We start from the raw sequence: 56357 nt of genomic DNA on the forward strand, positions 1-56357 counted from the left end.
GGGCCGGAGAGCCGCTCGGCGAGGAGCCGCCCGCCGCCGGGCGTCAGCGTGCGGTCGATCGCGGCGAGAAGCGAGCCGGCGCGCTCGCCCGAGAGCGTGCGCACGAGCTCGAGGTTCGCCCGCGTCGCCGGGTCGATGGCGAGCACGCCGCCGCCGTCCTCGCGCGCCGGCGGGCGCAGCGCCGGCCGCGCGCCGATCTGCGTGCGCGCCACGTAGTGCAGCACGGTCCCCGCCGCCGCGATCTCGGCGCGGCCGAAGGCGCCGAAGGCGTCGAGGGTGGCGACGCCGAACGCCTCCTCCAGGCGGGCCTGCGCGGAGGCGGCGTCGAGCCCGTCGCGTGCGAGCGGGTAGAGCGGCGCGCCGATCTCGCGCCAGACGCCGGCGAGGTCCGGGTCGTCGTGGAGCGAGTCGGGCAGCACGATCTCGCGCGGGTCGAGCCGTGCCAGGGTGGGGCCGAGGCCGCCGCGGGTCGTCTCCGTGACGGTGAAGGCGCCCGTCGAGATGTCCACCGCGGCGACGCCGTAGGCGTAGGCGTCCTCGCTCGTCTTGCGCCGGGAGACCGCGACGAGGAGCGAGGCGCGGGCGGGCTCGAGCAGGCGCTCCTCGGTGATGGTGCCGGGCGTCACGAGCCGCACCACGTCGCGGCGCACCACGGCCTTGGCGCCGCGCTTCCTCGCCTCGGCGGGGTCCTCCATCTGCTCGCAGACGGCGACGCGGTGGCCGAGCGCGATCAGGCGCTGGAGGTAGTCGTCCGCGCGCTCGATCGGCACGCCGCACATCGGGATGTCCTGGCCCAGGTGCTTGCCGCGCTTGGTGAGCACGATGCCGAGCGCCCGCGAGGCGATCTCCGCGTCCTCGAAGAACAGCTCGTAGAAGTCCCCCATCCGGTAGAACAGCAGGCTGTCGGGGTTGGCGCCCTTGATCTCGACGTACTGCGCCATCATCGGCGTGACGCGATCCTCCCCCGCCTTCGGCGCGGCGGCGGCCCCGCGGGGAGCGGGCGGGCGCGCGGCGGAGGAGGGCGCAGGGGCCTCGAGCACGGGGTCTGTGGTCATGCCCTCCGGTTTACCAGCGCGCGACGGGGGAGGGGAGTGGCGCCCGCCCGGCGTCCACAGGCGGGACCCCGCGCCTCAGCGCCGGCCACGATAGCGGTAGAGCCGGAAGCCTTCGGCATCGAGGCCGCGCTCATCGAGCCGCAGGTCCGCCGGCTCGCGGCCCCGCGCGCCGGGGCCGGTGGCGTAGAGCGCCTCGACGCCCTCGGGGAGATCGGCGAGCCGCCAGGAGAGCCTGTCGTCCAGCGTGAGGGGGCCGTTCTCGACGGCGCGGGCGCGCACGTGCTCCCGGAGCGCCTCGCGCACCAGCGTCGTCGAGGTGAAGACGCTCTCGAGCCGCCCGCCGCAGAAGCGCCCGCCGCCGCCCGCGCGGTAGGTGTTCGTGGCGAGCAGGAAGACGTCGTCGTCGTGCACCGGGCGGCCCGCGAAGGCGAGATCGCGGATGCGCGTCGCGCCCGAATCGACGAGGTCGCCCTCCCGGTCGAAGCGCGCGGGCACCGTCGGGTCGATCGTGTAGGCGAGGCCCTGGATCATGTCGAAGTGGTAGGAGGGGAAGCGTGGGTCGACGAGGAGCTGCGGCCCGCGCGCCCGCGGGTCGATCGTGGCGAACAGGCCGGCTGCCCGCTCCAGCCACAGCACGATCTCGGCGCCGGTCACGCGCACGGCGCAGACGGCGTTCGGGTAGGGATAGAGCGCCGCGAGGTCGCGCATGGCGAGCGGGCCGCGCGCGATGTCCGTGTAGCCGCGCGGCCCGTTGCGCCCGCCCGCGAGGAAGGGCGCGGCGGCGGCGAGCAGCGGCAGCTCGGCGAGCGCCGTCCCGGCGACGGCGCGGCGCACGAAGGCGGCCTGCGCGGCGCAGAGCAGGGCGAGGTCGCCGTCGTCGCCGAGCATGGTGAAGTAGGTGTCGATCGGCTGCTTCGTCTCCCCGACCGGCCGGCGCGCGTGGGCGAGCGTGCGGTCATGGACGTCCGCCGTCAGCCGCAGAATCGTCGCGGCCGCAGGCGGCGGCGGATCGGGGAGCGGCGGGACCGGGCGGGCCTCGCACACCGCTTCGACCACCCGCATGCCGCCGCCCGCCTCGTCTTCGGCGACGAGATCGAGGTCGACGATGCCGAGATGCGAGCCGTAGAAGCCCGGCATCACCGCCGGCACGCCGGCGAGCCGGCCGCGCGTCGCGTCCACCTCCGGGATGTGGGCGAAGTCGCGCCCGCCGGGAAAGACCCGGTGCAGGTGGCCGCAGACGATCGCGTCGATCCCCGGTACGTCCTGCGCGACGAACAGCGCCGCGTTCTCCTCGCCGCCCTCGCGCGGGCCCTCGGCGATGCCGGAATGGCAGAGCACGACGACGAGGTCCGCGCCCGCCGCGCGCATCGCGGGCACCGCGCGGGCGAGGGCGTCGACCATGTCCTCGACCGCGAGAGCGTCGCCGAGGAGCGCCTTGTCCCACATCAGGATCTGCGGCGGCAGCACGCCGGTGACGCCGATCCGCAGCGCCCGCGGGAGGCCGGGCACGGTGCGCTCGAGGAGGACGAAGGGCGGGAAGAGGGGCGAGCCGTCCCGGCGGGCGACGTTGGCGCACACGGTCGGGAAGGGGGCGCCGCCATAGGCCGCCTCCATGAAGGGCAGGCCGTAGTTGAACTCGTGATTGCCCGGCGTCGCCGCGTCGCAGCCGAGCGCCGCCAGGCCCGCGATCATTGGATGCGTCTCGCCGGGCGCGAGCCCGGACGCCCCGACGAGGTCGCCCAGCGCCGCCCCTTGCAGCAGGTCGCCGTTGTCCACGAGGAGCACCGCCGCGCCCGCCGCCTCGGCCTCCGCCCGGGCCGCGGCGATGGCCGCGCCGGCGGCCACGAGGCCGTGGCGCGGATCGGGGCGGTCGGCGAGATAGTCCCAGGGCCGGGCGTGGGCGTGCAGGTCCGAGGTGGCGATCAGCCGGAGGCGGGGCATCGGCCGCGCTCACCCGAGCTTCAGGTCGGGCGTGCCGCCGCACAGCGTGCGGTGGACACCGAGCGCGTAGCCGTCGGTCATGCCGGCGATGTAGTCGGCGACCCGCCTCGCGATACGCCCGGCGTCGGCGCCGGCGAGGCCGGCGCGCCATTCCTCGGGCATGGCGTCCGGCTCGGCGGTGAAGCGGGCGAAGAGGTCGCGCACGATCCGGTCGGCGTCGGTGCGCACCGCCTTCACCTTCGGATGGCGGTACATGTTGGGGTAGAGGTAGCCCTTGATCGCCCGGTCCGCCTCCGCCATCGCCGGCGAGAAGCCGACCAGCGTGCGCCCGGCGCGGCGCACGTCGTCCGCGCAGGCCGGCGCGGCCGCGGCGAGGCGGGCCTCGCTCTCGCGGATGACGTCCTCGACGAGGCGGGTGATCACCCGGCGCACGAGCTCGTGGATGCGCCGGGGCGTCTCCAGGCCCGGGTAGCGGGCGTCGACCTCGGCGAGGAGGTCGGCGAGGAGCGGCACGGCGCGCAGATCCTCCAGGCGAAACAGCCCGGCGCGCAGGCCGTCGTCGATGTCGTGGGCGTCGTAGGCGATGTCGTCGGCGATCGCCGCCGCCTGCGCCTCGCCCGAGGCGTGGGTCGCGAGGTCGAGGCCGAACTCGGCGTCGAACTCGAGGATCGCGCCGGGCACGCCGTGGGCGGCGTAGCGCTCCCGCGGCCGGCCGTCCGCGTCGACGAGGGGGCCGTTGTGCTTGACGAGCCCCTCCAGCGTCTCCCAGGTGAGGTCGAGCCCGTCGTGCTCGGCGTAGCGCCGCTCGAGCCGCGTGACGATGCGCAGCGCCTGGGCGTTGTGGTCGAAGCCGCCGTGCGCCGCCATCAATGCGTCGAGCGCGTCCTCGCCGGTATGGCCGAAGGGCGTGTGGCCGAGGTCGTGGGAGAGCGCCAGCGCCTCGGCGAGATCCTCGTCGAGCCCCAGCGAGCGGGCGATGGCGCGGGCGATCTGCGAGACCTCGATCGTGTGGGTCAGGCGCGTGCGGAAGTGGTCGCCCTCGTGGAAGACGAAGACCTGCGTCTTGTGCTTGAGGCGCCGGAAGGCGGAGGAATGGATGATCCGGTCGCGGTCGCGCTGGAACTCCGAGCGCGTCGGCGACGCGCTCGCGCCGTGCTGCCGGCCGCGGCTCGCGCCCGGATCGCAGGCATAGGGAGCGCGCCATCTCTCGCCGCCCGAGCGCATGACCTCTCCCCGTTGCGGACCGACCGTGCGAGGCTTACATTCCGGGGAACCGATTTGGCAAGGTCGAGGACGAGGAACCCATGCCCGGTATCGAGCTGACGCAGCGTGCGGCCGAGCGCATCGCCGAGATCATGAAGGGCGAGCCGGAAGGCTCGATGCTGCGGATCTCCGTCCAGGGCGGCGGCTGCTCCGGCTTCCAGTATGCCTTCGACGTCGATGCGGCGCGCCAGGAGGACGACATCCTCGTCGAGCGGGACGGGGCGGGCGTGCTGATCGACGAGATGTCGCTCCAGTACATGGATGGCGCGGTCATCGACTTCGTCGACGACCTGATCGGCCAATCCTTCAAGATCGAGAACCCCCAGGCCCAGGCGAGCTGCGGCTGCGGCGTGAGCTTCACGATATGAGGAAGCGCGCGACGAGCCGGCAGAGCGACGCCAAGCGGATCGAAGAGCGCGCCGGGCACTCGGCGGTCCGCGAGAGGTCGCCGGAGCACGAGACGGGGTCCGAGTACGACGAATTGATCCGACGGGCAATGGAGCGGTTCCCGAAGATCCGGGCGCGCCTTGCCGAATGACCGCGAGCCGGTCTGGCTTCCGGCCGAGGTGGTGGTCGCCATAGCTCGGGCGGAAGTCGTCGCGACGGGAGAAAGCTTCGCGCTGCTTCGTCCGGCTCTGCTGGAAAGTGCTCTGGCGCGGCCGCGAAATCTCTTCCATTTGGGCGGCGTTCGCGACCTCGTGCATCTCGGGGTGGCTCTTCTTCTTGCGATCGCACGCAATCATCTCTTCGAGCAGGGAAACAAGCGTGCGGCCTTCGTCGCGAGCATCGTCTTCCTGGAGAGGAACCTCTGCCGGGTCGACCTGCCGGACGACGAGCGGATCGCGGACGACATCGTGGCCGTCCTCGTCGTCCGCGCCGAGGAGGCGGATCTCGTGCCCAGGCTGCGGCCCTTCGTGACGACGTGGCCCCCGAACGCGTGACGCGGCACGGCAACCCCGCCCCTGATCCGTTACGCGGATCGCCCCCGCCCCGACGGGGCGGGGGGGCTCAGTCCGCGCCGCGCACGGGGATCGTCGCCGGGCCGTCGGCGCGGGGGCGCAGAACCTTCTGAATTGCGAAGATCGCGGCCGCGAGGCCCACCCCGATGGCGTCCGTGAGGAGCCCGCCCTCGATCATGAACAAGGCGGCGACCGCGAGCAGCACCCGCATGTACCAGGGCGCCCGGCCGCCGAGGAACCAGCCCTGGACGGCCGCCGAGAGCAGGAACACGCCGACCACCGCCGTCGCCAGCGCGCGCACGATCTCGATCGTGCCGCCGTCCATCAGGAGCGCGCTGTTGTAGAAGAACATGAACGGCACGATGAAGGCGGCGATGCCGATCTTGAAGGAGGCGACGGACGTCTCCATCGCGTTGGCGCCCGAGATGCCGGCCGCGGCGTAGGAGGCGAGCGCCACCGGCGGCGTGATCGCGGACACGACGGCGAAGTAGAACACGAAGAAGTGCGCCGTGAGGAGCGGGACGCCGAGCTGGACGAGGCCCGGCGCGACCACCGAGGCCGCGACCGCGTAGGCCGCCGTGGTCGGCATGCCCATGCCGAGCAGGATCGCGATGAGCATCGCGAAGACCATGGCGAGCAGCTGCGAGGCCTCCGCCAGCCCGAGCAGCAGGGAGGAGAAGCGCGCGCCGACGCCCGTGAGCGAGATCACGCCGACGATGATGCCGGCGCAGGCGCACACGACGATGATCTGGATCGACATGATGCCGGCGAGCTCGAGCGCCTTGACGATCGAGCGCAGGCCCATCCGGTAGGGCGTGAGCCAGCTCACCATCGCCGCCGCGGCGGTCGCGAGCGTGCCGGCGCGGATGACCGAGTAGCCCATGAACAGCGCCGCGATCAGGATGACGATCGGGATGAACAGGAACACCCGCTTGAGCATGGCGGGCAGCTTGGGCAGCTCGTCGTCGCGCATGCCGCGCATGCCGAGCTTCGCCGCCTCGAAGTCCACCATGAAGTAGATCGAGGCGAAGTAGAGGATCGCCGGGATGATCGCCGCGAACGCGATCTCGGTGTAGGGGATGCCCGTCACCTCGGCCATGATGAAGGCGCCCGCACCCATGATGGGGGGCATGATCTGTCCGCCGGTGGAGGCCGCGGCCTCGATCGCGCCGGCGGTCTTCTTGTGGTACCCGACCTTCTTCATCAGGGGGATCGTCAGCGAGCCCGTGGCGACGACGTTGCCGGCCGACGTGCCGTTGATCATGCCCATGAGCCCGGAGGCGAAGACCGCGACCTTCGCCGGCCCGCCGCGGGAGCGTCCCGCCAGCGCGAAGGCGAAGTTGACGAAGTAGTCGCCCACCTTCGAGGCCTGCAGGAAGGCCGCGAAGATGATGAACAGGATGATGTAGGTCGAGGACACCGCGGTGGTCGGCCCGAGGATGCCGACGTCGGTGTAGATCTGGCTGAAGAAGCGCTGCCAGGTCACCCGAGGCGCCTCGAGGAAGCCCGGCAGCCAGGGCGCGACGAAGACGTAGGCCAGGAAGACGAAGGCGATCACGACGAGCGCCATGCCGGCGACACGGCGCGTCAGCTCGAGGATGAGGAGCGTTCCGGCCACCGCTGCGAGCGACATCCCGATCGGCGCGAAGGGCGTGCCGGTCGAGTTGCGCATCAGCGTGCCGAAGATCGTGATCAGGTAGGCCGCGACCGCGAAGCCGCATACGGCGAGAACGAGGTCGGGGGCGGCCGTCTGCGACCTGTCGCGCCGGTGGATCCAGGAGAGCACGATCGCGCCGACGGTGGCGAACAGGAGCGGCGCGCCGTACAGCCATGTCTCGCGGAACCGGATCACAGGATCGATCCCATTCCACATCACGCCGCCGGAGATCAGGGTGGCGAACCAGAACGCGACGGCGAGCGCGAACACCGCCGGGAGCATGAGCGCCCAGCCGACCATCTCCAGCGCGCGCGTCTCCCGCCGGTCTGCACCGGCGAAGGCGGCGCCGGCGAACATGACGAAGCCGAGGGCGAGCGCGCCCGCAACGTGGACGATGCGGAAGTTCCAGGTCTCCATCGGCAGCCGGGGCAGGAACGGGATGGAGATCCCTGTCCAGCGCATGATCGACAGGCCGTTGAGCGCCGCGATGTGGAAGCCCGCGTAGATCGCCGCGAGCGCGGCGACGACCAGATAGAGCCGCGGCCCGAACAGGCGGCGGTTGCTCTCGACCGGTTCCTCGTCGACGCCCTCCGCCAGGATGAGGGTGTCGTCCGCCTTCGTCTCGTCCACCATGGCGCGTCCCCGATGCGGCGCCGGGCCCGAGGCCGCGCGCGCACGTCAACCTTGCTCGTCGTGGTCCACCCGGGTGCCGCCCGCGACGCGGCGCGGGCGGCGGTCTTCGGCCCTCGGCGGGCCTCCGGCGAGGATCAGCCGCCGTGGATCATGTCGTCCGGGATCGAGGCGCCGTTCTCGTTGAACCAGCGCGCAGCGCCCGGATGCCAGGGCAGGACGTTGTTCTTGTCCCAGTTCTCGACCGTCGTCGTCTCGGCGGAGCGATGGATGTTCACCATGCGCGCGTTGTCCGACATGACGACCTCGGTCGCGGCGTAGACGAAGTCCTCCGGCAGGTCGCAGTTGGCGACCGCGAAGTTCCACATCGAGACCGCGCGGGCGGGGGCGTCGAGCGTCGTGTAGGTGTCGGCCGGGATGTCGAAGCCCGCCACCGGGAACGCGTCGACGATCTGCTGCTGCTCCTCCTCGGTGAACTCGATGATGTTCACGTCGGTCTGGACCTCGAGCTGGCTCACCGCGGGCACCGGCACGCCGGCGGCGAAGGCGATCACGTCGAGGAGCCCGTCCTGGAGCTGGCCGCCGAGATCGTCCCAGCCGCCGTTGCGGCGCTCGAAGTTCACGCCGAGCGCCTCGAGCATCGCCGGGAAGTAGGTGTCCGAGGTCGAGCCGGCCGGGCCGAAGCCGATGCGCGCACCGTCCGGGATGTCCGAGATCGACCCGATGCCCGAGGACGAGAGCGTCGTGATCGAGAACGGGGTCTCGTACATCGGGAACATGGCGCAGACGTTGTCCATCGCGAGGCCCGGGGCGATCGGGTTCGTGCCCTCGAGCGACTCGCGCGCCGGGCCGAGCGTGGTGAGCCCGAACGCGGCCTCGCCGGTGTGGACGAGCGCCATGTTCTGCATCGGTCCGCCGGTGACCTCGGCCGCGCCGGACACGCCGAGCTCCTCGGAGATCAGGTTGGCGACGCCCGAGCCGTAGACGAAGAAGGTGCCGCCCTGGGAGGCGGTGCCCATCGTGAAGCTGGACGGCCAGTTCGAGCGGTCCTGTGCCGAGGCGGCGCCGGCGGTCAGCGCGAGCGCGGCCACGGTGCAGACGAGATGAGACGGCTTCATTGCGTTCCTCTCCTTGTTTCTGAGCTCTTGCTCATGTGCGTCCTTGTCGCGGACGCCTTGGTACCGGAAATCCCGGGTCGAGGCTCGGCCCTGCGCGGGGAGCCGGCCACGCGCGCACGATCCGCGGGGCGAATGACCTCGCGGGCGTGACGGCGGACCGGACATGGGCACCTCGTCAAGCGCGGCGTCCCCCCTCGCCGGGTGTTTCCTCGCGTCCGACGGACACGCGGTTCACCCGGTCGCATGAGCGCAGGCCGCAGCGGCGGGCGCCGCCGTCGGCCAAGCTACCGGCACGATAGGAGGGAATACGAGGTGGCGGCAAGCCTCATCCGCGCAATTGCGCGTGATCGGGCCGGCTACCCGCCGCGTCGTCTCGCCGCTCTCAGGCTGCCCGCTCGCGCTGGAGGCGGCGGCGGCCCTTCTCCCGGTTGCCGCACACGTCCATGCGGCACCAGCGGCGTGAGCCGTTCTTCGACGTGTCCAGGAACAGCCACTCGCAGGTCGAGGAGCCGCAGGTCTTCACGCGCACGAGCCGCTCCGCGGTGAGGAGCGCCTCCGCCGAGGCGACGATGGGCGCGAGCGCATCCGCGAGCACGAGCTCCGACCGTTCCGGCTCGGCGCGTACGAGGCCCTGCGGCCCCCAGGCGAGCCGTGCGGGTGCCGGCGCAGCGGGCCGGGCGTGCGCCGCCAGCTGCGCGAGATCCGTGTCGCGCGGCGCCTCCTCGGAGATCGCCGCGTGGAAGATCCGCTCCAGCGCCGCGCGCAGCCGGCGCACGTCCGCCATGAACCCCTCCGACGCGTCCTGATCCGAGGCGGCGATGCGCATCAGCGCTCGGAAGCGCGCCTCGTCGACGGCGCCCCGCTGCCGGAGCCAGCCGAGGGTCGCGAACGCGTCGGTCAGCGAATCCTCCCAGCGGCTGCGGCCGCGGCTGCGCCCGGTCGTGCTGTTCACGAAGTCCAGGACGAGGGCGCCGGACTCGAACCGCGGATCAACCTCTGGTCTTTCAGTCATGCAATGACGCCTCGTTAGGTCGATGATTTCACAGGCATTTTGGCATCTTAACCTGCTAAATGCAACACCTCGGGTAATTAACCCCCAAAATCTGGTTGACAGGTTAAATCGGGTCGATAAAAGTACGTACACAACCAGCCCATGTGGTGCCCGACGACTGGGGCCTGTGCCCTTTCCCGCACCCATCGGCGAGGCCTCGGCACATCGCGGTCACCACCGCCTGCGCCGACGCCCGCGTGCATCGAATCGCCGTCCGACGAGGGCGCGGCCGAGAGGTCGTCGGCCCACAGGGAGATCGTGTGCCATGGCGGATGGATTGGTCATCTTCGATTGCGACGGCGTGCTCGTGGACAGCGAGATCGTCAGCGCCCGCGTCCTCGCCGCGATGGCCCCGGATCTCGGCCTCGCCTTCAAGGAGGCGGAGGCGCTCGCCTTCCTGCGCGGCCGCAAGGTCGCCTCGTGGGTCGCCGAGCTCGAGGCGCGTGCCGGGCGCAGCTTCGCCGAAACCTTCATCCCCGCCTTCCGGCGCCGCGCCGCGGAGGCCTTCGAGCGCGAGCTCCGGGCCGTGCCCCGGGTGGAGGACGCGCTCGACCGGCTCGCCGGCCCCTTCTGCACCGCGTCCAGCGCGCCGCTCGAGAAGATCCGCCAGACGCTCGGCCTCACCGGGCTCCTGCCGCGCTTCGAGGGCCGCATCTACAGCGCCTACGAGGTGGGGCACTGGAAGCCCGATCCGGGCCTGTTCCTGCACGCGGCGGACGACATGGACTTCTCGCCGCGCGATTGCATCGTGATCGAGGACAGCCTCGTCGGCGTCCAGGCCGGCGTCGCCGCCGGCATGACCGTGCTCGCCTTCGCCCCGGGCGACACGGCGCCCCTGCTCGCCGACGCGGGCGCCTCGCCCTTCTCCTGCATGACGCAGCTGCCGGATCTCCTCGCCCGCTGGCGATCCGGCACCGTCCTGCCGGTCCCGCAAGCCGCACATCCCCTCGCGGTCGCCGTCTGACAACGCCCGAAACCGGAGTGCTCCCAATGTCCGCGCCGTCCGTCCTCGAGAAGATGCAAGCCGCCGCCCCGGATGCCGAGATCTGGTGGGATTCCTCGCCGCTCGTCTTCCCCGCCTTCAAGGAGCGGGTCCTCGCCGAGGCGCCCGACGCGGCGACCCGTGCGCGCTGGGGCGCGCAGCTCCGACGCTTTCTCGACACGGCCCAGCCGGCGGGCTCGCTCGTGCGCGGCGTGACGACGAACCCCTCCCTCGTCGCCAAGAGCATCATCGAGGCGCCGCAGACATGGGCGCCTGAGGTGCGCGAGGCGCACCTGCGCCAGGCGCGCCCCGACATCCACGAGACCTACTGGATCATCTACCAGGAGGCGCTGCGCCGCGCCGCGCAGACCATGCTGCCGCTCTGGCGCGCCTCCGAGGGGCGCTACGGCTGGGTCTCCGGCCAGCTCGACCCGCGCTGCATCTTCGACGCCGACGCCATGCTCGAGCAGGGCCTCCAGCTCGCACGCATCGCACCCAACCTGATGGTCAAGGTGCCCGGCACGCGCCAGGGCTACGAGACCATCCGGCGGCTCGTCGCCCGCGGCATCTCGGTCAACAACACGCTCTCCTACTGCGTGCCGCAGTTCTCCGCCTGCATCCGCGCCGTCGAGGCGGGGCTCGCGGAGGCGCGCCGGCAGGGCGTCGACCTCGCGCGCTGGCGCACGGTGATCACCCACATGATCGGCCGCTTCGGCTCGCAGGGCGACCTGCTCGACGAGGCGGCGGCGCGCGGCGTCTCGCTCGACGCTCGCGAGGTCCGCTTCGCCGAGATCGCGATCCTCAAGCGCATCCAGCGCACCATCGTCGAGAAGGGGCATCCCGTGATGATGCTGCTCTCCTCGCTCGAGACCGACGCGCCCGAGACCGGCGCTCTCTCGATGCATCTCGAGGAGACCGCGGGCGCGGACATCGCCTACACCTGCAAGCCGAGCTTCATCGCCGACCTGATGCGCCGCGAGGGCGAGCTCGGCGATCTCGATCCGCGCGCCATCGACCGCGAGATCCCGGCCGAGATCCTGCGCAAGCTCGAGCGCCTGCCCTCCTTCGCCAAGGCCTACGACCCCGACGGCATGCCGCCGGAGGACTTCGCCAACTACGGCGCCTTCATCACGACCTACGCCGAGGTGGCGCGCAACGCCCGCCGGCTCGTCGACTTCGTCGCGCGGCACGCGGCCGCCGAGGAGGCCGCCGAGGAGGTCGCCTCCGGCCGGGAGCCCGCCTTCGCCACCGCCGCCGAGTGAGCCGCGCCCGCCAGGCTGAGACACCCTCGTCCCGCGCTCGACGGAGCCGTCCCATGCATCTCTCGATCGCCCTCTGGGGCCACCCTCGCTCGATGTCCACTGCGCTGGAGCGCTCCTTCATGGAGCGCGGCGACTTCAAGGTCTTCCACGAGGCCTTCAGCTACGTCTACTTCGTTCACGAGGGGCGTACCACGCTGCCCCACCAGAACCCGGACCCGGACCATCCGCGCACCTACGCCGCCGTGCGCGACATGATGGAGCGCGCGCGCCTGGAGACGCCGGTCTTCCACAAGGACTTCCCCTACCACGCGCTCGATCATCTGCTCGCCGACCCGGACTATCTGCTCGGCCAGATCAACACCTTCCTCATCCGCGATCCCGAGGAGGCCGTGCTCTCGCACGCCAACGTCCATCCGGACGTGACGCGCGAGACGCTGGGCTACGAGCAGCTCGCGCGGCTGTTCGACGTCGTGCGCGATCTCACCGGCGAGACGCCGCTCGTGATCAACGCCGCCGACCTCGCCGAGGACCCCGAGGGCACGATCGGCCTGTTCTGCGCCCGCACCGGCATCGATCTCGTGCCGGAGGCGCTGCGCTGGGACGCGGGCTCGCGGCCGGAATGGTCGACATGGGAGGGCTGGCACACGGACGTGATCGGCTCGAGCGGCATCGGCAAGCCGACGCGCAAGTATCGCCACACGTACGAGGACCTGCCGCATCTACGCGACTACGTCGCCTATTGCCGGCCCTTCTACGAGCATCTCGACCAATACCGTGTCAGCCCGATCAAGGAGGCCGCAGAATGAGCGTCTCGACCGTCATCGTCACCGGGGCCGCCGCCGGCGTCGGCCGCGCCCTCGTGGGCCTCCTGCTCGATCGCGGCATGACGGTGATCGCGAGCGACATCGACGAGCCCGGGCTGGCCAGCCTCCGCGAGGCCCATGCCGGGCGCCCGCTCGCGGTCTCGACCTGCGACGTCGGCCTGCGCGCGGACTGCGACGCCTTCATGGAGCGCACGCTCGCCGCGTTCCCGGACGTCGACGGCCTCGTCAACAACGCGGGCCTCTACCTCGGGCGCCCGGTGTGGGAGTACGACGACGAGACCATCGAGCGCGTCATCGCCGTCAACGTGAAGGGCCCGGTGTGGCTCTCGCGCGCCTTCGCCGGGCATCTCCTTCCGCAGAAGCGCCGCGGCGCGATCGTCAACCTCGCCTCGGTGGCCGGCGAGGTCGGCTCCTCGGATGCGCTCTACGGGACCGTGAAGGCCGGCGTCATCGGCCTCACCAAGTCGAACGCGATGAACTTCGCACCGTACATCCGCGTGAACGTCGTCTCGCCGGGGCTGATCGTCAATACGGCGATCGCGGACCGAATCCCGAAGTATCGCTACGAGGAATACAAGCGTCAGGAGATGCTCGACTACGACATCCTCCCCGAGGACGTCGCGCGCATCTGCGCTTACGCGCTCTCCGACGACGCGAAGTCGATGACCGGCGCGGTCCTGCGCGCCGACAACGGCTGCTACCCGCGCTGACGACGATCCGCCCGCACCCGCCCGCATCACCCGAGGAGGCGAACCATGCGCCGCATCCGCACCGAGGACGACAAGCCCACCATCATGATCGTGGGCATGGGGGATCTGTCCTGCAACGTCCTCTCCCTGCTCGCCCGCGACCCGGACACGAACCGCCTCGTCGTCGCCGCCCGTGACGTCGAGACCGCGCGCCGACGCGCCAACCTCGTGCGCTTCACGATGCACAATCTCGGCCACGTGCCGGAGATCGAGGCGGTGCGCGTGGACCTCGACGACATCGACGCCACGGCGGAGACGCTCGCCGAGGTGCGCCCCGACATCGTCTTCATGGGCGCCTCGCTGCAGTCCTGGCGCGTCATCACGGCGCTGCCGAAGGCGGTGTTCGAGGCGCTCGACGAGGCGCAGTTCGGGCCCTGGCTGCCGATGCACCTCGTCCTGAACCACGAGCTGATGCGGGCCGTCCGCCGCTCCGGTGTCGAGACGCGCGTCGTCAACGCGGCCTTCCCGGACGCCGTCGGCCCCGTTCTCGCCAAGGTGGGGCTCGCGCCGACGATCGGCATCGGCAACGTCGCCAACATCGTGCCGGCGCTGACCTACGGCGTCGCGCACCTGACGGGCAAGGACGTCGCGGACGTCGAGCTGCGCCTCGTCGCGCAGCACTACTTCAGCCACTACGTCCCGCGCTTCGGCGAGGCGGGGCGCGGCGCCTACCACCTCACCGCGCGCGTGGGCGGCCAGAAGCTGAACGGCGCGCTCGACCACGCCGCCCTCTTCGCCCAGCTCGACGGGCGCCTGAAGCGGATCGGCGGCGTCGCCGGGCAGCTGCTCACGGCCTCCTCGGCGGTGCGCGTCATCGAGGCGATGGCGACCGACAGCGGCATCCTCGCCCACGCCCCGGCCCCCGCGGGCCTGCCCGGCGGCTATCCGGTGCGGGTCTACCGCGACGGCGCGATGCTCGATCTCGACGAGAGCCTCACCCGCGAGGACGCGATCCGCATCAACGAGGATTGCCAGCGCGCGGACGGCATCGAGGCGATCGAGGACGACGGCACGGTCGTGTTCACCGAGCCGCAGATGGCGATCATGAAGTCGATGCTCGGCTACGAGTGCCGCCGCATGACGCTCGCCGACGCGCCCGGCTGGGCCGAGGAGCTCGGCGCGAAGTACCGCGCCTTCGCCGCGCAATACGCCTGAGCGCGTCCAGCCAGCCCGCCCCGCATCGCCCAGCCGACAGGAGAGCCGTCATGGCCGACACCTCTTTGGCCGACACCTCTTTGGCCGACACCTCGATCCTCGCGTCGCCGGAGGCGCCCGCGCGTCCCGCGCCGGAGAACTTCGCCGAGCAGTACGTCCCGCGCTTCGTCGACAGGTGGGACGCCCTCATCGACTGGGATCGGCGCAAGGCGGCGGAGGCGGGCTTCTTCGTCGAGCGGCTGCGCGCCGCCGGGGCCCGTCGCGTCCTCGACGTCGCCGCCGGCACGGGCTTTCACTCGATCGCGCTGATCGAGGCGGGCTTCGAGGTCGTCGCCGTCGACGGCAGCGCGGCGATGCTGGAGCAGGCGCGCGCCAACGCCGCGCGGCGCGGCCACGCGCTCGAGGCGGTCCACGCCGACTGGCGCAGCCTCGGCGAGACGCTCGACGGCACGTTCGACGCCGTCGTGTGCCTGGGCAGCTCCTTCCCGCACCTGTTCGCGGGGGCCGACCGCCGGCACGTGCTCGGCGAGTTCTCGCGGCGGATCGTGCCGGGCGGGCTCCTGATGCTCGACCATCGCAACTTCGACGCCATCCGCGCGCACCGCTACAAGTCCAGCGGCAACTACTATTATTGCGGCACCGGCGCCAAGGTGAGCGTCGACCACATCGATGAAGTTCTCTGCCGCTTCCGCTACGACTTCTCGGATCGCGAGACCTACACGCTCGAGGTCTATCCCGTCCTGAAGGACGAGATGCGCGGTCTCCTCGAGGAGGCTGGCTTCGCCGACATCGAGACCTTCGGCGACTTCAAGCCCGTCTTCGACGTCTTCTCCACCGACTTCGTGATCCACGTCGCCCGCCGTCCCTGACGGCGCGCGGGCCTTTCCCGCGCACCCCTCTTCACACTGGACACGCGAAAGGCATTCGCCATGACCAGTCATGCATCCGACACCGGCGGCGGGGCGAACGCGCTCGCCGGCGTGCTCATCACCGTGCTGCTGACGAGCTTCGTCGCCGCGACCTACGGCTTCGGCTTCTACCTCTTCTCGCAGCTCGTGCCCGACATGCGCGCCGACCTGGGCTTCGACATGACGGTGGTCGGCATGATCACGGCGGCGGGGCAGCTCGGCTTCCTCGCCTTCGCGATCCTCGGCGCCTGGCTGGCGCCACGCATCGGCGGCGGGCAGGTCGTGATCGGCTCGGTCGCGCTGTGCGCGGCCTGCCTGATGCTCCTTCCGATGACAGACTCGATCCTCGTCGTCGCCGCCCTGCTGACGATCCTCGGCGGCACGGCGGCCTCGGTCTACGTGCCGATGGTCGAGATCGTCTCGCGCGCCATCGGCTACCGCCACCGCGGCAAGGTGCTCGGCCTCGTCTCGAGCGGCACGAGCTACGGCGTCTTCGTCAACAGCCTGCTCGTACCCCTCTTCGTCGTGAGCGGGGACTGGCGCGGGGTGTGGCTGACGGTCGGCGCCGGCACCTTCGCCGTCACCGCGATCGCCATCGTGACGTTCTGGAAGCTCGGCCTCTTCCGCCACACGCCCGAGCCGGCGCCGGTCGCGGGCGAGGGCGAGCGCGGCTTCTTCGCGGGCATGGGCGCGGTGATGGTGCCCTGGGTGCTGATCATCTGGGCCATCACCTTCCTCAACGGCTTCTCGACGCTCCCCTTCCAGAACTATCTCTCGCCCTACCTGCGCGAGGAGCTCGGCTTCTCGGTGGCGTTCGCCGCCTGGGTCTGGGGCGTGATCGGCTTCATCGGCATGTTCGCCGGGTTCGTCGTCGGCTGGATGTCGGACAAGACGGGCGTGCGCCTCGCCCTGCTGTTCACCTACGTCTGCGTCTTCGCCGCCTCGGCCATCCTGGTCGTGGCGCCCACCGAGACGCTGGCGATCGGCGCGGGCGTGCTCTTCGCGGTCGCCTTCTACCCGATCTTCGGCCTCGTCCCCGCCTACGTCGCCAAGACGGCGAAGGGCGCGCAGGCGACCGTGATCTTCGGAGTCGCCAACGTGACGCTCGGCGTCGGTGGAATGGTGGGCAACTACCTTTTCGGGGTTGTGGCGAATGTAACCGGGACTTTCGTCTGGATCTACGTTACAATCGCAGCCGTTGCGGTCGTCCTCGCCATCCTCTCGGTCGTGCTTCCGACCGAGGGGGCCGCCGAGGAGACGCCCGCCGCGGGGGGAGCGACGGCCGAGGGCTGCAAGCTCGACGCCGCCGAGTGAACGCGTCACCCGCGTCGACGGGCGGTGTTCCGCCGGCGCGCCACCGTCAGCAGCGACAGGAGACGAGGACATGGCCGCGACCCTCGCGCCGGAACGCACCAACTTCGCCGACGCCTTCGACGACGACACCGCCGCCCATCTCGCCGATCTCGAGGCGCGCACGATCTACATCCTGCGCGAGGCCTACGCCCAGGTCTCCCCGCTCGGCATGCTCTGGTCGATCGGCAAGGACTCGAACGCCCTCCTGTGGATGGCTCGCAAGGCCTTCTTCGGGCGCGTGCCCTTCCCGCTGATCCAGCTCGATACGGGCATGGAGCTGCCGGAGGTCTACGCCTTCCGCGACGAGATCGTCCCGGCCTGGGGCCTCGACCTGCGCGTCGAGCACTGCCCGCCGGAGGAGGACATGGACCAGACGCTGCCGCCGGCGACCCGCGCCGCGGCCCGCAAGACCGTCGGGCTGCGCAACGCGCTCGCCCGCGACAAGTATCGCGGCGTCATGGTCGGCATCCGCCGCGACGAGCAGGCGACCCGCGCCAAGGAGCGGGTCTTCTCGCCGCGCGCGCTGGACGGCGCCTGGGACTTCCGCAACCAGCCGCCGGAGTTCTGGGACCAGTACAAGACCGACTTCCCCGACGGCGTCCACGTGCGCATCCATCCGCTCCTGCACTGGAGCGAGATCGACATCTGGCGCTACACGAAGGCGGAGGGCATCCCGGTCGTGCCGCTCTACTTCGCCCGCGACGGCAAGCGCTATCGCTCGCTCGGCGAGAAGAACATCACCTTCCCCGTCGCCTCCGACGCCGCGACGATCGACGAGATCATCGCGGAGCTCATGGTCACCAAGGTCTCCGAGCGCGCCGGGCGCACGATGGACAAGGAGACCGAGGACAGCTTCGAACGCCTGCGCTCCAGCGGCTACATGTGAGGGCGAACGTCATGAAGATACGTCTCAACCCCATGAAGATCGTGGTCGTCGGCCACGTCGATCACGGCAAGTCCACGCTGATCGGGCGTCTCCTGCACGACACCGGCAGCCTGCCGGACGGCAAGCTCGAGGAGCTGACCGCCATGGCGGAGCGCCGCGGCATGCCGCTCGAGTGGTCCTTCGTGCTCGACGCCTTCCAGGCCGAGCGCGACCAGGCGATCACCATCGACACGACGCAGATCAATTTCGAGTCGGACGCGCGGCCCTACGTCATCATCGATGCGCCGGGGCACCGTGAGTTCCTCAAGAACATGGTCTCTGGCGCGGCCTCCGCGGACGCCGCCGTGCTCGTCGTCGACGTGGCCGAGGGCGTGCGCGAGCAGTCGCGGCGCCACGCCTTCCTGCTGCACCTGCTCGGCCTGACCCAGGTGGTCGTCGCCGTGAACAAGATGGACCTCGTCGGCCACGACGAGGCGCGCTTCCGCGCGGTGGAGGCGGAGGTGCGGGCCTACCTCGCCGAGATCGGGCTGACGCCCGACGCCGTCGTGCCGGTCGCCGCGCGCGCCGGCGAGAACCTCGCGAGCCGCGCCGAGACGATGCCCTGGTACGAGGGCCCGACCCTCGTCGCCGCCCTCGACGCGCTCGCGCCGCTGGCGCCGCCGCTCGAGCGGCCGCTGCGGCTGCCGATCCAGGACGTCTACAAGTTCGACGAGCGCCGCATCCTCGTCGGGCGCGTCGAGGCGGGGCGCTTCAGGGTCGGCGACGAGCTCGTCTTCTCGCCCTCGAACCGGCGCGCGCGGGTGCGCACGATCGAGAGCTGGAACGCGCCGGTGGCCAAGCTCGAGGCCCGCGCCGGGGAGGTCGTCGGCTTCACCCTCGACGAGCAGATCTTCGCCGAGCGCGGCGACGTCGCGAGCCACGAGGCGTCCGCGCCGAAACTCACCAACGTCTTCCGGGCGACGCTGTTCTGGCTCGCAGAGCGACCGCTCGTCGTCGGCGACGCGCTCAAGCTGAAGGTCGGCCCGGACGAGGCCAACGTCACCGTCGAGGCGATCGAGAACGCCATCGACACCCAGACGCTCGGCCGCGCGCCGACGGACGCGGTGGGCCACAACGAGGTCGCCGAGGTGGTGCTGCGCACCCGCGAGATGCTCTCCCTCGACGATCATCGCGCCAACCCCGCCGGCGGGCGCTTCGTCCTCGTCGACGGCTTCGACACGGTGGCCGGCGGCGTCGTCTCGACGGAGGGCTATCCCGACCAGCGCGAGGCGATGCGCGTCAAGGGCACGAACCTCTACGAGGTCGATCACCTGCTCACGGCGCAGGGCCGGGCCTTCCGGAACGGCCACCGCGGCGGCGTGATCTGGATGACCGGGCTCTCGGGCGCCGGCAAGTCGACGCTCGCCATGCGCGTCGAGCAGCGGCTCTTCGCCAAGGGCTACCAGGCCTTCGTGCTCGACGGCGACAACGTGCGCCGGGGGCTCAACGCCGATCTCGGCTTCTCGCCGGACGACAGGGCCGAGAACATCCGGCGCGTCGGCGAGGTGGCCGCGCTGTTCGCGGAGGCGGGCGTGATCGTGATCACCGCCTTCATCTCGCCCTACCGGTCGGACCGCGACCGGGCGCGCAGCGCCGCCGGCGATGCCTTCCACGAGGTCCACGTGGCGGCCGACCTCGCCACCTGCGAGGGCCGCGACCCGAAGGGCCTCTACAAGCGGGCCCGGGCCGGCGAGATCGGCGAGTTCACCGGAATCTCGGCGCCCTACGAGCCGCCGCACGCCCCCGACCTCGTGGTCGACACCTCGAAGCAATCGATCGAGGCCTGCGTCGACGCCATCGTGGCCTATGTCGACGCGCGCCTCGGCGTGCGCACGCGCGCGGTGGGCGCCTGAATCCGCGGCGGATCCCGCGTCGCGGAACGGCGTCGGACGCACCCGCATTGGACGGCGGGTGCGTCCGTGTCCTATCACTCCCCGCGGGCGCGGCGCCTGAAGGGGGAGCGGATGAGACGAAGCACGATCGGGAGCCTCGCCGTCGCCGGCATCGCCGCGACGGCCGTCGCCATCGGGACGGCGCGGGCGCAGCTGGGCGGGGAGGAGACGCGCACGGCCGAGCCGATCGCCGCGCTGACCGACACGATCCTGCACTGGATCACTCGCGCCATTGAGTACGGCGGGATCGCCGTGATCGTGCTCGGCATCGTCATCGCGACCGCCGCCTACCTTCGCAAGAAGCTCTCGGGCGCGCGCGGCGGCGATCCCTACGACGAGTACCGCGCGAGCCTCGGCCGCTCGATCCTGCTCGGGCTCGAGTTCCTCGTCGCCGCGGACATCATCAACACGGTGGCCATCGAGCCGACGATGGACAGCGTCCTCGTGCTCGGCGGCATCGTGCTGATCCGGACGTTCCTCTCCTTCGCGCTCGAGGTCGAGATCGAGGGCCGCTGGCCGTGGCAGAACCACCGCGCGCGCGCCGGGAAGCCCGGAGAGAGCGCGTAGCGCGCAGGACGCGCGGGCCGACCGACGGCGTGCTTCGCCGTCAGTCCACGATCCGAACCTCGCCCGCGGTCGGGCCGATGCCGAACGGCACCGGCACGTTCGTCGCGTCGTAGTCGGCGTTGATGACGAGGCGCGACCGGCCCGTCATGTCCAGGCGCCGCATGACGATCGCGGTAAACTCCGACAGGTCCGCGATGGTGCGGTCGGTGTCGATCTCCAGCACGCCCCGCGAGACGTAGATCGTGCCGACCAGCCGGCGCGCCTCGTTGCTCTCGATCCTGAAGATGCGATCCGTGTCGGCCGCGCGGTCCTCGAAGAGGAGCAGCCCCGCGAGCGGCCCGCCGGTGGGCGCGGTCAGCTCGACGAAGGAGTTCGGCATGATGTGGAGCGCGAAGGTCTCGCCGTCGGCACCTTCCGCGATGTCGCCGGTGAAGTAGAAGCCGACGCCGTTGCCGACGAGCCGCCCCTTCCAGCGCGCCTCGCTCAGGTCGTCATCGTCGTCATCGTCGTCGTCGTCATCGTCGTCATCGTCGTCGTCGTCATCGTCATCGTCGCGGCGGCCGCGGCGGTCGTCCTCGTCGTCGCGACCCGGTGGCCGGCGTGCCTCCTCCCAGCCCGGGCCGATGATCAGCGGACCGTCCTTCATGACGTAGACGCCCGGCGCGAGCGTGACGTCGGCGCCCTTGTCGATGACCAGGCCGCCGCAATACGTGCCCGGCTGCAGCGTGCGCTGGACGTCCACGAGGTGCAGGTTCGTGTGCATGCAGGGGCCGACCGGCGGCGCCACGCGGTTGCGCAGGGGATCCTCGGCGGCCGGGCAGTCGACGTGCGCGCTCGGATCGAAGTTGCGCGATGCCACCTGCGTCACGCCTCCGGCGGAGCAGGTGCGCAGGGCACGCACGAGCGAGGCGTCCTGCGCCCGGATCGCCGACGGCGAGGTCGAGTTCGCGTGTATCGAGCAGTCCCGGGCCACCAGGCTGGCCGCGCCGTCGAGCGCGATCGCCGCGTCGCTCGCGCCGTCGACGCTGAGCACGCACAGCATGAAGGTCCCGCTGCGCATCGCGGTCGCGGAGACTTCCAGGTCACCGCCGGTCGGCAGGACGAGGCCGCTGAGGAAGCTCGGCCGCATGGCCCGGCTGAGCACGACGCGCACCCCCGCGTTCTCGCCGACGACCGTGCTGTCCGTGCCGAGCGTCCCGCCGTCCGCGAGTGGGCTCTCGCCGACGATCGCCGAGACGAGGGCGTCGATCTGGTCCTCGCCGGCGCCGATCTGCAGCTCGATCGCGGCAGTCATGGCCGCGCTGTCGGCGAGCGTCTGCATGCGCGCGCGCTCCAGCGACCACGACGCGTAGTCGACGGCGACGCCCGCCAGGCCGAAGACGACCGGAGCGGCGATGGCGATGGCGACCGCGAGCGCGCCGCGTCGATCCCGGAGGAAGGCTCGTACCGCCATCGAGCGACTATCCTATGTTAAAACCTAAAGTTGAGTTGCGAGGGCATCCTCCCGAGGAGAGTTGAACACACGGTAAAGGAGCTTGAAGCCCCTCGGCCACATCCGGCCGGCCGGCTTCAGGCGATCCGGACCGGTATGATTAAAATCCTAAGTTGTTCTCCTCGAACCGCTCTCTCGCGGCCGCCAGGGAGCCGGGTTCCGGTGTTCCCGAGGGCGTGTGGTCGTCCGGCTCGCCGACGCCGATCCGCAGGGCGATCGGCAGGACGCCACCCCAGCTTCCCCCGGCACGATCCGTCTCCGGATCGTTCGGCGGGCCGGTGCGCACCTTGAAGGTGACGTGCTCGGCGTCGAGCGCGACGACGCCGGTGGCCTTGCGCTCCTGGGCGGTCATCGGGCGTACCTCGCCGGTGCGTCCGGGCAGCAGATGGTCCGTGATCAGGGCGAGCGCCCGGTCGAGCTCCGCGCCGTCAACCGCGCGACCCCGTCCGTGGACGATGCAGGTCGCGTAGTTGACCGAATGGGCGAAGCCGGAGCGCGCGACGACGAGCCCGTCGATCCGCGTCGCCTCGAGGCACAGCGGCGCGCCGGCCGCCAGCGCGACGATCCGCGTCTTCGAGGCGCCGTGCAGGTAGAGGGTGTCGCCGGCGCGCGCGAACGCCATCGGCACGACCATCGGCCGGTTCTCGTGGATGAAGCCGATGTGCGCGAACAGGCTCGCATCGAGCAGCGCGTAGGCCGCGGCGCGGTCGTCGACCGCGCGCTTGGCGACGCGGATACGGGCGTAGGACGGGGGACGGGTGGTCGCTGTCTCGTGCATGCGTCGGGCTCCTGATGACAGGCGCGCATGTTCACGCGATATTGGTCCCACGGTAGCTCCAGAACGGCGCGATTTCATGGAACCAGCTGCCCTGCGCAGCCTCGTCGAGGCGGGTCCTTCCGACGCCGGTACGGTCGTGGCGCGGCTGTTCCGGGCGCTGCGCGAGGCGGTCCGCTCGGGACGGCTCGAGCCCGGCGTGGTGCTGCCTTCGAGCCGGCGGGCGGCCGCGGCGCTCGGGGTCTCGCGCAACTCCGTCAACGCCGCCTACGAGCTGCTGCGGGCGGAGGGGCTCGTCGCGGTCGACGGGCGTCGCGCGCCAGTGGTGGCGCGGGTCGAGCACATCGACGACCCGGTCGGCGGGGCGGGGGAGGGGCCTGCGCTGTCGGCGCGCGGCCGGACCCAGTGCCGCGACCTGCGCGCACGGCTCTACGCGCACCCCTCCGGCCGCTTCCGCCCGGGCGCGCCCGACGAGCCGTTGTTCCCGCGCGATGTCTGGGCCCGCGCGCTGCGCCGCGCCGCGCGCACGACGCTCGGGCCGATGCGCGCCTACGACGACTATTCCGGCGCGCCCGTGCTGCGCCGCGCGCTCGCCCAGCATCTGCGCCGCGAGCGCGGGCTCCTGGTGGCGCCCGACGAGCTCGTCGTCGTCGCCAGCGCGCAGGCGGGGCTGTCGCTGTTGGCGACCTGCCTGTGCGATCCGGGGGAGACGGTGCTCGTCGAGGAGCCGGGCTATCTCGGCGCGCGCGCCGCCTTCGAGAATGCAGGCCTGCGGGTCGCCCCGCTCCCCGTCGACGACGCAGGCGCCGACATCGAGGCGGCGCAGGCGCGGACGGGCGCCCGGATCGCCTACGTCACGCCGTCCAACCAGTATCCTCTGTGCACGCGCATGAGCCCGCCACGCCGCGCCGCGCTGATCGCCTGGGCGCGGTCCGCGCGCGCGACGATCGTCGAGGACGACTACGACGGCGAGTTCCACTGGCGCGGTCAGGAGGCCGGTGCCATGCAGCCGCTGGCGCCGGATGCCGTCGTCTATCTCGGCTCGGCGGCGAAGAGCCTGCTGCCGGCGCTGCGCGTCGGCTGGATGGTCGCGCCGCGCCCGCTCGCCGGCGCGCTCGCGCACGCGGTGCGCAACGCCGGCTGCGCGGCCAACGTCCACGCCCAGCTCGCGCTCGCGGAGCTGATCGAGAGCGGCGCCTGGAAGCTGCACCTGCGCCGCGTCACGCGTACCTACGAGACCCGCGCGCGCGTCTTGACGGAGGCGATCCGCGCGGCGGCGGGCGATCGCGTCGAGGTGGCGCTGCCGCCCGGCGGGCTCCAGCTCGCCGTGCGAATGGGGAGCCTCGCGGACGAGGCTGCGGCCGTCGCCGGCCTCGGCGCCGCCGGCTGGGCCGTCGCGCGGCTCTCGGGCTTCTGCACGGGCGAGGAGCCCGTCGCCGGGCTGCTGGTGAGCTTCGCCGAGGCCGACGGCCCGCGCGCCCGGGCCTTCGCCGCCGCGCTGGGGCGGGCGCTCGGGATTCGCGGGGAGACCGGCTAGGCGGGAGGACATGCCGGCGGCGTGTCGGCTTCGACCGGCGACCCCACCCGCGCGAGCACGCGCATCAGCTCGTCCTGCCCGAAGGGCTTGGCGAGGCGTGCGTCGACCGCTGCCTCGGCGCCCTCTGGCAGCTCCGCGTAGCCGGTGGCGAGGACGAGGGGCAGGCGCGGGCGGCGGGCGCGCACGGCCTGGGCGAGCTGGAGGCCGGTCATCCCCGGCATCGCCTGGTCCGTCAGAACGACATCGATCGGTGTGCCCGCGTCGAGGATGGCGAGGGCGTCGGCGCCCGAGCCCGCCTCGATCGGTTCGTGGCCGAGATCCTCGACCATCGTCGCCGACCCCATGAGGACGAGCGCGTCGTCGTCGACGACGAGGACCCGCAGCCGCCGGCGCTCGACCACCGCGGGCGCGCGCTCCGCCCCCGACGCGGCCGGGCGCGGCTCGGCGACGGCGTCCGCGATCGGCAGCAGGATCTCCGCCGTCGTGCCCGTGCCGGGCACGCTCGCGAGCGCGAGCCGTCCGTTCGACTGCTCGGCGAGCCCGTAGACCATGGCGAGGCCGAGCCCCGTCCCCTTGCCCACGCCCTTCGTCGTGAAGAAGGGCTCGACCGCCCGTGCGAGCGTCGCCTCGTCCATGCCCACCCCCGTGTCGGAGATGCGCACGCGCACGAAGCGCCCCTGCGGCTCGGCCGCCCGCGTCACAGCGTCGACGGCGATGGTGAGCACGCCGCCGTCCGGCATGGCGTCGCGGGCGTTGACCGCGAGGTTCACGAGCGCGAGCTCCAGCTGGTTGGGGTCGACGAGCGCCGGTGGCGTGCCCTCGGCGAAGCGCGTCTCGATGCGGATCTGCGGCCCGATCGAGCGGCGCAGGAGGTCGGTCATCCCCACCACGAGATCCGGCACCTCCACGGCCGAGGGCGCCAGCGTCTGGCGCCGGGCGAAGGCGAGCATGCGCTGGGTGAGGGACACGCCGCGCTCGGCGCCCTTGATCGCGTTGGCGATCAGCCGGTCGGCCCGGGCGTCGTTCTCGACCCGCTTGCGCAGCACGGTCAGCGAGGAGAGCACCGCCATCAGCAGGTTGTTGAAGTCATGGGCGATGCCGCCGGTGAGCTGGCCGAGGCTCTCCATCTTCTGGAGCTGCACGAGCTTGGAGGCGCCCTCCGCGACGCGCGCCTCCAGGTCGGCGTTGAGCCGCTCGAGCGCCGCGCGCGCCTCGCGCCGCTCGGTGATGTCGTAGTTCACGCCGATCATGCGCACCGGCCGCCCTTCGAGGTCGCGGACCACCTCGCCGCGCCCGGCGAGCCAGCGCACGCTCCCGTCGGGGCGGCGGATCCGGAACTCGATGTCGAGGGGCGGGCCGCCCGCGAGCGCCGCCTCGATCGCGGCCGAGACGCCCGGGCGGTCCTCCGGGAGGGTCTGCGCCTGGAAGGCGTCGTACCCGGGCGAGCGGCTGCCGGGAGGCAGGCCGAGGAGGCTCTCCATCGGCCCGGTCCAGGTTACGTCGCCCGTCGCGATGCTCCACTCCCAGGTGGCGATGCCGCCGGCCTCCTGCGCGAGCCGCAGGCGCTCCTCGCTGGCGAGCAGCGCCTCCTCCGCGCGCTTGCGCTCGGAGACGTCCTCGTAGGTCGAGACGGCCAGCACGATCTCGCCCGTCGCGTCCCGGATCGGGGCGGCGGAGACCTCGAGGTCCGTGAGGCTGCCGTCGCCCCGGCGGTAGACCATCGGCTCGCGGTCGACGACCTCCCCCGAGAGCATGGCGCGGGCGATCGGGTATTCGCCCGGGGCGTAGCGGCGCCCGTCGGCGTGCAGCGCGCCATAGGCCGCGTAGCCGGCGTAGTCCGCCGAGCGGATGAGCCCGTGCCCCAGGATCTCCTCGCCCTTGGTGTTGTGGAAGAGGAGCCGCCCGGAGGGCGCCTGCGCGACGGTGACGCCCGTCGACATCTGCTCGAGCACGGCGCGCAGCCGCGCCTCGCTCTGCGCGAGCGTCGCGGCGGTGCGCCGCTCGGCCGTCACGTCTCGGAAGAAGATCGTCAGCCCCTCCGACGAGGGGTAGGCGTTGGCCTCGAACCAGGTGTCGAGCGGCGCGTAGAAGGCGTCCGCGCGCGCGGGCCGCCCGGTCTCCATCGCCTGCGTGTAGGCCTCGAAGAACGGTCCCCCGAGAGCGCCGGGGAAGACGTCCCAGATCCTCTCGCCCACGAGCGAGCGCCCGCCGCCGATCTGCGCCGCGGCACGGGTGTTCAAGTAGGTGAACCGCCAGGCGCGATCGAGCACCATGACGCTGTCGGTGGTGCTCTCAAGCACGTTCGTCAGGTGGGCCTGCGAGCGCCGGAGCGCGTCCGCGCCGCGGCGCTCGTCGGCGACGGCGGCGAGGACCAGGGTGACGAGGGCGGTGGCGGCCGAGAAGTGCTGGGCGAGCACGACGCGGTCCTGCATCGTATCGGCGAGGAGATCGAACGGACCGCGCCCGAAAGGTCGCGCCGATGGTCGCCGCGCCCGCCACCACCACGAGGGCGAGGCTCGCGCCGCGGACCTGGAAGGCGAGCGCCGCCCAGATCAGCGGCGGATAGATCAGCCAGGTGCCGACCTCGCGGTTCGTCTCGCCGAGGAAGACGTGCACCGCGAGCGCCGTCGTGACCGCGAGCACGGCGAGGAGGTGGAGGATCGTCGACGGCGTGCGAGGCCGGGTCCGACGGTCGCGCAGCATGTCGCCGCGCAGGTCGCTCCAGGCCAGGATCGGCGGTGCCAACGTCATCGCGCCGACGAAGGCGCCGAACCACCAGAAGGCGGCGGTGGCGAGCGCGAAGTCCGGGCCGAGGCCCGTGGACAGCCACAGCGCGCCCGCGCCGAATCCCGCCGAGATCAGCGCGCCGATCCCCGCCGCGAACGCGAGCGCGAGGATGTCGCGCATCGCGGCGAGCCGCCGGTCGAGGCCGAACCAGGCGACGAGCGCGAAGGCGGGCAGCGCGGCGCATGCGGCATTGCCCAGCGCGATGACGAGCTCGGTCGTGAGCGGGTGCGTGCTGCCCACCGTCAGCCCGGCGGCGAGCCGCGCGATCACGATCGCCGGCCAAAGCCGCACGCCCCCGAGGACGAGCCCCGCGAGGCCGACGCCCGCCGCCGGCCAGACCGGCGATCCGGCCCCGCCGACCGCGGCCCATTGCAGGCCGGTCACCGCCGCGGCGTAATAGGCGAGGCCGAGGATGGCGGCCGCCGCAAGGGTCTTCGCGTCCGATCGCACCGATGGTTCCGTTCCGCGCTGTCGCGCCGTTTCGTGCCTCTCGCGCCGTGCGACCCGACCGTATCGCACCGCACGAGCCGAGGCGCCGTCACCCGCCGATGTAGCCCCGCTCGCGCAGGTGCCGCTCGAGCACCTCCGGGAACGCGGCCGGCCGCTCCGCTCCCGCGGGACAGGTCCCGTCGGCGGTCGCGGGCGCCTCGCAGATCGTCAGCGGCCAGTCGCTCGCTCGATCGAAGGACGCCGTCACCCGCGCACGCGCCTCCTCCCAACGCCCGAGCCGCGCCATGGATGCGGCCCAGGCCGCGAGAAACCCGTTCTCGCGCCACAGCGCCGGCTCGCTCTGCGCCGCCTCTTCCATCCAGGCGAGATCGTCCGAGACGGCCCGGCGGAAGCGCGGGTCTCCGGAAACGTCGACGACCTCCTTGCCCGCGTACCGCTCGATCACGATCGGCGCGAAGGAGGCCGCGTAGGAGGCGTAGGCGTAGAGGAAGGACTGATCGATGCTGACGAGCTCGTAGATGCCGTCCCCGTCGAGGTCGCGCACGGCGTAGCCGCTGTCGCCGTCGAGCGTGGCGCCGGGCATCACGTGCCAGCGCTCGCCGAGCCGTCCCGCGATGCGCGTCGTCGCGCAGCAATGGGCGCCGCCGGTGAACGCGCTCGCCACGATCTGCCGCGCCCCGGGCGCCTGCGGGTCGAGCGGCGCGATCGTCAGGCGTGCCCCCGCGGAGAAGGAGGCGGCGTCCTCGAAGGCGATCGAGAAGGCCACCCGGCGGCCCTCGTAGGCGTCGATCGTCGGGTAGGCGAGGTCGGTGTCGTCGCGCGCGGCGTCGAGCAGCAGGGTGAGCCCGTCCGCCCCGAAGGCGAGCGGCGCATCTCCGTCGAAGCGCAGGCGCTCGAGGCGCGGCGCGTCCGACGTCCAGAACGGGTCGGAGAAGCGCGCGCCCTGCGAGACGTAGAGGTCCGCCGGCAGCCCCCGCTCCGCCCGCAGTTGCGCCTGCAGCGCGCCGGGGTCGCTCACCGGGACGGGCCCTGCGACGACGGCGTTCCAGCCGTTCGAGGAGGTGAGGACGTGCGTCGCGTCGAAGCGTTCGCGCCAGCCGCGCGCGAGCGTGATCGCCTCGGCCGGATCCTGCCGGCTCGCCAGGACGATCCAGCGCATGTCGTCGGGCAATTCGCCCTGCGCCGCGGCGCCGCCGATCGTGCGCGGGCCGAGGCAGCACGCCGAGACGATCAGCACGACGAGCGCGAAGGACTCCCGCGTCGACCGCGAAGCGCGTTCCATCGGGTCTTGCGGGTCGGTCTGCTCCATCCCCTCACAGTGCCCCGCACGCGAGAGCGGAGCAAGGCGTCACAGCGAGTCGTCTCTCGCGCCGTGGCCGCCCACCGCGGCTTCCTCCAGGCAACGCAGCGCGGTTCCCAGGTCGCCGTGCGCGTCCGCGAGCAGGAGGAAGGCCTTCAGGAGCAGCGGCTCGCGTCCCTCCTCGTGGGTGCCGTCGAGCCGTGCGTTCAGGTGCGGGAGAAGCCTCTCCGCCGTTCCGCCGCGACCGTCCAGGATCTCGCTTTCCCCGCCGGGTGCCGCCGAACCGAGTGTTCTCATCGTGCGTCGTCTCCTCGGACTCCATCAAGAGCGAAAATACGATGATTCGCCCGCCTGTCCGGTGGGAACCCGACGTATTTCGCTTTCCTCGGGTCGATACGTACGCAAACGGGCCGCGATCGGATCACGGGCCGTTTGCGCAGGCACTCCGGCGGCGGCCCGCGCGCCCGCGCGATGATGGCGCTCTCCTCGGCGCGGCCGCGGATCAGCCCCCAGCACATGAACGGCATGACGACCGAGAAGGGCAGCGCGGCGACGATCGAGGCCGCCTGGAGCGCCCCGAGCCCGCCCGAGACGAGCAGGACGGCGGCGACGACCCCCCCGCCCAGCCCGCCCAGGCCCAGGACGCTGCCGGAGGGCCGCCTCAGGTGCCGCGCGTGGCCCGGCGCTTGCGCTTGATCCTGTAGACCAGCACCTGCATCCCCACCGAGAGCGCGAGCCAGGCGAGGAACGCGATGCCGAGTAGCGCCAGCGCCCACGGATCGGGCGAGGCGAGCACCTCGGCGAGGCGGGTGCCCAGCAGGGTGAGCATCACGAGCCCCGGCGCCATGCCGACGAGCGTGCCCACGAGGTAGTCGGCGATGCCGATCCGGCTCGCGCCGACGACGAGGTTGACGACGCTGAAGGGCGCCACCGGCAGCATCCTCAGCGCGGCGACCGCGATGACGCCGCTGTCGGCGAGCGCCTTCGACACGGCGCGCGTGCGCCGGCCCATCCGGCGCTCGAGCGCGCCGCGACCGACCGCGCGGCCGATCCCGTACATGAGCGCGGCGCTGAGCATCACGCCGGTCGTCGCCACCGCGATCGCGGTCACCGGCGGAAACATCATGCCGGTGACCGTGATCAGCACCGTCACGGGGAAGACCACGAGCCCGCCCACGACGAAGGCGAGGACGACGAGGAGCGGCGCGAGCGGCCCCGCGCCGAGCGCCTCGAGCCGCGCCACCAGCGCGGCCGGGTCGGTGAGGTCGGCGGCGGGCGAGAAGCGCCAGAGCGCGACGATGGCCACGACGGCGAGCGCGAGCAGCACGAGCTTTCCCGTACGCACCAGCGAGCGCTGCGCCGGCTGGCCGGCGAACATCTCCGCGCCGAAGGCGGGGGTGGCGATCGGTGTCTCGGGGTCGGCGATCTCGCCGATGCGGCGGGCGAGCTCGCCGTCCTCGGCGGGGCCGAGGTCGATGGGCGCGAGGCGGCGGCCTTCCTGCGGGAGCGTGTCGAGCGCGGCGAGGAGCGAGCCCTCCCGCGCGATCGCCTCGCTCACCCGCTCGGGTGCCACGCCGGCGTGCTCGGCGACGAGGCCGTCGCGGATCCGCGCGATCGCGGCGCGCTCGCCATCGGTCCGTGCCTCGATCGCGATATCGCACTCGCTGTCGAGCCCCATGGAGCGGTTGTTCAGGTTGGCCGAGCCGATGCGCAGGAGCCGGTCGTCGACGATCATCAGCTTGGCGTGGACCATGACGCCCTCGCCGGTCGGGTCGTCCGGCAAGGCGGGGTGCACGAGCCGCGCGCGGCCCGACAGGCCCGCCTCGTCGAGGATCGCCATGAAGCGCCGGCGCCCGGCGTTCATCGCGTGCTCCTCGAGCCAGCTCTGGTGCACGTTCGGACCGACCAGCAGGACCTCGAGCGTCGGCACCTCCCGCATGCGGGCGACGAGCGCCCGCGCCACGCTCGCGCGGGTGAGGAACTGGTTCTCGATGTAGATCGTCCGCTCCGCGATGGCGATCGACGCCTCGTAAAGCGCCTCCACCTCTCGGATCGCCGGCGCGCCGGCGAAGGCGGGGCGCGTGCGGGCGATGCCGACGCCGACGTCGCGAAAGTCCGGCACGACGTCGGCCGGCCAGAGATCCTCCGGCGGCTTCGCGGCGCGCCCGCGCAGCGCGAAGCGGTTCTTTCCCCGCAGCCTCGGCGCCGCCGCGTAGCCGCCCTCGGCCTGGCGCCAGCGTGCTTCCGCCAGCGCCGAGAGGGCGGCCGCCGCCTCGCCGTCGACCATCATCTGCGCGTCGTGGAAGGGCCGGTAGGGCGCGCCGTCCGGGTCGCGCCGGCGCGGGTCGTCGAGCGCGTGCGCGCGGGTGTCCCAGCGCCGGATGGCGAGGTCGAGCCCGCCGCTGAAGGCGAGCGCCCCGTCGACGACGACGATCTTCTGGTGGTGGCTCGCGCCGATCGGCAGCACGTCGTCGAGCCGCGCGCGGATGCCCCGGGGCATCGACCAGTCGAGCTTCACCTCCGGCAGCAGCTCGCGCTCGAGCCCGTAGAGCAGCGCGTAGTCCCACAGGAGGAGATCGACCTTCAGCAGCGGGCGCCGCGCCACGAGCGCGCGCAGGAAGGGGCCGAGCTCGCGCGGCAGTCCGTCGGCGGGCTCGTATTCCTCGCCGACGAGAGGCGTGCGGCTGTCGATGTCCCAGCCGACGACGAGGATGCGCGAGCGCGCCGCGCGCATCGCCGCGCGCATGACGCCGAAGGTCGCTGCCGCATCGATCAGCGCGGCCGCGCGCGGCGCCCGCGCGACCGTCCACACCGTCTCCCGCGGCCTCAGGATGCCCCCGTTCTCGCTCACGCCGTGCTCCTCGTCGACCATACCTAACGCACCAGAGGAGAATTGCGCATCCGCGCGCTGCGCCTTCCGGTGTTTCCGGGATTGCGCACGGGGGCGCGGCGCGGCACCGTCGCAACGCCGCATCGGCCCCGCGAGGAGAGGACCCCGCCATGATCTCGACCATCGTCGTCGCCGTGGACGGCTCGGCGCACCAGGACACGGTCCTCGCGCTCGCCGCCGAGATCGCCGAGGCCCGCGGCGCGCGGCTCGTCCTCGCCCACGCGCTGCTGCGCGGGGTGCCCTACGGCGAGCTCTACGCGGTGGCCGAGCGCCTCGGCTTCCTCGACCGGGTGAAGGCCGAGCTCGACGAGGCCTCCGCCACGCCGATCATGCCCGCCGCGGCCATGGGCGGGGCGATCCCCGTGATCATGGTCTCGCCGGACACGCTCCGGCACGTCGCCGACGAGGTGATCGCCGCCGCCCGCCGCACGCTGGAGGGGCGCGGGATCACGATCGACACGCGCATCGCCGACGCGGCGCCGGCCGAGGCGATCGTGACGGTGGCCGAGGAGGAGGGGGCCGACCTCCTCGTCATCGGCAGCCGCGGGCTCGGCCGCCTCCAGGGCATGATCCTCGGCAGCGTCTCGCAGAAGGTGGTCCACGACGCGCCCTGCGCGGTGCTCGTGGTGAAGTGAGGGATCAGGCGGAGAACCCGGCGCGGGGGTCGCGGTGGGCGGGGATCCAGTGATGGGGTCCCGGACAGCCGTCGGCATCCGGGATGACGACCGCCCGTCATGTGTGGACGGTCCCCTTTCGGCAAGGGGTGCTGAAGCGGGATCCGGCGAGATCTGGAGCGGTCATGTGTACGATTTCCGTTGTGCGGTCGTCGCTGACCGCCGGCCGAGATGGGATCCGCGAGCCGAGTTCCGAACACCCCGACGCGCCTGGCTGCGCTGACGCACCATGAGGTCGCGCACCCGGTGGAGACCGCGCCCGGCCTGCTGGGCCTCGGTCTTGATCGGCACGAAGCGCATGGTCGGGCGCGTCGCCGCCTCGCAGATCGCCGCGGCGTCGCGCGCGTCGGTCTTGTTGCGCATGACGTAGGGCTTCACGTATTGCAGCGGCATCATCCGCACCTCGTGCCCGAGCCCGGTCAGCACCCGAGCCCAGTGGTGCGCCGAGCCGCACGCCTCCAAGCCGACGGTCGTGGACGGCAGGCGTCGGAAGAAGCCCTCGACCTGCTGGCGCTTGAGCCTGCGCTGCACGACCACGGCGCCGCTCGCGTCGACGCCGTGCGCCTGGAAGATCGACTTGGCCAGGTCGAGGCCGATCGTGGTAGCGTTCATCTGGACGGTCTCCTCAGCTGATGCTTTCGACGCTCCAGCTTGGCACGAACGATGCCGTCGGGGACCGTCCACCCCAACACCCCGGATTGCGAAGCAAGTCCGGGGCCCAGGACCGCAGGGGTGTGCTCAGCGTGCGCGGGAGCGCGCGCGTCCACGGAACGCCGATGGAGGCCTCGAGCGCCGCGGCGTTGCACGCCGCTGATCGAAGACCTGTGGTTCTGGATCCCGGACGGCCTTCGGCATCCGGGATGACGGCCTCCTAATCTCCTCCGAAGGCCCACCTTGCCCCCCTCACATCCCCCGCGTAAGGTCCCGCTCCCCGTCCGACCCCAACCATAAAGCCGCCACCGCCATGACCACCCCGCCCCGCCGCCCGCGCCCCACCTTCACGGATCAGGAGGCGCTCGCGTTCCACAGCCAGGGGCGGCCCGGCAAGCTCGAGGTGGTGCCGACGAAGCCCATGGCGACGCAGCGCGACCTGTCGCTCGCCTACTCGCCGGGCGTCGCCGTGCCGGTGAAGGCGATCCACGAGGATCCGAGCCGCGCCTTCGACCTCACGGCGCGGGGCAACATGGTGGCGGTGATCTCGAACGGCACCGCCATCCTCGGGCTCGGCAACCTGGGCGCGCTCGCCTCCAAGCCCGTGATGGAGGGCAAGGCGGTGCTGTTCAAGCGGTTCGCCGACGTCGATTCGATCGATCTCGAGGTCGACACGGAGGACGCGGACGCGTTCGTGAACAGCGTGCGCTATCTCGGCCCGTCCTTCGGCGGAATCAACCTCGAGGACATCAAGGCGCCCGAGTGCTTCATCATCGAGGAGCGCCTGCGCGAATTGATGGACATCCCGGTCTTCCACGACGACCAGCACGGGACCGCCATCATCGCGGCGGCGGGGCTCCTCAACGCGCTCCACCTCACCGGGCGCGACGTCAAGGAGACGCGGCTCGTCGTCAACGGCGCGGGGGCGGCGGGCATCGCCTGCGTCGAGCTCTTGAAGGCGATGGGCTTCGCGCCCAACAACGTCGTGCTCTGCGACACGAAGGGCGTGATCTATCGCGGCCGCGAGAGCGGCATGAACCAGTGGAAGTCGGCCCACGCGGCGGCGACCGACGCGCGGACGCTCGCCGAGGCGCTCGACGGCGCGGACGCGGTGTTCGGCCTGTCGGTGAAGGGGGCGTTCACGGCGGAGATGATCGCCTCGATGGCGCCCCAGCCTATCATCTTCGCCATGGCGAACCCCGACCCGGAGATCACGCCCGAGGAGGTCGCTTCGATCCGCGACGACGCCATCGTCGCCACGGGGCGCTCCGACTACCCGAACCAGGTCAACAACGTCCTGGGCTTCCCCTATATCTTCCGCGGCGCGCTCGACGTGCAGGCGACGACGATCAACATGGAGATGAAGATCGCCGCCGCCGAGGCGCTCGCCGCGCTGGCGCGCGAGGACGTGCCCGACGAGGTCGCCGCCGCCTACCAGGGCTCGCGCCCGCGCTTCGGGCGGGAATACATCATCCCCGTGCCGTTCGATCCGCGCCTGATCTCCACCGTGCCGCCGGCGGTGGCGCAGGCGGCGATGGACACCGGCGTCGCCCGCCGGCCGATCGTCGACAAGCGCGCCTACCGCGCCACGCTCTCGGCCCGGCGCGATCCCGTGGCCGGCACGCTCAACCGCGTGTTCGAGCGCGTGCGCAAGTTCCCCAAGCGGGTCGTCTTCGCCGAGGGCGAGGAGGAGCAGGTGATCCGCGCCGCCCTGTCCTTCGCCAACCAGGGGCTGGGCACCGCCATCCTGGTGGGGCGCGAGGACCGGATCTACGAGACCGCGGCCTTCGCCGGCATCGAGCTGGAGGGGCGCGAGCACATCCAGATCATGAACGCGCGCCTGTCGAAGCGCAACACCGCCTACGCGCAGTTCCTGTACGACCGGCTGCAGCGCAAGGGCTTCCTGTTCCGCGACTGCCAGCGCCTGATCAACCAGGACCGCAACCATTTCGGCGCCGCCATGGTGGCGCTCGGCGACGCGGACGCGCTCGTCACCGGCGTGACGCGCAACTACTCCACCGCGATGGAGGAGATCCGCCGCGTCATCGACCCCAAGCCCGGCCACCGCGTCATCGGCGTGTCGCTGTGCCTCGCGCGCGGGCGCGCGGTGCTGGTGGCGGACACTGCGATCCACGAGATGCCCTCGGCGGACGAGCTCGCCGAGATCGCGGTGGAGGCGGCCGGCGTCGCCCGGCGGCTCGGCTACGAGCCGCGGGTGGCGCTGCTCTCCTTCTCCACCTTCGGCCAGCCCCGCGCCGAGCGCGCGGAGCGCGTGCAGGAGGCGGTGGAGCTGCTCGAGAGGAAGCGCGTCGACTTCGAGTTCGACGGCGAGATGGGCGCGGACGTGGCGCTCAACGCCAACCAGCTCGCCGCGTACCCGTTCTCGCGCCTGAAGTCCCCCGCCAACGTGCTGGTGATGCCCGCCTTCCACTCCGCCGCCATCTCCACGAAGATGCTCCAGGAGCTCGGCGGCACCACCGTGCTCGGGCCGCTGATCGTGGGGCTCGACAAGCCGGTGCAGATCGTCACGCTGGGCTCCACCGACGCCGACATCGTCAACATGGCGGCGCTCGCGGCGTTCAACATCGGCGGGTGAGGGCGAGCCGAGCCGCTCACGTCCCGCGGGGCTTCGCGCGGGTCGTGGGCGCGGCGGCGGCGGGATCCTCGGGCCAGGGGTGACGCGGATAGCGCCCGCGCATCTCCGCACGCACCTCCGCCCAGGAGCCGCGCCAGAAGCCGGGGAGATCCTTCGTCACCTGGATCGGGCGATGTGCCGGCGAGAGCAGCTCGACGACGAGCGGCCGGCGCCCGCCGGCCAGCGCCGGGTGAGCGGCGAGGCCGTAGAGCTCCTGCACGCGGATGGCGATCGCCGGCTCGGACCCGTCGTAGTCGACGGCGACGGACGTGCCGGTCGGCGCGCGCCAATGCGTCGGCGCTTCCGCGTCCAGCCGCCGCTGGAGATCCCAGGGCAGCAGCGTGCGCAGGCCCTCGAGCACGTCGCCGGCCTCGACCTGCGCGAGCGCCGTGCGCCCGGCGAGCATCGGCGCGAGCCACGCCTCGATGGTCGCGGCCAGCGCTTCGTCCGACACGTCCGGCCAGGGCTCGCCCTCCGCGGCGCGCAGGAAGGCGATGCGCCGGCGCAGCTGCGTCGCGGCCTTCGACCAGGGCAGCGCGTCGAGGCCGATCTTCGCGATGCCGCGCGCGAGCACGGCGGGCGTCTGCGGGTCGTCGGCGAGCGGGATCGGGCGCTCGGCGAGGATCACCGACCCGATCCGCCGCACGGCCCGGCCGCGCACGGCCTTGACCTTCGCGTCGAAGGCGATCTCGTCGCGCGCGACGATCCGCTCCGGAAAGAGCGCCTCGATCTCCACGTCCGCGAGCGCCGCCGCCGCCAGCACGCGCGCCGCGCCGGCGGCCCCGGCGATCTCGGCGACGGCGACGAACGGCTCGCGGGCGAGCGCCAGGTGCGGCTCCAGCGCCGCGCCGCGGCCGTTGGCGAGGACGACCTCGCCTGGCTTGCCGCGGGCGCGGGCGACGCGGTCCGGGTAGGCGAGGGCGACGAGCGCGCCGACGGAGAGGCCCTCCGGCGGGCGGCCCGCGACGCCCTCCGCCGCCTGCGCCGCCCAGCCGCGGGCGAGGCGGCGCATGTCCTGCGCGCGCCCGCCGCGCTCGCGGGAGAAGCGGTCGAGCCGATGGGCGAGGTCGACGTCCTCACCGCCGAGCCCGCGCTCGACGAGGAGCGCTGCGACCTCCGCCGCCCGCGCCGCCTCCCCGCGCTCCGCGGCGCGCAGCACCATCGCGGCGAGGCGCGGCGGCAGCGGCAGCGCCCGCAGGCGCGTGCCGAGCGGCGTGATCCGGCCGTCCGCGTCGAGCGCGCCGATCTCGCCGAGGAGCGCCCGCGCCTCGGCGAGCGCCGGGCGCGGCGGCGCGTCGAGGAAGTGCAGCGTCGTCGGGTCGGTCACGCCCCAGGCGGCGCAGTCGAGGACGAGGGAGGCGAGGTCGGCGGCTAGGATCTCCGGCGTCGCGAAGGGCTGGAGCGCCCCCGTCGCCGCCTCCTCCCACAGACGATAGCAGACGCCGGGCTCGGTGCGCCCCGCGCGGCCGCGGCGCTGGTCGGCGGAGGCCCGCGACACCCGCACCGTCGTGAGGCGGGTGAGCCCCACGGCGGGCTCGTAGACCGGCACGCGGGAGAGGCCGGAATCGATCACCACCCGCACCCCCTCGATGGTGAGCGACGTCTCGGCGATGCTCGTCGCCAGCACGACCTTGCGCCGCCCGGGCACGGCGGGCGAGACGGCGCGGTCCTGCTCCGTCCGGTCGAGCGCCCCGTAGAGCGGGGCGATCTCGACCGACGGGTCGCGCACGCGGTCCTGGAGGATCTGCGCCGTGCGGCGGATCTCCGCCTGGCCCGGCAGGAAGACGAGGAGCGAGCCTCTCTCCTCGGCGAGGGCGCGCAGCGCGACGGCGGCCACCGCCTCCTCGATCCGCACGCGCGGATCGCGCCCGACGTGGCGGGTCTCCACGGGGAAGGCGCGGCCCTCCGACGAGACGACCGGTGCGCCCTCCAGCAGCGCGGCGACCCGCGCGCCGTCGAGGGTCGCGGACATGACGAGGAGCCGCAGGTCCTCGCGCAGGCCGCCCTGCGCGTCCAGCGCCAGCGCGAGGCCGAGATCGGCGTCGAGCGAGCGCTCGTGGTACTCGTCGAAGAGCACCGCCGCGACGCCCGCGAGCGTCGGGTCGTCGAGGATCATGCGCCCGAACACACCCTCGGTGACGACCTCGATGCGGGTCTTCGCCGACACCTGCGTGCCGAGGCGCACCCGCAGGCCGACCGTCTCGCCGACCCGCTCGCCGAGCGTGCGCGCCATGCGCTCGGCGGCGGCGCGGGCGGCCAGGCGCCGCGGCTCGAGCATCACGAGCTTGCCGCCCCGCGCCCAGGCCTCGTCGAGGAGCGCGAGGGGCACGCGGGTCGTCTTCCCCGCGCCGGGCGGCGCGACGAGGACCGCTCGCGTCCCCGCCGCGAGGGCGCGAGCGAGATCGGGGAGGACGGCATCGATGGGCAGGGGCGTGTCGAAGGCGCGCATGCGCCGGGTGTGGCGCGTGCGGCCTCTCTTGACAAGCCGGGAGCCGTGCTAAGCTCGCGCGTTCCGCCGCGGAGCGAGACCGATGAAGGACATCCGGCGCCTGCCCACGATCAACGGCCCCACCCCCGCCGAGCGCACGCGCCCCGGCGACCGGCAGGACGTCGACGAGCGCGAGGCCGCGCGCGCCTTCCAGCAGGCGCTCAGGCGCGAGTACATCGACGAGCACGTCGCGCGGCGGCGCGCACGCGACGCCGCGGTGGGATTCGACGAGCGCGTGATCGTCTCCGGTGAGTGCGCGGCGGAGGCGCTCGCGCATCTGGAGCGGCTCCACCGGGTCTCGCCGACCTTCCGCGGCGTGCTCGACGCCGCGCTCGCGCGCAACGAGACGGTCTGGATCAGGATCGGCCGGGGCGGCGGCTACTCGTGGGCGACGATCGGCGCGCAGGACGAGAAGGTCTATATAGACCTTTCCCAGGGCGACCTGCTCGACCTCCTCATCCACGAATGCGGCCACGCGCTGGCCAAGCTCGAGGACGGCCCGCTCGGCGGTTTCGGCCCCAACCAGCGCTTCCAGGCCGTGATCAAGCGGGAGATGGAGATGGCGGACGCCGCCGTGAAGCCGTACGGGCGCGAGGTGCGCCAGGAGCCGGGGCCGGTGCGGGAGGGGTGAGCGTCCGCGCCGCGCCGGCGGCGCCGCTCAGGGGCGGAAGCTCGGCGGGATCGGCGGGTCCTCGGCGAGCAGCGTGACGGTCACCCGACGGTTGGGCGCGATGTAGGGGTTGTCGGGGAAGGCCGGCTCGGTGTCCGACTTGCCGGCGACGGTGGAGAAGCGCTCCTCCGGCATGCCGGCGCCGGCTAGGATCTCGCGCACGGCGAGCGCGCGACCGGCGGTGATGCTCCAGCCGTCGACCTGTGCCGTCTCGCCCGGTCGCAGAGCCGCCGTATGGCCGCGGATGGCGAGACGGTTGGGCAGGCGCCGGATGACGGGCGCGATCGCCTCGAGCACGAGGCGGGTGCGCTCGTAGGGGTAGACCGATCCCTCCGGGAACATCGAGCGCCCGTCCTGGTCGACGAGTGAGACGTCGAGCCCCTCCTCGGTCTCCTGGATGACGAGGTTGCGGGACAGCTCGGCGATCTCCGGCATGTCCTGCAGCGCCTGGCGCAGCGAGGCCGCCGCCGTGCCGAAGCCGCGGTCGAACGTCACCGAGAACAGACCTTGCTCCTGGTTGTCGAGCTCGTTGGGCACCGTGTGATCGGAGGCCTCCTCGGGCTTCACCTGGCGCACGTTCTGGAGCGCCGTGAGGGTGGGCAGGCCGTCCTGCTCGATGATGCCCGAGAAGCGCGACTCGGGGTTCACGCCGAAGGCCTCGCGTACCGAGCCCGCGACGATCTGCATCTTGCGCTGGTCCTGCGTCGAGTAGGCGACCAGGATCACGAAGAAGCTCATCAGGAGCGCCATCAGGTCGGCGAAGGTGACGAACCAGGCCGGCGCGCCGACCGGTGCATCCTGCTTGCGCTTCTTGCCCATGTGCCTCTCTCCGCCGACGGATCAGGCGTCCGCCAGCGCCTCGCGGTGGTGCTCCGGCAGGTACGCCGTGAGCATCTCGCGCACGATGGTGGGCGAGCGCTGGTCGCGGATCTGCAGGACGCCGTCGATGATCATCGAGCGCAGGACGTCCTCCGAGCTCAGGCGCAGCGTCAGCTTGTCGGCTATCGGCAGCGCGATCAGGTTCGCGACGAGCGAGCCGTAGAGCGTGCCGAGCAGCGACACCGCCATGGCGGGCCCGAGCTTGGAGGGGTCCTCCATGTTGGCGAACATCATGATCATGCCCACGACCGTGGAGATCATGCCCCAGGCCGGCGCCACGTCGCCGATGCCGCGCCACACCTTCGAGCCGTCGTCGAGGCGCTGGACGAAATTGTCGCGGTCCTTCTCGAGCGCGTCCTTGATGAAGTCCTTGTCGTAGCCGTCGGCGATGTAGCGCAGGCCCTGCGCCAGCGTCGGGTTCTCCACCTTGACGTTCTCGAGCCCCATCGGGCCGGACTTGCGCACGACGTCGGCGACCTGCGTGAGCTCCTCGAGCATCTCGCGGGGCGTCGTCTTCTGCATGCTCAGCCCGTAGCGGATGCCCATGGGCAGGCCGCTCATCATGATGGGGAAGGTGAACCGCACCATGGTCGAGGCGAAGGCGCCGCCGACCACGCAGACGAGCGCGACGGTGTCGTAGTAGGAGGCGAGGCTCCCACCGCCGATGAGGATCATCCCGAGAACGGTCGCAACGCCGGCGACGAGGCCGAGCGCGGTGGCGAAATCCATGTGTCGTGCTCCGGTGCGGGCGGTTCTCACCCGGTTCCGCATCGCAGCGACGCTAAGGCCGACGTGCTGAAGAAATGGTTTAGCGGCGGGTACGGGTGACGGAACGCCGCGTGCGCCCTAGCTTGACCATCGGCGCCTCGCCCGTCGCGCCCGGAACCCCGACGCCCGCCGATGCCGCTCTCCCGCGTTCTCCTGCGCACGATCGCGCTCCTCGCCCCGGAGCGGCGGCTCGCCGTCGCGCTCGCGCTCGCGAACGTGGCGCTCGCGGCCGCCGCCTTCGCCGAGCCGGTGCTGTTCGGGATGATCGTCGATCGCCTGGCGCGCGCGCAGGCGGCGGCCGACCCGGCGGCTGCGCTCGCTGGGCTCGGCCCGCTGCTCGCCGCCTGGGTCGGCTTCGGGCTGTTCACGATCGGCGCGGGCGTCCTCGTGGCGCTCCACGCCGACCGCCTCGCGCATCGCCGCCGCCTCGCCGCCATGGCGGACGTGTTCGAGCACGCGCTGGCGCTGCCGCTCGCCTTCCACGCGAGCACCCATTCCGGCCGCGCGCTGAAGGTGATGATCGAGGGCGCCGGCGCGCTCTTCGCGCTGTGGCTCTCGTTCCTGCGCGACCAGGCGGCGGCGCTCGTCGCGGTGGCCGTGCTGCTGCCGCTGACGCTGCTCCTGAACTGGCGGCTGGGCCTCCTCCTCGTCGTCCTCGTGCTGGCGAGCGGCGTCCTCACGCACGCGGTGCTGCGCCGGACGGAGCGGATGCAGGGCACGGTCGAGGGCCATCACACGGCGCTCGCGGGCAACGCGTCGGACGCGCTCGGCAACGTCGCCGTGGTGCAGTCCTTCACCCGGCTCGACGCCGAGGTGCGGCACATGCGCGCCGTGATGGCCGATCTCCTGGCCGCCCAGGCGCCGGTCCTCTCCTGGTGGGCGCTCGCCTCCGTCGCCACGCGCTGCGCGGGGACGCTGACCGTGCTCGCGATCCTGCTGCTGGGGGTCGCGCTCTTCCGCGAGGGGCTCGCGACCATCGGCGAGATCGTCTCCTTCGTCGCGCTCGCCACGATGCTGATCGGTCGGCTGGAGCAGCTCGTGTTCTTCGTCAACGGGCTCCTGCTCAATGCCCCGAAGATCGCCGAGCTGTTCGCCGTGCGCGACACGGTGCCCGCCGTCGCCGACCGCCCCGGCACGCGCGATCCCGGCCGCCTCGCCGGCGCCGTCGCCTTCGAGGGCGTCTCCTATTCCTACGACGGCGAGCGCCCGGCGGTGCGCGACCTCTCCTTCACCGTCGCGCCCGGCGAGACCGTGGCCCTCGTCGGTGAGACCGGGTCCGGCAAGTCGACGGCCCTCGCGCTCCTCCACCGCGCCTTCGATCCCGATGCGGGGCGCGTCCTCCTGGACGGGGTCGACGCGCTGGACTGGGCGCTCGACGGCTTGCGGCGCAACATCGGCGTCGTCTTCCAGGAGCCGATGCTCTTCGCCCGCTCGCTGCGCGAGAACCTCCTCGTCGGCAAGCCCGACGCCCGCGACGACGAGCTCGTCGCCGCGCTCGAGCGCGCCCAGGCCGGCGCCTTCCTCGCCCGGCTGCCGCGCGGGCTCGACACCGAGATCGGCGAGCGCGGCCGCTCGCTCTCGGGCGGGGAGCGCCAGCGCATCGCCGTCGCCCGCGCGCTGCTCAAGGACCCGCCGATCCTCGTCCTCGACGAGGCGACGAGCGCGCTCGACGCCAACACCGAGGCGCGGCTCAAGGAGGCGCTGGCGGAGGCGATGCGCGGGCGCACGGTCTTCGTCATCGCCCATCGCCTCGCAACCGTGCGCGACGCCGATCGCATCCTGGTCCTGCACGAGGGCCGCATCGTCGAGGACGGGTCCTACGACGCGCTCGTGGCGAAGGGTGGCCGCTTCGCGACGCTGGCCGCCTCGCAGCACCTGCTGCAGAGGCTCGAGGTGGAGCGGGCATGACCTCCCCCTCGCCAGCCCGGGCGATCTGTGCTTTAGCTCGGCGCGACGAGCGGAGGGGTGCGATGCGTGCGAGTCGGGCGAGCGTTGGTGTCATCCTGGTGGTCGCGGCGGCGCTGGCGCTGTCCGCCTGCGGGCGCCGCGGCGCGCTGGAGCCGCCGCCCGGCGCGGGTCCCGCGCCAGCGGCCGAGGAGGCCCGCGTGGCCTCCGATCCGCTGACCGACGTCCCCGTCGGCGGCCCGCGCGAGCCCGAGACCGCACCCGTCGCGCAGCCCGACCGGCCGTTCTTCCTCGACGTCCTGCTCTGAAGGCGGCGCCATGCACCACTTCGCCTATCGCGACGGCGTCATGCACGCGGAGGACGTCTCGCTGGAGGCGATCGCGGCGCAGGTGGGCACGCCCTTCTACTGCTATTCCACGGCGACGCTCGAGCGCCACTACGACGTCTTCGCCTCCGCCTTCGCCGACATGGACGCGCTCGTCTGCTACGCGATGAAGGCGAACTCGAACCAGGCGGTGCTGCGCACGCTCGCGAAGCGCGGCGCGGGCATGGACATCGTGTCGGAGGGCGAGCTGCGCCGCGCGCTCGCCGCCGGCGTGCCCGGCGACCGCATCGTCTTCTCCGGCGTCGGCAAGACCCGCACGGAGATGGCGGCGGCGCTCGCCGCGGGCATCCTGTGCTTCAACGTCGAGAGCGAGCCCGAGCTCGAGGCGCTCTCCTCGGTGGCGACCGAGATGAGCATCGAGGCGCCGATCTCGATCCGCGTCAACCCGGACGTCGACGCGAGGACCCACGCCAAGATCTCGACCGGCAAGTTCGACAACAAGTTCGGCATCCCGATCTCCCGCGCCCGGGAGGTCTACGCCCGCGCCGCAGCGCTGCCGGGCATCGCCATCACCGGCGTCGACATGCACATCGGCAGCCAGATCACCGACCTCGCGCCCTTCGACAACGCCACCGCGCTGATGGCCGAGCTCGCGCGCGACCTGATGCGCGAGGGCCATCCGCTCCACCACATGGACCTCGGCGGCGGGCTGGGCGTGCCCTACCGCGAGGACGAGGAGCCGCCGCCGGCGCCCTCCGTCTTCGCGCAGACGATCAAGCGCCACACCCGCGACCTCGGGCTCACGCTGCTGTTCGAGATCGGCCGCATGATCGCCGGCAACGCCGGCATCCTGGTGGCGCGGGTCGTCTACGTGAAGCAGGGCGAGGGCAAGACCTTCGTCATCGTCGACGCGGCGATGAACGACCTCATCCGCCCGACGCTCTACGAGGCCCACCACGACATCAAGCCCGTGCGCCGGCCCGCGCCGGACGCGCCGCGTCGGGTGGTCGACCTGGTGGGTCCCGTCTGCGAGACGGGGGACTACCTCGCGCAGGGGCGCGCGCTGCCGCCGGTCGCCGCCGGGGATCTCGTCGCGATCATGACGGCGGGCGCCTACGGGGCGGTGCAGTCCTCGACCTACAATTCCCGTCTCCTCGTGCCCGAGGTGCTCGTCCACGGCGCACAGCACGCGGTGGTGCGTCCCCGCGAGACCTACGAGGACCTGATCGGCCGCGACCGCGTGCCGGACTGGCTCGGCTGAACGCCGCGCACGGGCCGGCGTTGGCGTCTCGAGACCGAACGGAACCGAGACGAGGCGTCCCCATGGCTGCGAAGAAGCACGCGAACGAGCCGCTCTGCGGCAACGGATCGCCCGACGACGAGCCCGCCACCGGGCGGCTGGCGACCGCCGCGGACGCGACCGAGAAGCCGCCCACGCCCGACATGGTGCCGCACGCTTCCTCCGAGCGGATGACGGGTGATCACGCGCCGGTCGACGACGCCCGGCCGAACCCGGCGATGCTCAAGGCGGACGTGGATTCCGGCCGCACCGGCGACAAGAACGCGGTGTTCCACCCCGGCATGTCGATGCTCGGCACGGACGACGAGGTCGCCGGCAACCCGGCCTCGCCGGAGCGCGTGCGCTTCGCCCGAGAGGAGGCGGCCCGCAACGCCCCGAAGGAGGGCGCCCCGGCGCCTGCGGACATCGCCCGCACCGGTGGCGGCCGGGTGGTCGGCGGGTTCGTGGCGCTGATCGTCGTGGTCGGCGTGGTCGCGGTGACGGCGCTGCTGATGGCGTAGCCGACCCGAGAGAGCGGCGGTCACTCGCACGGCGCGCGGCCGGCTCCCTCGTCCTGCGGGGACGACGCGCGGTCCTCAGCGGGAACGCCGCGGCGCCTCGCGTCCTCGTCAGCCGAGCGGGTAGGCCGCCTCGACCACGTAGGGACCGCCCCCGATCTGCTCGCGCGCCGAGAACACCGCGAGGCGATCGGCGCTGAAGGCGAGGCGGGCGAAGGGGGCGCGCGCCGCGATCCAGGCGGCGACGTCCCGCGGCGGGACCCGGCGCAGGCGGGCGAGGGTGACGTGCGGCTTGAACTTGCGGCGCTCCGGCGCGAGCCCCGCGCGGCGCACGAGCCGCTCGGTCTCGTCGTGCAGCGCGACGAGTGCCTCGCTCGCGTGCACGTTCGCGAACACGGCATGCGGCTTGTCACCGCCGAAGCAGCCGAGCCCGTCGAGCTCGATCTCGACGGGCGCGCGGGGCCGCCGGTCGGCGAGGAGCGCGTAGACGTCCTCCGCGACGTCCTCGTCCACGTCCCCGATGAAGCGCAGGGTGACGTGGTAGTTCTCCGGCTCGATCCAGCGTGCACCGGGCAGCCCGCCGCGGCAGGCGGCGAGCGACGCGACGACGTCGTCCGGTATCTCGAGCCCGACGAAGAGGCGCGGCATGCTGGTCACTCCCCTAACCTGCGACGCAACCGATTTCACAATTCCATAAGGACTTTATGCCGTAATGGTAGCCGAGAGGAGCCAAAAGGTCCGACATGGTGGCACTCATCAGCGTGATGGACGAGATCGACGACATCGTGTCGAGCGCCGACGCGCGTCGTCGCACGGCCATGCTGCGCAAGATCACGAACCTCTTCCTGGAGAAGGCGCCCGAGCTCGACGAGGAGCGCGTCGGCGCCTTCGACGAGGTGATCCTGCGGCTCGCGCGGAACCTGGAGTTCCGTGCGCGCATCGAGCTCTCGGAGCGCCTCGCAGACCAGGCGATGGCCCCGCGCCAGGTGGTGCGCGATCTCGCCTTCGACGACGAGGTGGCGGTCGCAGCCCCCGTTCTCGCGCGCAGCCGACGCCTGTCGGAGGACGATCTCGTGGCCGTGGCGAACAGCAAGGGGCAGGAGCACCTGCTCGCGCTCTCGCGGCGCGTGAGCCTCTCCGCGCGCGTCACCGACGTGCTGATCGACCGCGGTGACACGGTTGTGGTGCGCTCGGTGGCGGACAATGACGGCGCGCGCTTCTCCGAGCGCGGGTTCTCGACCCTGCTCGAGCGCGCCCGCGCCGATTCCGCCCTCCAGGAGGTGCTCGAGGCGCGCCGCCATCTCTCGCCGGAGCAGGTGTCGAAGCTCGTCGAGATCGCCCGCGAGCGCGTGCGCGAGACGCTCCAGGACGAGCTCGGCCAGCGCATGCAGCGCGCGATCGACTCCGTCGTGGAGGATCTCGCCCGGCGCATGGCGGACACCGACGCGCCGGAGGTGGCCAAGGCCGACCTCGCCGGCTCCGTCGACTTCGTGCGCGCCCGCGCGCGCACCCGCAAGCTCGAGGAGCGCGACGTCGTCGAGTGGCTCAACCGAAACCGCATCGAGGACGCGCTCGCGGCGATCGCGCACATCGGCGCAATCCCCGTCGAGATGGTGGCGAACGCCTACCACGCGCCGGACTGGGAGGCCCTGCTCTTCGTGGTGCGTGCCACCGACTTCACCTGGGCGACGCTCAAGCTGCTGCTCACCAAGAAGGCCGGCCGCACGCCCCCGCTCGAACTCACCCAGGCCGCCTTCGAGAGCTTCGAGAAGCTCTCCGTCCAGAGCGCCCAGCGCGTCCTGCGCTTCGCCGCCGCGCGCGAGCGGTTCGGTCGCGACGGGGGGATGTGAGGGCGCAGTTCCAGGCGAGGCGCGCCGGTCAGTAGACCCCCGCCGCCTCCCGCGCCACGCCCCGCATCGCCTCCGGCGGACGCGGGAAGCCCCGGCGGTCGCGGTAGTCCGCGAGCGGCGGCCGCGGGTGGCGGTCCTCTCCGGCCAACGTCCTCGCCACCGCGAGGTCGAGGAGCGCGATCGCCGCGACGCCGCCCATGGCGAGGCCCGCGCGCTCACGCCGCCGTGAGCCGTCGTCGAGGCCCGTGGCGAGGAGCCCGAGGTCGAGGGCGTCGCCGGCGACGCGCGCCCACATCCACGGCGCCGGATCGTCTGCGGCGAGGAGCGCGACGCCGGTCGCGACCTCGCGGGCGCCGCAGGCCCGCACCAGTCCCTCGCGGCCCGGGATGCCGACGGCGCGTGCGAGCGCGGGCGCCGCCGCGAGCTCGGCGACGCCGAGGGCGATGGAGAACAGGCCGAGCCCGCGGGCGAGGCGATCGGTCTCGCGATCGGGGTGCCCGCGGCGGGGCGAGCCGGTCGATTCGTAGCGCATGGGAGCTCTCCTCAGGGCTTGAGCACGACCTTGACGCAGCCGTCCTTCTTGTCGCGGAAGGTCTCGTACAGCGCGGGCCCGTCGGCGAGATCGGCGACGTGGGTGATCACGAAGGTCGGGTCGATCTGACCCTCCTCGATCCGGCGCAGCAGGTCGTCCGTCCAGCGCTGCGTGTGCGTCTGGCCGGTGCGCACGGTGATGCCCTTGTTCATCAGGGCGCCGAGAGGGACCTTGTCGGCGAGCCCGCCGTAGACGCCCGGCATGGAGATCGTGCCGGCCGGGCGGATCAGGTAGATGATCTCGCGCAGAGCGTGGATGCGATCGCTCTCGGCCATCACCGCCTGCTTGGCCCGGTCGTACATCGAATCGACGTGCCCCGACACGTGCGCCTCGAGCCCCACGGCGTCGATGCACTTCTCCGGGCCCTTGCCGTTCGTGAGGTCGTCGATGCGCTCCATCACGCTCTCGACCTCGAAGTTGATCGTGATCGCGCCGCCGGCGGCGGCCATGTCGAGGCGCTCGGGCACGCGGTCGATGGCGATCACGCGCTTCGCGCCGAGCAGCACCGCCGAGCGGATCGCGAACTGGCCGACCGGGCCGCAGCCCCACACCGCGACCGTGTCGGTGTCCTCGATGCCGAGCTGGACCGCCGCCTGCCAGCCGGTCGGCAGGATGTCGGAGAGGAAGAGCAGCTGCTCGTCGGAGAGCGTGGACGGCACCTTCACGTGCGTCTTGTCGGCGAAGGGGACGCGGATGAACTCGGCCTGGCCGCCGGGATAGCCGCCGGTGAGCTGCGTGTAGCCGAACAGGCCCGCGGTCGTGCGGCCGAAGGCCTTCTCGGCGAGCGAGGCGTTGCGGTTCGAGCGCTCGCAGACGGAGTAGTTCCCGCGCCGGCACTGCGGGCATTCCCCGCAGGAGATGGTGAAGGGGATCACCACCCGGTCGCCGGGCTTGAGCGCATGGCGCGACTCGGGGCCGACCTCGACCACCTCGCCCATGCACTCGTGGCCCATGATGTCGCCGGGCTTCATGCCGGGGATGAAGTCGTCGTACAGGTGCAGGTCCGAGCCGCAGATGGCGCAGCTGGTGACGCGCACGATGGCGTCGCGAGGATGCTCGATCTGCGGGTCGGGAACGGTGTCGCAGCGGATGTCGTGCTTGCCGTGCCAGCTCAGCGCTCTCATGCGGGGCCTCCGGTTGCGCGGAGGCTCCGGCCGTCCGCAGGCCCTGTGAACACGAAGGCCGCGGAGGCGTTCCCACGGCCGCGCTCGGGATGCGTCTCCCCAGCGCGGCAGGCGCCCCGTCACTGCGTCAGGCGGATCGAGCCGATGCGGCGCGCGATCTCGTCGAAGACACGCTTGAGGTCGGAGGCCTGGGAGACCTCGTAGTAGAGGTCCGAGGACGTGGCGCAGCGGCGCAGGAGATCGCGGTTGCCGTTGATCACGCGCACGGTGACGACGACGATGCCCGCCTGCTTGGCGCTGTCGCAGGCGGCGCGCGTGCGCGCGTCCATGTCGTTCCTGTTGCGGCTGAACTTGCTCTGGGTGTTGTCGCCGTCCGTGAGCAGGATCATGAAGCGCTCGACCTCGTCCCCCGCGATCGTCCCCGCCTCGACGAAGGGCTCGCGCTCCGTCAGCATCGCCGTGCCCCAGGCCGCGCCGATCGTGACGTTGGTATTGCCGCTGGGCTCCATCTCGCGGATCGAGGAGACGATTGAGGCGTTTTGCGTCCATACGTCCGCGAGCGGCGCCATGCGCGCGAGCCGCGTATTGGCGCAATTGACCGCCGGAAAGAGGGTGCGCGGGTCGTCGACATCGACGTCCGCGTCGGTGACGTCGAGGTCGTCGGGAATGTGGTCCCGATCCCAGACGCAGCCGTCCCAGGTCGCCGGCGTCGCCCGGCCCCACGACGAGCACCCCGTCCTGGGGTCCGCGTCGGCGGCGGCGAAGCGCAGCCAGGAGACGCGCTCCACGTCGATCGGTCCCCCGGGAACCGTGCAGTACCCGCTCCCGCGCGGCGGCACCGTGACCCGCGAGGTCAGCGGGCGGGCGGTGCGCACCGTGTCCTGGACCGATTGCGGCACCCGAACGGATATGTCGAAGGGGACGAGCCCGACGCGGATGCGGTTCGGCCCGCTCGCCGCCTCGCGCATGATGTGCATGAAGCCGCTCGTCGGGTTCGCGTTCGTGCAGGACGCATCACCGCACAACGCCCGCTTGAGTTCTGTCATCTTCGAGCGCGAGCCCATCGAGCCGGTGTTGTCCATGACCAGCGCGATGTCGATCGACTTGCGGCCGTAGCTCGCCTCGCTGTAGCGCGAGACCGACACGTCGTCGACGTTGACGACCCGCATGAAGGTGGTCGCGACCTGCACCCGGGCCCGCAGCCACACGGTCTCGTCGACCTTGTCGCCGTCGAGCTCGGCGATGACGAGGGACGCGTCCGGGCCGAGCACGGCCTGGAGCTGCTGACGGGCGAAGGCGACGAGGGACTCCTTCGTGGTCGCGTCGGGATCGCGCACCGCCGCGAGCGCGGCGTTGTCGAGGGCGAGCTGGATGCGGTCCGCGGCGTTGCGTGCACGGGTGTAGTCGACGGCCGCCCCGACGAGGCCGAAGAGCGGCACCATCACCAGCGCGAACGCGATGGCGACGTTACCGCTCCTCGCCGCGATCGCCTCGCGCACCCGACGTCTGAGACCCATGGCTGCACCTCCTGGCACGCGACCAGGGATGCGCCGGCCCGATTAAGGCAGCCCTAAGAGGGAGGTAGAATTCCCGTTGCATCCGACGGGCATTCGTCACGTAGTTTCCGAGAAATTGATCGAGTGACGCAAGGGAAACAACGGCTGATCGTCAGCCTGCCTCACGCACGGTTGCGACGATCTCCTCGCCGTAACGCGCGACCTTGTTCTTGCCGACTCCGTGGCAGGCGGCGAGCGCGTCGAGCGAGCCGGGGCGGCGTTCGGCGATATCGATCATCGTGCGGTCCGTGAAGACGACGTAGGCCGGCACGCCCTCGTCCTTGGCGAGGCGCGTGCGCAGGGCGCGCAGCGCCTTGACGAGCGGATCGGAGGCGAGCCCCGCATCCGCGATCGCCGCCGCGCGGCGCGCCTTCTTCGTGTCCTTCGGGGCATGGACGTCGGCGCGCAGCGTCACCGTCTCGCCGCCGCGCAGCACCGCGTCGCCGCGCTCGGTGATGCGCCAGGCGCCGTAGCCGGTGAGATCGTTCTCGATGAGACCGCCGGCATAGACCTGGCGGATGAGCCCGCGCCACTCGGTCTTGGCCTTGTCGCGGCCCACCCCGAAGGTGCGGAGGCCCTCGTGCCCGAAGCGACGCACCTGGTCGGTCTCGTCGCCCACCAGGACCGAGACGATGTGCTCCGAGCCGAATCGCTCGCCGGTGCGCGCGATGGCGGAGAGGATCATCTGCGCCTCGCGCGTGGCGTCGAACAGCGTCACGCCGCCCTCGCACAGGTCGCAATGGCCGCAGGGCTCGGAGGTCTCGCCGAAATAGGCGAGCAGCGTCTGCCGACGGCAGCGCGGCGCTTCGCACAGGGAAACGAGCGCATCGAAACGGCGGTACTCGATGCGCTTGACCTCGTCGGGCGCCTGGCTCTCGGCGATCTGCTGGCGGCGCAGCCGCATGTCGTCGAGGCCGTAGAGGGTCAGCGTGTCCGCCGGCGCGCCGTCGCGCCCGGCGCGGCCGATCTCCTGGTAGTAGGCCTCGATGGTCTTGGGCATCGCGGCGTGGGCGACGAAGCGCACGTCCGGCTTGTCGATGCCCATGCCGAAGGCCACGGTCGCGACCATGACGATCCCGTCCTCCTGGAGGAACGTGTCCTGGTTCGCCTGGCGGGTCTCCTGCGCGAGACCCGCGTGGTAGGGCAGGGCCCGCAGGCCGAGGCCGCCGAGCTTGTCCGCGAGGCTCTCCACGGCCTTGCGCGTGGCGCAGTAGACGATGCCGCTCTCCTCCCGGTGCTTGGCGAGGAAGGCCGCGATCTGGCGCGTCGCGTCGGTCTTCGGGCTCATGGCGAGGCGCAGGTTCGGCCGGTCGAAGCCGTGAACGAAGATGCGCGGCGTGGTCGCCGGGAACAGGCGCTGGGCGATGTCGTCGCGGGTCGCGGCGTCCGCGGTCGCGGTCAGCGCCATCGTCTGCACGTCGCCGAGCCGCCGGCGCACGTCGCCCAGCCGCGCGTAGTCGGGCCGGAAGTCGTGGCCCCATTGCGAGACGCAGTGCGCCTCGTCGATGGCGAGCAGCGAGACGCCGCGGCGCATCAGGAAGTCGGCGAGGCTCTCCGAGCCGAGGCGCTCGGGCGAGACGTAGAGGAGCTTGAGCCGCCCCTCGCGCAGCTCCTCGCGCACCCGTGCCGCCTCCGCCTCGTCGTTGGCCGAGTTGAGCGCGCCCGCGGATACGCCGTTGTTGCGCAGCGCCGCGACCTGGTCGCGCATCAGCGCGATCAGTGGCGAGACCACCACCGTGAGCCCGTCGCGCACCAGTGCCGGCAGCTGGTAGCACAGCGACTTGCCCGCGCCGGTGGGCATCACGGCGAGCACGTCCTCGCCGTCGAGCACGGCGCGCACCACGTCCTCCTGCCCGGGCCGGAAGCCCGGGTAGCCGAAGACGTCCTCGAGGACGCGCAGCGTGTCGGCGATGGTCGGCATGAGGCTCCGGGCTCGCGAACGCGGGGGGGCGCCCGCGGCGTCCTTCTGGCACGGAACGAGGGCCGCGGGGAAGACGTCGCGGGCGGGGCCGGGCGCCGCGGAACGGCCACGCTCGCATATCGCCCGGATTTGTCTAGATTGCCACGGACACAGCGCTTGCGCGCGAGCGAGATGAAGGCTGCCCGATGAGCTCCCCCGACGAGGCCCGCCCGAGCCCGCCCGCCTTCCTCGCAGGAGGCGGAGAGACGGGTGCGCGGATGCGGGTCCACGACTGGTCGGCCACGGCGCTCGGCCCGCCCGAGCACTGGCCGCAGCCGCTCAAGACGATCGTCGGCGTGATCCTCGCGGCGAACCAGGCGATGTTCGTCGTCTGGGGCGCCGAGCGCACGACGCTCTACAACGACGCCTACGCCGAGATCCTGGGCGCGAAGCACCCGCGGGCGCTCGGGCGCCCGTTCTTCGAGATCTGGTCGGAGCTCGTCGAGAGCGTCGGGCCGATCATGGAGCGCGGCTATGCCGGCGAGCCGACCTCGATGGACGCGCTCGAGCTCGTCATGCTGCGCAAGGGCTATCCCGAGACGACGTTCTTCTCCTTCTTCTACGCGCCCCTGCGCGACGAGGAGGCGGGCCGCGTCGAGGGCGTCTACTGCGCCTGCGTCGAGGTGACGGAGCGAATCGTCGCCGGGCGCCGCGCGGCGTTCCGCGGGGAGCTCGAGGCGCGGCTGCGGGAGATCCAGGCGCCGCGCGCGATCATGGCGGCCGCCGGCGAGATGCTCGCGCGGCGGCTCGGCGTCGATCGCGTCGGCTATGCCGAGATGGAGCCGGACGGCGCCACCGCCGTCGTGCACGCGGACTGGAGCGCGGAGGGTATCGCCTCGATCGTCGGCCGGCATCGGCTGGCGAGCTACGGGCCGGGAATGGAGGCGGCCCTGCGCGGGGGGCGCACGGTGGCGATCGGGGACGTCACCGCGGACCCGCTCGCCTGGGGCGCGACGACGCGCGACGCCTACACGGCGGTCGGCGTGAAGGCGCACGTCGCCCTGCCGCTCGTGCGGGCCGGCAGGCTCGCGGCCCTGCTCTTCGTGCACGCTGCCGCGCCGCGGCATTGGTCGCCGGACGACCTCGCGCTCGTGCGCGACGTCGGCGAGCGCACCTGGGAGGCGGTGGAGCGCGCCCGCGCCGAGGCGGAGCTGCGCGAGAGCGAGGCGCGGCTGCGCGAGCTCGCCGACAACATCAGCCAGTTCGTCTGGACGGCGGACGAGACCGGATGGATCCACTGGTACAACAAGCGCTGGTTCGACTACACGGGCACGACGCTCGAGGAGATGCAGGGCCGAGGCTGGCGTGCGGTGCACCATCCCGACCACGTCGAGCGGGTGACGGACAAGCTCTCGCGCGCCTTCGCCGCCGGCACACCCTGGGAGGATACGTTCCCGCTGCGCGGCAAGGACGGGGAGTATCGCTGGTTCCTCAGCCGCGCCGTGCCGATCCGCGACGCGAGCGGCGCGATCGTGCGCTGGTTCGGCAGCAACACCGACATCACCGCGCAACGCAATGCCGAGGAGGCGCTCCAGCGCCTCACCGAGACGCTGGAAGCCGAGGTCGCGCAGCGCACCGAGGAGCGCGACCGGATGTGGCGCCAGAGCCAGGACCTGTTCGTCGTCATGGACGTCGACGGCACCTTCGTGAGCGTCAACCCGGCCTGGACGCGGGTGCTCGGCTGGGAGCCCGAGGAGATCGTCGGGCGCCGCCACCGGCGCTTCAAGCATCCCGACGACGTCGCGGCGGACGAGGAGGATCTCGCCCGCCTGCGCGACGGGCACGCCGTCACCGGGCGGCTCAACCGCTACCTCCACAAGGACGGGACCTATCGCTGGATATCCTGGGGCGCCGCGCCCGAGGGCGAGCTCGTCTACGCGGTGGGGCGCGACGTGACCGACGACATGGCCCGCCAGGCGGAGCTCGAGGCGGCCCAGGAGCAACTGCGCCAGTCCCAGAAGCTCGAGGCGATCGGCCAGCTCACCGGCGGAATCGCCCACGACTTCAACAACCTGCTCACGATCGTACGCACCTCGGTCGGTTTCCTGCGCCGCGAGAATCTGCCCGAGGAGCGCCGCCGGCGCTACGTCGAGGCCATCTCCGAGGCGGTAGACCGCGGCTCGAAGCTGACCGGCCAGCTCCTCGCCTTCGCCCGCCGGCAGGCACTCGAGCCCGTGCCCTTCGAGGTCGGCGCCCGCGTCGCGGCCATGGCCGAGATGCTCGGCTCCGTGCTCGGCGCGGGTATCGAGATCGTGGTCGAGGCGCCCGGGGAGCCCTGCTGGATCGAGGCGGACCAGGCGCAGTTCGACACCGCGCTCGTCAACATGGCGCTCAATGCCAAGGACGCGATGGAGGGCGCCGGGCGGCTGACGCTGACCGTCGCGCCGGAGGTGGACGCTCGCGTCTCCGTGGCCCTCGCCGACACCGGCTCCGGCATCCCGCCCGACGCGCTCGCTCGGATCTTCGAGCCGTTCTTCACCACGAAGGAGGTGGGGCGCGGGACCGGGCTCGGGCTCTCCCAGGTCTTCGGCTTCGCACGGCAGTCGGGGGGAGACGTCTCGGCCGAGAGCACGGTCGGGGAGGGCACGGTGATGACGCTCTGCCTGCCGCGCATCGCGCCGCCCGCGCGCGCGCCGGCGGGCCGCACTGACGATGCCCGGCCGTTCGCGGACGGTGGCGGGCGGCGCGTGCTCGTCGTCGAGGACAATCGTGAGGTCGGCGCCTTCGCCACCCAGACGCTCCAGGACCTCGGCTTCGACACGACCTGGGTCTCGAATGGCGAGGCGGCGCTCGCCGCGCTCGACGAGGGGCCGGAGCGCTTCGACGTCGTCTTCTCCGACGTGGTGATGCCGGGCATGGACGGGGTGGCGCTCGCGCGTGCGATCCGCTCACGGCTCCCGGCGCTGCCGGTGGTGCTGACGACGGGCTACAGCCACGTGCTCGCCGAGGAGGGGCTCGGCGGCTTCGAGCTCGTGCGCAAGCCCTACGGCGCCGAGGACCTGTCGCGTGCGCTGGCGGGCCGCGCACGCGCCTCCTGACCCGTCAGCCGCGGCTGGCGAGCGCGACGCCCGCGGCGGCCACCGCCATGCCGAGCATCTGCACCGGCGCGAGGGTCTCGCCGAACAGGAGATAGGCCATCACCGCCGAGCAGGGCGGCACGAGGAACAGCAGCGAGGCGACGCCCGCCACCGCGCCGCGGCGGATCAGCACGAGGAGCAGCGAGATCGCCCCGATCGACAGCCCGAGCACCGCCCAGGCGAGGCCGACGATCACCTCCGTCGTGAAGGCGATCTCCCCCGCCTCGAGCAGGAGCGCGAGCGGCAGCGTGAAGGCGAGCGCGCCGCAATACTGCACGACCGTGTTCGTGCGCAGGTCGACGCCCGCCGCGGTGCGCTTCTGCCAAATCGTCCCGAACGTGATCGCCACGACGCCTCCGAAGGCGATCGCCAGCGGGACGAGCGGGATGCCGCCGGCTTCGCCGAGCCGCGGCAGGATGACGAGGAGCGTTCCGGCGAAGCCCACGACGATGCCGAGCCAGCGCCGGCGCGAGACGACCTCGCCGAGGAGCGGGGCGACGAGGAGCCCCGTGAGCAGCGGCTGGAGCCCGGCGACGAGCGCCGCGATCCCCGCCGGCAGCCCGTGCCCGACGGACCAGAAGATGCCGCCGAGATAGGCGCCGTGCAGGAGTACGCCGGCGATCAGCCCGTCGCGCCAGCCCGCGAGCCCGTCGGGCCAGCGGGCGCGGGCGAGGAACGCCACGAGCGCCAGCACGGCGATGGCGAGCACGTAGCGTATCCACAGGAACGTGAGCGGGTCGGCGTCCGGTGCGACGAGGCGCGCGACGATGAAGCCCGTCGCCCAGATCAGGACGAAGAGCGGCGGCGCGAGGCGCGCCACCATGTCGGGACCCGCCCCGGCGGGCGTCTCGTCGGTACGTGCGGACATCGCACATGGCATATCGGGTGGCGGCGGCGTACGCCAGCTTGCTTCGCGTGCGCGTTTGCGCCATCTGCGAGGGGAGGAGCCGGCGGACCGCGCCGGCCCGGCCGCAGCGGAGGCAGCTCGACTTGGCGCGTGCGCGCAAGATCCTGGCCGTCCTGAACCTGGCCTACGACCGCTTCCTGCTGCACGACGGCTGGGCGATCGCGAGCCATATCGCCCTCTCGGCGCTGTTCTCGTTCTTCCCGTTCCTGATCCTGCTGACCGCGCTGGCCTCGACCTTCGAGTTCGGGACGCTCGCCGACAACGCCACCGAGATCATCCTCGACGTGCTGCCGGTCGAGATCGCCGAGCCGCTGGCGCGTGAGGTGCGCACCGTGCTCACCGAATGGCGCGGCGACCTCCTCACCATCGGCGCGGCGCTGGCGCTGTGGTTCTCCTCGAACGGCATCGAGGCGCTCCGGGTCGGCCTCAACCGCGCCTACGGGGTGCGGGAGAACCGGGCGTGGTACGTGACGCGGCTCGAATCGATCGTCTTCGTGGTCATCGTCGCGGCGGTGATGATGGTGTTCTCGCTCGCGGTCGTGCTCGGGCCGCTGTTGTGGCGGGCGGCGACGGGCTTCTTTCCGGCGATCGCGCCGTTCTCGCAGACGGTGGGGCTCGTGCGGCTCGGGACGACGACGCTGCTCATCGCGATCGCCCTCGTGATCACCCACAAGTTCCTCGCGGCGGGGACACGCAGCGTGGTTTCGGTGCTGCCCGGCGTAGCGGTGACGCTCGTCCTGTGGACGGTCGGCGGAATCGCCTTCGGCGTCTACCTCGCGCACTTCCCGGGGGCCTACGCCTCGACCTACGGCGGGCTCGCGACCGCGATGATGTCGCTGATCTTCCTCTACACGATCGCGGTGATCTTCATCGTCGGAGGCGAGATCAACGGCGCCGCGATCGCGCTCGACCGCAGCGCCAAGAAGAGCCGCGCCGTGCGCACGTGACCGCCGCGCCCCAAGCGAGCGCGGCGCGT

General features: G+C 72.3%; 46 protein-coding genes and 1 pseudogene. 23 read left to right on the forward strand and 24 right to left on the reverse strand.

The window, feature by feature from the left end; genetic code table 11:
- From ACTZWW_RS09245 to ACTZWW_RS09255, 3 genes are all read right to left on the reverse strand, one after another.
- Window positions 1-1055, reverse strand: a 1055-nt coding sequence (locus ACTZWW_RS09245) for a MutS N-terminal domain-containing protein (protein ID WP_458575408.1), incomplete at its 3' end; no start/stop codon positions are given.
- 75 nt (window positions 1056-1130) lie between these two features.
- The gene (locus ACTZWW_RS09250) at window positions 1131-2996 is read right to left on the reverse strand and encodes a bifunctional 2',3'-cyclic-nucleotide 2'-phosphodiesterase/3'-nucleotidase (RefSeq protein WP_444780660.1); all 1866 of its coding nucleotides are present in this window, start codon (window positions 2994-2996) and stop codon (window positions 1131-1133) included.
- Window positions 2997-3005: 9 nt separating this feature from the next.
- On the reverse strand, window positions 3006-4220 hold the full coding sequence (locus tag ACTZWW_RS09255; protein ID WP_444780661.1) for a deoxyguanosinetriphosphate triphosphohydrolase: 1215 nt from the start codon (window positions 4218-4220) through the stop codon (window positions 3006-3008).
- An 80-nt stretch (window positions 4221-4300) separates the two neighbouring features.
- On the opposite strand from ACTZWW_RS09255, the gene erpA reads away from it, so the two are divergent.
- Together erpA and ACTZWW_RS09265 are read left to right on the forward strand one after the other, a co-directional pair.
- On the forward strand, window positions 4301-4627 hold the full coding sequence (gene erpA, locus ACTZWW_RS09260) for an iron-sulfur cluster insertion protein ErpA (RefSeq protein WP_444780662.1): 327 nt from the start codon (window positions 4301-4303) through the stop codon (window positions 4625-4627).
- Between the two features lie 159 nt (window positions 4628-4786).
- Window positions 4787-5200, forward strand: a complete 414-nt coding sequence (locus ACTZWW_RS09265) for a type II toxin-antitoxin system death-on-curing family toxin (protein WP_444780663.1) — start codon at window positions 4787-4789, stop codon at window positions 5198-5200.
- Window positions 5201-5267: 67 nt separating this feature from the next.
- Here the strand turns inward: ACTZWW_RS09265 and ACTZWW_RS09270 are convergent, their stop codons facing one another.
- The 3 genes from ACTZWW_RS09270 to ACTZWW_RS09280 all read right to left on the reverse strand — a co-directional run bounded on the left by ACTZWW_RS09270 (window position 5268) and on the right by ACTZWW_RS09280 (window position 9635).
- Window positions 5268-7508 carry a TRAP transporter permease gene (locus ACTZWW_RS09270; RefSeq protein ID WP_444780664.1) on the reverse strand — a complete coding sequence of 747 codons (2241 nt, stop codon included), beginning with the start codon at window positions 7506-7508 and terminating at the stop codon, window positions 5268-5270.
- A gap of 134 nt (window positions 7509-7642) precedes the next feature.
- The gene (locus tag ACTZWW_RS09275) at window positions 7643-8623 is read right to left on the reverse strand and encodes a TAXI family TRAP transporter solute-binding subunit (RefSeq protein ID WP_444780665.1); all 981 of its coding nucleotides are present in this window, start codon (window positions 8621-8623) and stop codon (window positions 7643-7645) included.
- A 382-nt stretch (window positions 8624-9005) separates the two neighbouring features.
- On the reverse strand, window positions 9006-9635 hold the full coding sequence (locus ACTZWW_RS09280; RefSeq protein WP_444780666.1) for a CGNR zinc finger domain-containing protein: 630 nt from the start codon (window positions 9633-9635) through the stop codon (window positions 9006-9008).
- Between the two features lie 304 nt (window positions 9636-9939).
- On the opposite strand from ACTZWW_RS09280, the gene ACTZWW_RS09285 reads away from it, so the two are divergent.
- The 10 genes from ACTZWW_RS09285 to ACTZWW_RS09330 all read left to right on the forward strand — a co-directional run bounded on the left by ACTZWW_RS09285 (window position 9940) and on the right by ACTZWW_RS09330 (window position 20291).
- Entirely contained in the window at window positions 9940-10638 is a 699-nt protein-coding gene (locus ACTZWW_RS09285) for an HAD family hydrolase (protein ID WP_444780667.1), read from the forward strand.
- A 26-nt stretch (window positions 10639-10664) separates the two neighbouring features.
- A complete protein-coding gene (locus ACTZWW_RS09290; protein WP_444780668.1) occupies window positions 10665-11918 on the forward strand; it encodes a transaldolase family protein in 1254 nt (417 codons plus the stop codon).
- A gap of 53 nt (window positions 11919-11971) precedes the next feature.
- Window positions 11972-12724 (forward strand): sulfotransferase-like domain-containing protein, encoded by a 753-nt coding sequence (locus ACTZWW_RS09295; protein WP_444780669.1) that lies wholly within the window; start codon window positions 11972-11974, stop codon window positions 12722-12724.
- Window positions 12721-13452, forward strand: coding sequence for an SDR family NAD(P)-dependent oxidoreductase (locus tag ACTZWW_RS09300; RefSeq protein ID WP_444780670.1), 732 nt, complete (start codon window positions 12721-12723; stop codon window positions 13450-13452). The genes ACTZWW_RS09295 and ACTZWW_RS09300 overlap by 4 nt, the downstream gene beginning before the upstream one ends.
- 45 nt (window positions 13453-13497) lie before the next feature.
- Window positions 13498-14646: a hypothetical protein gene (locus ACTZWW_RS09305; RefSeq protein ID WP_444780671.1), complete on the forward strand. Its 1149-nt coding sequence runs from the start codon at window positions 13498-13500 to the stop codon at window positions 14644-14646.
- 50 nt (window positions 14647-14696) lie between these two features.
- Complete coding sequence (locus tag ACTZWW_RS09310) at window positions 14697-15515, forward strand: class I SAM-dependent methyltransferase (protein WP_444780672.1); 819 nt, start codon at window positions 14697-14699, stop codon at window positions 15513-15515.
- A gap of 60 nt (window positions 15516-15575) precedes the next feature.
- Window positions 15576-16868 carry an MFS transporter gene (locus tag ACTZWW_RS09315; RefSeq protein WP_444780673.1) on the forward strand — a complete coding sequence of 431 codons (1293 nt, stop codon included), beginning with the start codon at window positions 15576-15578 and terminating at the stop codon, window positions 16866-16868.
- Between the two features lie 70 nt (window positions 16869-16938).
- Window positions 16939-17793, forward strand: coding sequence for a sulfate adenylyltransferase subunit CysD (gene cysD / locus ACTZWW_RS09320; protein ID WP_444780674.1), 855 nt, complete (start codon window positions 16939-16941; stop codon window positions 17791-17793).
- Between the two features lie 11 nt (window positions 17794-17804).
- Window positions 17805-19685: an adenylyl-sulfate kinase gene (gene cysC / locus ACTZWW_RS09325; protein ID WP_444780675.1), complete on the forward strand. Its 1881-nt coding sequence runs from the start codon at window positions 17805-17807 to the stop codon at window positions 19683-19685.
- Between the two features lie 111 nt (window positions 19686-19796).
- Complete coding sequence (locus tag ACTZWW_RS09330; RefSeq protein ID WP_444780676.1) at window positions 19797-20291, forward strand: DUF1622 domain-containing protein; 495 nt, start codon at window positions 19797-19799, stop codon at window positions 20289-20291.
- A gap of 40 nt (window positions 20292-20331) precedes the next feature.
- On the opposite strand, the gene ACTZWW_RS09335 is transcribed toward ACTZWW_RS09330, so the two are convergent.
- Together ACTZWW_RS09335 and ACTZWW_RS09340 are read right to left on the reverse strand one after the other, a co-directional pair.
- Window positions 20332-21744, reverse strand: a complete 1413-nt coding sequence (locus tag ACTZWW_RS09335) for a pilus assembly protein TadG-related protein (RefSeq protein WP_444780677.1) — start codon at window positions 21742-21744, stop codon at window positions 20332-20334.
- Window positions 21745-21883: 139 nt separating this feature from the next.
- Window positions 21884-22561, reverse strand: a complete 678-nt coding sequence (locus ACTZWW_RS09340; RefSeq protein ID WP_444780678.1) for a pyridoxamine 5'-phosphate oxidase family protein — start codon at window positions 22559-22561, stop codon at window positions 21884-21886.
- A gap of 76 nt (window positions 22562-22637) precedes the next feature.
- Here ACTZWW_RS09340 and pdxR point away from each other — a divergent pair, with 76 nt between their 5' ends.
- On the forward strand, window positions 22638-24095 hold the full coding sequence (gene pdxR, locus ACTZWW_RS09345) for a MocR-like pyridoxine biosynthesis transcription factor PdxR (RefSeq protein WP_444780679.1): 1458 nt from the start codon (window positions 22638-22640) through the stop codon (window positions 24093-24095).
- Here pdxR and ACTZWW_RS09350 read toward each other — a convergent pair.
- From ACTZWW_RS09350 to ACTZWW_RS09375, 6 genes are all read right to left on the reverse strand, one after another.
- Window positions 24092-26470, reverse strand: a complete 2379-nt coding sequence (locus ACTZWW_RS09350) for a PAS domain S-box protein (RefSeq protein ID WP_444780717.1) — start codon at window positions 26468-26470, stop codon at window positions 24092-24094. The genes pdxR and ACTZWW_RS09350 overlap by 4 nt on opposite strands.
- Complete coding sequence (locus tag ACTZWW_RS09355; RefSeq protein ID WP_444780680.1) at window positions 26388-27332, reverse strand: MASE1 domain-containing protein; 945 nt, start codon at window positions 27330-27332, stop codon at window positions 26388-26390. Before ACTZWW_RS09355 ends, ACTZWW_RS09350 begins: the two co-directional genes overlap by 83 nt.
- Before the next feature lie 88 nt (window positions 27333-27420).
- A complete protein-coding gene (locus ACTZWW_RS09360) occupies window positions 27421-28614 on the reverse strand; it encodes a hypothetical protein (RefSeq protein WP_444780681.1) in 1194 nt (397 codons plus the stop codon).
- Between the two features lie 66 nt (window positions 28615-28680).
- Window positions 28681-28929 carry a hypothetical protein gene (locus ACTZWW_RS09365; RefSeq protein ID WP_444780682.1) on the reverse strand — a complete coding sequence of 83 codons (249 nt, stop codon included), beginning with the start codon at window positions 28927-28929 and terminating at the stop codon, window positions 28681-28683.
- Window positions 28926-29408, reverse strand: coding sequence for a BCCT family transporter (locus ACTZWW_RS09370; protein WP_444780683.1), 483 nt, complete (start codon window positions 29406-29408; stop codon window positions 28926-28928). Before ACTZWW_RS09370 ends, ACTZWW_RS09365 begins: the two co-directional genes overlap by 4 nt.
- Entirely contained in the window at window positions 29294-31483 is a 2190-nt protein-coding gene (locus ACTZWW_RS09375; RefSeq protein WP_444780684.1) for a VTT domain-containing protein, read from the reverse strand. The genes ACTZWW_RS09370 and ACTZWW_RS09375 overlap by 115 nt, the downstream gene beginning before the upstream one ends.
- A gap of 149 nt (window positions 31484-31632) precedes the next feature.
- On the opposite strand from ACTZWW_RS09375, the gene ACTZWW_RS09380 reads away from it, so the two are divergent.
- Window positions 31633-32157 carry a universal stress protein gene (locus ACTZWW_RS09380; protein ID WP_444780685.1) on the forward strand — a complete coding sequence of 175 codons (525 nt, stop codon included), beginning with the start codon at window positions 31633-31635 and terminating at the stop codon, window positions 32155-32157.
- Between the two features lie 231 nt (window positions 32158-32388).
- Here ACTZWW_RS09380 and ACTZWW_RS09385 read toward each other — a convergent pair.
- Window positions 32389-32808: pseudogene (locus ACTZWW_RS09385) on the reverse strand (IS110 family transposase); the annotation flags it as partial.
- 352 nt (window positions 32809-33160) lie between these two features.
- Between ACTZWW_RS09385 and ACTZWW_RS09390 the strand changes: the two are divergent.
- Window positions 33161-35443, forward strand: a complete 2283-nt coding sequence (locus tag ACTZWW_RS09390) for an NADP-dependent malic enzyme (RefSeq protein WP_444780686.1) — start codon at window positions 33161-33163, stop codon at window positions 35441-35443.
- A gap of 16 nt (window positions 35444-35459) precedes the next feature.
- Here ACTZWW_RS09390 and hrpB read toward each other — a convergent pair whose 3' ends face one another.
- The gene (hrpB, locus tag ACTZWW_RS09395) at window positions 35460-37931 is read right to left on the reverse strand and encodes an ATP-dependent helicase HrpB (RefSeq protein WP_444780687.1); all 2472 of its coding nucleotides are present in this window, start codon (window positions 37929-37931) and stop codon (window positions 35460-35462) included.
- Window positions 37932-38013: 82 nt separating this feature from the next.
- On the opposite strand from hrpB, the gene ACTZWW_RS09400 reads away from it, so the two are divergent.
- Window positions 38014-38601 carry a hypothetical protein gene (locus ACTZWW_RS09400; protein ID WP_444780688.1) on the forward strand — a complete coding sequence of 196 codons (588 nt, stop codon included), beginning with the start codon at window positions 38014-38016 and terminating at the stop codon, window positions 38599-38601.
- A gap of 27 nt (window positions 38602-38628) precedes the next feature.
- Here the strand turns inward: ACTZWW_RS09400 and ACTZWW_RS09405 are convergent, their stop codons facing one another.
- Window positions 38629-39459, reverse strand: a complete 831-nt coding sequence (locus ACTZWW_RS09405; RefSeq protein WP_444780689.1) for an OmpA/MotB family protein — start codon at window positions 39457-39459, stop codon at window positions 38629-38631.
- Between the two features lie 21 nt (window positions 39460-39480).
- Complete coding sequence (locus tag ACTZWW_RS09410) at window positions 39481-40248, reverse strand: motility protein A (protein ID WP_444780690.1); 768 nt, start codon at window positions 40246-40248, stop codon at window positions 39481-39483.
- Between the two features lie 171 nt (window positions 40249-40419).
- On the opposite strand from ACTZWW_RS09410, the gene ACTZWW_RS09415 reads away from it, so the two are divergent.
- The 4 genes from ACTZWW_RS09415 to ACTZWW_RS09430 all read left to right on the forward strand — a co-directional run bounded on the left by ACTZWW_RS09415 (window position 40420) and on the right by ACTZWW_RS09430 (window position 44318).
- The gene (locus ACTZWW_RS09415) at window positions 40420-42195 is read left to right on the forward strand and encodes a glucan ABC transporter ATP-binding protein/ permease (protein ID WP_444780691.1); all 1776 of its coding nucleotides are present in this window, start codon (window positions 40420-40422) and stop codon (window positions 42193-42195) included.
- 62 nt (window positions 42196-42257) lie between these two features.
- A complete protein-coding gene (gene lptM, locus ACTZWW_RS09420) occupies window positions 42258-42500 on the forward strand; it encodes an LPS translocon maturation chaperone LptM (RefSeq protein WP_444780692.1) in 243 nt (80 codons plus the stop codon).
- A gap of 10 nt (window positions 42501-42510) precedes the next feature.
- Complete coding sequence (gene lysA / locus ACTZWW_RS09425) at window positions 42511-43779, forward strand: diaminopimelate decarboxylase (protein ID WP_444780693.1); 1269 nt, start codon at window positions 42511-42513, stop codon at window positions 43777-43779.
- 62 nt (window positions 43780-43841) lie between these two features.
- On the forward strand, window positions 43842-44318 hold the full coding sequence (locus tag ACTZWW_RS09430; RefSeq protein WP_444780694.1) for a hypothetical protein: 477 nt from the start codon (window positions 43842-43844) through the stop codon (window positions 44316-44318).
- 108 nt (window positions 44319-44426) lie between these two features.
- Here ACTZWW_RS09430 and thpR read toward each other — a convergent pair whose 3' ends face one another.
- Window positions 44427-44963, reverse strand: coding sequence for an RNA 2',3'-cyclic phosphodiesterase (gene thpR, locus ACTZWW_RS09435; RefSeq protein WP_444780695.1), 537 nt, complete (start codon window positions 44961-44963; stop codon window positions 44427-44429).
- 95 nt (window positions 44964-45058) lie between these two features.
- Here thpR and ACTZWW_RS09440 point away from each other — a divergent pair, with 95 nt between their 5' ends.
- A complete protein-coding gene (locus ACTZWW_RS09440; RefSeq protein ID WP_444780696.1) occupies window positions 45059-46165 on the forward strand; it encodes a DUF2336 domain-containing protein in 1107 nt (368 codons plus the stop codon).
- Between the two features lie 28 nt (window positions 46166-46193).
- On the opposite strand, the gene ACTZWW_RS09445 is transcribed toward ACTZWW_RS09440, so the two are convergent.
- The 4 genes from ACTZWW_RS09445 to recQ form a co-directional block, all read right to left on the reverse strand.
- Entirely contained in the window at window positions 46194-46697 is a 504-nt protein-coding gene (locus ACTZWW_RS09445) for a cyclase dehydrase (protein WP_444780697.1), read from the reverse strand.
- Between the two features lie 11 nt (window positions 46698-46708).
- A complete protein-coding gene (locus tag ACTZWW_RS09450; RefSeq protein WP_444780698.1) occupies window positions 46709-47881 on the reverse strand; it encodes a zinc-dependent alcohol dehydrogenase in 1173 nt (390 codons plus the stop codon).
- Between the two features lie 119 nt (window positions 47882-48000).
- Window positions 48001-49398 carry a VWA domain-containing protein gene (locus tag ACTZWW_RS09455; protein WP_444780699.1) on the reverse strand — a complete coding sequence of 466 codons (1398 nt, stop codon included), beginning with the start codon at window positions 49396-49398 and terminating at the stop codon, window positions 48001-48003.
- 151 nt (window positions 49399-49549) lie between these two features.
- On the reverse strand, window positions 49550-51358 hold the full coding sequence (recQ, locus tag ACTZWW_RS09460; protein WP_444780700.1) for a DNA helicase RecQ: 1809 nt from the start codon (window positions 51356-51358) through the stop codon (window positions 49550-49552).
- 185 nt (window positions 51359-51543) lie between these two features.
- Here recQ and ACTZWW_RS09465 point away from each other — a divergent pair, with 185 nt between their 5' ends.
- Window positions 51544-54435, forward strand: coding sequence for a PAS domain S-box protein (locus ACTZWW_RS09465; protein ID WP_444780701.1), 2892 nt, complete (start codon window positions 51544-51546; stop codon window positions 54433-54435).
- A gap of 4 nt (window positions 54436-54439) precedes the next feature.
- On the opposite strand, the gene ACTZWW_RS09470 is transcribed toward ACTZWW_RS09465, so the two are convergent.
- Window positions 54440-55342, reverse strand: a complete 903-nt coding sequence (locus ACTZWW_RS09470) for a DMT family transporter (protein ID WP_444780702.1) — start codon at window positions 55340-55342, stop codon at window positions 54440-54442.
- A 122-nt stretch (window positions 55343-55464) separates the two neighbouring features.
- Between ACTZWW_RS09470 and ACTZWW_RS09475 the strand changes: the two genes are divergently transcribed.
- Window positions 55465-56328, forward strand: coding sequence for a YihY/virulence factor BrkB family protein (locus tag ACTZWW_RS09475; protein WP_444780703.1), 864 nt, complete (start codon window positions 55465-55467; stop codon window positions 56326-56328).
- The last annotated feature ends 29 nt before the right edge of the window (window positions 56329-56357 follow it).

This window comes from Salinarimonas sp. NSM (assembly GCF_052380005.1).
GTDB lineage: Bacteria > Pseudomonadota > Alphaproteobacteria > Rhizobiales > Beijerinckiaceae > Salinarimonas.

Excerpts from the sequence above, each read along its gene's own strand:
- ACTZWW_RS09250 (WP_444780660.1), bottom strand. The coding sequence starts at position 2,996 with ATGCCCCGCCTCCGGCTGATCGCCACCTCGGACCTGCACGCCCACGCC.
- ACTZWW_RS09255 (WP_444780661.1), bottom strand. The coding sequence starts at position 4,220 with ATGCGCTCGGGCGGCGAGAGATGGCGCGCTCCCTATGCCTGCGATCCG.
- erpA (WP_444780662.1), top strand. The coding sequence starts at position 4,301 with ATGCCCGGTATCGAGCTGACGCAGCGTGCGGCCGAGCGCATCGCCGAG.
- ACTZWW_RS09270 (WP_444780664.1), bottom strand. The coding sequence starts at position 7,508 with ATGGTGGACGAGACGAAGGCGGACGACACCCTCATCCTGGCGGAGGGC.
- ACTZWW_RS09275 (WP_444780665.1), bottom strand. The coding sequence starts at position 8,623 with ATGAAGCCGTCTCATCTCGTCTGCACCGTGGCCGCGCTCGCGCTGACC.
- ACTZWW_RS09280 (WP_444780666.1), bottom strand. The coding sequence starts at position 9,635 with ATGACTGAAAGACCAGAGGTTGATCCGCGGTTCGAGTCCGGCGCCCTC.
- ACTZWW_RS09285 (WP_444780667.1), top strand. The coding sequence starts at position 9,940 with ATGGCGGATGGATTGGTCATCTTCGATTGCGACGGCGTGCTCGTGGAC.
- ACTZWW_RS09290 (WP_444780668.1), top strand. The coding sequence starts at position 10,665 with ATGTCCGCGCCGTCCGTCCTCGAGAAGATGCAAGCCGCCGCCCCGGAT.
- ACTZWW_RS09295 (WP_444780669.1), top strand. The coding sequence starts at position 11,972 with ATGCATCTCTCGATCGCCCTCTGGGGCCACCCTCGCTCGATGTCCACT.
- ACTZWW_RS09300 (WP_444780670.1), top strand. The coding sequence starts at position 12,721 with ATGAGCGTCTCGACCGTCATCGTCACCGGGGCCGCCGCCGGCGTCGGC.
- ACTZWW_RS09305 (WP_444780671.1), top strand. The coding sequence starts at position 13,498 with ATGCGCCGCATCCGCACCGAGGACGACAAGCCCACCATCATGATCGTG.
- ACTZWW_RS09310 (WP_444780672.1), top strand. The coding sequence starts at position 14,697 with ATGGCCGACACCTCTTTGGCCGACACCTCTTTGGCCGACACCTCGATC.
- ACTZWW_RS09315 (WP_444780673.1), top strand. The coding sequence starts at position 15,576 with ATGACCAGTCATGCATCCGACACCGGCGGCGGGGCGAACGCGCTCGCC.
- cysD (WP_444780674.1), top strand. The coding sequence starts at position 16,939 with ATGGCCGCGACCCTCGCGCCGGAACGCACCAACTTCGCCGACGCCTTC.
- cysC (WP_444780675.1), top strand. The coding sequence starts at position 17,805 with ATGAAGATACGTCTCAACCCCATGAAGATCGTGGTCGTCGGCCACGTC.
- ACTZWW_RS09330 (WP_444780676.1), top strand. The coding sequence starts at position 19,797 with ATGAGACGAAGCACGATCGGGAGCCTCGCCGTCGCCGGCATCGCCGCG.
- ACTZWW_RS09335 (WP_444780677.1), bottom strand. The coding sequence starts at position 21,744 with ATGGCGGTACGAGCCTTCCTCCGGGATCGACGCGGCGCGCTCGCGGTC.
- ACTZWW_RS09340 (WP_444780678.1), bottom strand. The coding sequence starts at position 22,561 with ATGCACGAGACAGCGACCACCCGTCCCCCGTCCTACGCCCGTATCCGC.
- pdxR (WP_444780679.1), top strand. The coding sequence starts at position 22,638 with ATGGAACCAGCTGCCCTGCGCAGCCTCGTCGAGGCGGGTCCTTCCGAC.
- ACTZWW_RS09360 (WP_444780681.1), bottom strand. The coding sequence starts at position 28,614 with ATGGAACGCGCTTCGCGGTCGACGCGGGAGTCCTTCGCGCTCGTCGTG.
- ACTZWW_RS09365 (WP_444780682.1), bottom strand. The coding sequence starts at position 28,929 with ATGAGAACACTCGGTTCGGCGGCACCCGGCGGGGAAAGCGAGATCCTG.
- ACTZWW_RS09380 (WP_444780685.1), top strand. The coding sequence starts at position 31,633 with ATGATCTCGACCATCGTCGTCGCCGTGGACGGCTCGGCGCACCAGGAC.
- ACTZWW_RS09390 (WP_444780686.1), top strand. The coding sequence starts at position 33,161 with ATGACCACCCCGCCCCGCCGCCCGCGCCCCACCTTCACGGATCAGGAG.
- hrpB (WP_444780687.1), bottom strand. The coding sequence starts at position 37,931 with ATGCGCGCCTTCGACACGCCCCTGCCCATCGATGCCGTCCTCCCCGAT.
- ACTZWW_RS09400 (WP_444780688.1), top strand. The coding sequence starts at position 38,014 with ATGAAGGACATCCGGCGCCTGCCCACGATCAACGGCCCCACCCCCGCC.
- ACTZWW_RS09405 (WP_444780689.1), bottom strand. The coding sequence starts at position 39,459 with ATGGGCAAGAAGCGCAAGCAGGATGCACCGGTCGGCGCGCCGGCCTGG.
- ACTZWW_RS09410 (WP_444780690.1), bottom strand. The coding sequence starts at position 40,248 with ATGGATTTCGCCACCGCGCTCGGCCTCGTCGCCGGCGTTGCGACCGTT.
- ACTZWW_RS09415 (WP_444780691.1), top strand. The coding sequence starts at position 40,420 with ATGCCGCTCTCCCGCGTTCTCCTGCGCACGATCGCGCTCCTCGCCCCG.
- lptM (WP_444780692.1), top strand. The coding sequence starts at position 42,258 with ATGCGTGCGAGTCGGGCGAGCGTTGGTGTCATCCTGGTGGTCGCGGCG.
- lysA (WP_444780693.1), top strand. The coding sequence starts at position 42,511 with ATGCACCACTTCGCCTATCGCGACGGCGTCATGCACGCGGAGGACGTC.
- ACTZWW_RS09430 (WP_444780694.1), top strand. The coding sequence starts at position 43,842 with ATGGCTGCGAAGAAGCACGCGAACGAGCCGCTCTGCGGCAACGGATCG.
- thpR (WP_444780695.1), bottom strand. The coding sequence starts at position 44,963 with ATGCCGCGCCTCTTCGTCGGGCTCGAGATACCGGACGACGTCGTCGCG.
- ACTZWW_RS09440 (WP_444780696.1), top strand. The coding sequence starts at position 45,059 with ATGGTGGCACTCATCAGCGTGATGGACGAGATCGACGACATCGTGTCG.
- ACTZWW_RS09445 (WP_444780697.1), bottom strand. The coding sequence starts at position 46,697 with ATGCGCTACGAATCGACCGGCTCGCCCCGCCGCGGGCACCCCGATCGC.
- ACTZWW_RS09450 (WP_444780698.1), bottom strand. The coding sequence starts at position 47,881 with ATGAGAGCGCTGAGCTGGCACGGCAAGCACGACATCCGCTGCGACACC.
- ACTZWW_RS09455 (WP_444780699.1), bottom strand. The coding sequence starts at position 49,398 with ATGGGTCTCAGACGTCGGGTGCGCGAGGCGATCGCGGCGAGGAGCGGT.
- recQ (WP_444780700.1), bottom strand. The coding sequence starts at position 51,358 with ATGCCGACCATCGCCGACACGCTGCGCGTCCTCGAGGACGTCTTCGGC.
- ACTZWW_RS09465 (WP_444780701.1), top strand. The coding sequence starts at position 51,544 with ATGAGCTCCCCCGACGAGGCCCGCCCGAGCCCGCCCGCCTTCCTCGCA.
- ACTZWW_RS09470 (WP_444780702.1), bottom strand. The coding sequence starts at position 55,342 with ATGTCCGCACGTACCGACGAGACGCCCGCCGGGGCGGGTCCCGACATG.